Below are 57,671 nucleotides of genomic sequence, written 5' to 3' on the forward strand. Positions count from 1 at the left end.
GTGTCGGCGCACGGTCTGTCGGAGGCGTTCCAACTGCTGGGGGTGTGCGTGGTGCCGTGGTCGCAGGCGCTGGGCCGGGCGGTGGTGGACGCGCTGGACATCGCGCGGGACGCGGGGAGTTACCCGTGGAGCTTCAGCGGGGTGATGGGGCTGGCGGAGCGGTGCCTGGACCCCGGGGAGGCGGACCGCTTGGAGATCCTGACGACGACCCCGGCGGAGGCGGAGGGCGCGTCGCCGGGTGCCGGGGGCTACTGGTCGGAGGCGTTCCAGCGCCTGGTGGGAACCCTGCGGCTGCGCGCGGCGATGATGCGGGAACTCTCGGGCGAGGCGGGGGGTCCGTAGACCACGCGGACCGGCACGAGCGCGCCAGGGGCGCGGGGAACCGCGCGAGCGCCCCACCGCACAGCCGCGCGGCGAGCGCTCTCAGTGAAGGGGCGGGACCGGGGGCGGGACCGGGGCGCAAACCGGGGGCCGGGGGGCAGCGCCCCCGGCACGAGCAGCAACCCCGAGCCGCCCCGCACCCGTACCCTGCCGAAGCCCCACCCCGCACTCGCAGTCACGCCCCGCCGAAGCCGCGCCCTGCACCCACAGTCACGCCCCACCGAGGCCCCGCACCTCAAACCCGCTCGTATCCGAAGCCCCGCACCCCAAGCTGCTCCGCACCCGAAGTCACGCCCCGCCGAAGCCCCGCATCCCAAACCGGCTCGCATCCGAAGCCTCGCGCCACCCCGCACGCCGAAGCCCCGCACCCCGCGCCGCCCCGCACACCGAAACCCCGAGCCACCCCGCACGCCGAAGCCTCCCCCCGACGCCCCAACCTCACGCCCCCGCCGGCTGCCTCACGTTCGCCCGGACCCACTCCACGATCTCCGTCGTCGTCGCCCCCGGCGTGAAGAGCTCCGCGACCCCCTTCGCCTTCAGCGGCGCGATGTCCTCCTCCGGAATGATGCCGCCCCCGAAGACCTTGATGTCCGCCGCGTCCCGCTCCCGCAGCAGGTCGATGACCTTCACGAAGAGCGTGTTGTGCGCACCGGAGAGGATCGACATGCCGATCGCGTCCGCGTCCTCCTGGATCGCGGTGTCCACGATCTGCTCGGGCGTCTGGTGCAGGCCCGTGTAGATGACCTCCATGCCCGCGTCGCGCAGCGCCCGCGCGATGACCTTGGCCCCCCGGTCGTGCCCGTCGAGCCCCGGCTTCGCCACCACCACACGGATCGGACCCGTAACACCCATCGCTGCTGCCTCCCAGTACGCACCGCGCCGCCGTTGGCGCAACGTCCCCCCGCCCCAGGAGGAGCGGGGAAGTGAACGAACGTTATCCACAGCATCCCGCACGCCGCCGTTTCGCGGTGGAGACAGAGGGGGAAATCACACGGTGAGAAACACGTTCGCTGTGCGTCGCACCCACACCGTCCGGCACCGCGCCCCGGGTCGTCAGGAGCCCGGGAGCAACAGCCGTGGCGGGGCCGTCGCACGGGGGGCCGCAACGAGGTCGCCGCACCAGCGCGCCGTCAGCCGCACGGCACGGTGGTGCGGCCGCTCTTTTCCTCCCGACCCGCCCGGCCTCGGCGCAGCACCCCCACGAGGGCACCCGGGGACGGAGCCGTCTCCCGTGTGCTGTCCGGAAGGTCGGCCGCCATGAGCATTTCTCCTCCCCCGCCCGCCCCCCTCATCCCGTTGCTGCGGGCTGCCGTTCTCGAACTGGCGGTCCTCCTCGGGCATGTGATGCTCTACCCCGCCGGCATGCGCCCCGAGCAGTCCGCCGGTCCCGGGACCCGCCCGGGGCGCGGAAGCGACGGGGCCGGGGCCGAATTCGCGCTCCTCACCGCGGCCGTCGGCCGCCCCCCGGTGGTCCTGCTGCACGGCTTCGTCGACAACCGCTCCGTGTTCGTCCCGCTCCGCCGCTCCCTCGCCCGGCACGGCTGGCACCACCTGACCTCGCTCAACTACTCCCCCCTCACCTGCGACCTGCGCACCGCCGCCGAGCTCCTCGCCCGGCACGTCGAGGACCTCTGCGCGCGGACGGGACACCCCCGCGTCGACATCGTCGGGCACAGCCTGGGCGGCCTGATCGCGCGCTATTACACACAACGGCTCGGCGGCGACACGCGCGTGCGCACACTCATCACTCTCGGAACTCCGCACGAGGGCACGCGCGTCGCGCCGCCGATGAGCGCGCACCCCCTCGTACGGCAGATGCGCCCCGGCTCTTCCTTGATCGCGGAACTCGCCCTGCCCGCCCCGGGATGCCGCACTCGATTCGTGAGTTTCTGGAGTGACCTTGATCGAATAATGGTCCCCACGGAAACCGCCCGCCTCCACCATCCCGATCTCGTCGCGACGAATGTGCAGGTCAGCGGCGTCGGTCATCTCACTCTGCCGGTGCACCCCGCAGTCGCCGCCACAATCCGACAGGAACTCCGGGCACCGACCGGCGCGGACGGGACCGCCGTCGGAGTCCGGGTGGCGTAACGCCGCGAAGGCAAACACCCGGACGAGTGCGCGGCGTGTGAATGTGCGGTGATCAAGCCCTCGCATTCCTCGAACAATCGCCGAACGCAGCGCCAAGCCGGTGCCCGCCGTCCGCCAAAAGGCGGCTGATTGCCCGGTTCCTGATTGCTCAAAACCTGCGGGAGATTGTCGCCGCCGCATACCGCCGGGTACAGTCGCGCCACTGCTTTCACTCTGGGTGCTCATGGCTCCCGGAAGACAGGTCCTGCTGCCGAGGCGAGAGAGACGTTGGTGAACGACCAGCAACCCCACGCCGGGTACGACACGTACCCCACCGGCAACTTCGGCACCGATCCGCTCTTCGGCGGACTGCCCGGCACCGGTGATCACAGCGACCACAGCGGCCAGTACGACGCCACCGCGTGGGACACCGGTTCACACCAGAACCTTTCCGCCGGGTACGACGTGTACGGCTCGCATACCCCGCAACATGGCTACGACACCACCGGTACGTGGACGAACCTCGCGGACGCCCCGGCGCAGGGCGGTCCGTCGTACGACACCCGGGGTTACCAGGCCGACGGTCTGGGGACCGGCCCGGCGGCGGCCGACCCGGGAACCGGCCAGTGGGACGCCACCGCGTGGAACGAGGCGAACCGGGTCCACCAGGTGCACCAGGGCGCTTTCGACACCGGCCAGTTCGACGCCGGACAGTTCGGGCACACCGATGCCGGGCACCTCGACACCGGACACCTCGACGCCGGACACAACCAGACCGGTCAGTTCGACGCCACGCAGTTCGCCCACCCCGCCGACTCCTCCTCCGGTCACCCGTGGCAGTCCTACGATTCCAGCCCGGAGACCGGCGCGTTCGACGCGACCGCCTGGAACACCGGCCACGACGCTCCGGACACCCCGGACGCCTCCGGGCACCTCACCGGTGAACCGGACGCCCCCGGCCGGCTCACCGGTGAAATGGACGTCCACACCACCGAGTTCCCGATCGTCACCCCCCGCACCCCCCACGCCCACGACGAGGCCGGTTCTGGTCCGGGCCCCGAGCCGGAACCCGCGGCGGCCGGCTCCCGCGCCGACCGCCGTGTCCCCGCGAACCGCGGCCGCCGCCGCCCGCCCGCCAAGCGCTCCGCCCTCTTCACCGTCGCCGTCCCCTCCGCCTGTGTCATGGGCGTCGCAGGAATCGCCGCGGCCTCCATCGGCGGAGTCGCCGGTGCCGACGAGGCGAAGAAGCCGGTGGCCATGGCCGTCGCCGATCCGGCGACCGTGAAGCCCGTCGCCGTGAACAACAAGCTCGACACCATGGCCGCCGGAGTCAGCGCCAACGCCCGCGACTTCGGCGACCGCGCCAGCCGTACGCAGGAGCGCATCGACCTCCGCGAACGCCAGGCGGCCGAGAAGAAGCGCAAGGCCGAGGAGGCCGCCCGCAAGGAGGCCGCCCGCCCCAAGTACGTCCTGCCCGTCAAGCAGCACGGACTGAGCGCGTACTACGGCCAGGCGGGCGTCAACTGGGCCGCCGTCCACACGGGCATCGACTTCCCCGTCGACATGGGCACACCGGTGATGGCCGCGACCGACGGCACGGTCAGCTACCAGTACAACTCGGCGTACGGAAACATGATGAAGGTCGTCTCGCCCAAGGGCGTGGAGACCTGGTACTGCCACCTCTCCCGCACCAAGATGCGCTCCGGCACGGTCAAGGCCGGCGACGTCATCGGTTACGCGGGCGATTCCGGCAACTCCACCGGCGCGCACCTGCACTTCGAGGTCCGCCCGGGCGGCGGCTCCGCCGTCGACCCGCTGGCCTGGCTCCGCAGCCACGGCCTGGACCCGTCGTAAGACGCACCCGTACGACGCGGGGGCCGCACCGGACATCCGGTGCGGCCCCCGCGTCGTCGTACGGCGACGTGCTACAGCTTCTCGACCGGCGCGTACCGCAGCAGCAGCTTCTTCGGGCGTTCGTCGCCGAAGTCGATGGTGGCCTGCGCCTCCGAACCCGAGCCGGTCACCGTCATCACGGTGCCGAGGCCGAACTGGTCGTGCGTGACCCGGTCGCCGACGGCGAGGTTGATCACCGGCTTGTCCGCGCCCCGGCCGGTGGCGAAGCCCGAGGGCCCCTTGCGGGAGCGGGAGTTGGCGAGCGACGACGACAGCGAGGCCGCCGCCGCGCCCACGCCGCCGCCCCGGGAACCGGAGGAGACCGGGCCCGCCGGGATCTGCGCGCCGGTGCGCTTCCACTCCAGGTGGGTGTCCGGGATCTCCTCCAGGAAGCGGGAGGCCGGGTTGTACGAGGGCTGGCCCCAGGCGCTGCGCAGCGTGGAGCGGGTGAGGTAGAGGCGTTCGCGGGCGCGGGTGATGCCGACGTACGCGAGGCGGCGCTCCTCCTCCAGCTCCTTGGTGTTGCCCAGCGAGCGCATGTGCGGGAAGACGCCGTCCTCCATGCCGGTGAGGAAGACCACCGGGAATTCGAGGCCCTTGGCCGTGTGCAGCGTCATCAGGGTGATGACGCCCGAACCGTCCGTGTCCTCATCGGGGATCTGGTCGGAGTCGGCGACCAGCGCGACCTTCTCCAGGAAGTCGGCGAGGGTGCCCGGGTTGTCCTCGTCGCCGTTCTCCTGCTCGAACTCCAGGGCGACGGCGGCGAGTTCCTGGAGGTTCTCGACGCGGGTCTCGTCCTGGGGGTCGGTGGAGGACTGGAGCTCGGCGAGGTAGCCCGTGCGTTCCAGGACCGCTTCGAGGACGGTGGCCGGTCCGGCTCCCGATTCGACGATCGTACGGAGCTCCTCCATCAGCGTGTTGAACCGCTTGACGGCGTTGGTGGAGCGGGCGGCCATGCCGTACGCCTCGTCCACCCGGCGCAGGGCCTGCGGGAAGCTGATCCGCTCGCGCAGCGAGAGCGCGTCGATCATGGCCTCGGCGCGCTCGCCGATGCCGCGCTTGGGCACGTTGAGGATGCGGCGCAGCGGGACGGTGTCCTCGGGGTTGGACAGGACGCGCAGGTAGGCCAGGATGTCCCGGACCTCCTTGCGCTCGTAGAAGCGGACGCCGCCGACGACCTTGTACGGCAGGCCGACCCGGATGAAGATCTCTTCGAAGACGCGGGACTGGGCGTTGGTGCGGTAGAAGACGGCGACGTCGCCGGCCTTGGCCTCGCCCGCGTCGGTGAGGCGGTCGATCTCCTCGGCGATGAACTGGGCCTCGTCGTGTTCGGTGTCGGCGACGTACCCGGTGATCAGGGAGCCCGCGCCGGCGTCGGTCCAGAGGTTCTTCGCGCGGCGGTTCTCGTTGCGCTCGATGACGGCGTTCGCGGCGGTGAGGATCGTCTGGGTGGAGCGGTAGTTCTGCTCCAGCAGGATTGTCGTGGCGTCCGGGTAGTCCTCCTCGAACTGGAGGATGTTGCGGATCGTCGCGCCGCGGAAGGCGTAGATCGACTGGTCGGCGTCGCCGACGACGCACAGCTCGCCGGGCGCGGTGCCGGGGCCGGAGGGGCCGACCAGCTCGCGGACCAGCGTGTACTGGGCGTGGTTGGTGTCCTGGTACTCGTCCACCATGACGTGGCGGAAGCGCATCCGGTAGTGCTCGGCGACGTCCGGGAACGCCTGGAGCAGATGCACCGTCGTCATGATGATGTCGTCGAAGTCCAGCGCGTTCGCCTCGCGGAGGCGGGACTGGTACATCGCGTACGCCTGGGCGAGGGTCTTCTCGAAGCCGTCGGCGGCCTGGCCGGCGAAGGTCTCCTCGTCGATCAGCTCGTTCTTGAGGTTGGAGACCTTGGCGCTGAAGGACTTCGGCGGGAACTTCTTCGGGTCGAGGTCCAGGTCGCGGCAGACCAGGGCCATCAGGCGCTTGGAGTCGGCGGCGTCGTAGATCGAGAAGGACGAGGTGAAGCCCAGCTTCTTGGACTCGCGGCGCAGGATGCGCACGCACGCGCTGTGGAAGGTGGACACCCACATCGCGCCCGCGCGCGGGCCGACCAGGGCCTCCACGCGCTCCTTCATCTCGGCGGCGGCCTTGTTGGTGAAGGTGATCGCGAGGATCTGCCCGGGGTGCACACCGCGCGCGGAGAGCAGGTGCGCGATGCGGTGCGTGAGCACCCGGGTCTTGCCGGAACCGGCTCCGGCGACGATGAGCAGCGGCGAGCCGGCGTGCACGACGGCGGCGCGCTGGTTGTCGTTCAGCCCGTCGAGCAGGGCCGCCGGGTCGAGGACCGGGCGGGGGGCGCCGTCCCGGTAGTAGCCGTCCCGGGGCGGCGGCGGGCCGTCGAACTTCCCCTCGAACAGGTCGTGCGGGACCTCCTCCGGAGGGGCACCTCCGTGGGTGTCCTCCGGGGGCGGCGGGGCCGAGTCGTCCTTGTTCTGGAGGTCGGCCAGGAAGCTGTCGTCAAAGAGGCTGCTCATCGCCTACCGAGTCTAGGCGGCCCCACCGACAACCCGGCCCGGATTCCGGCAGAAGCACGGTCGTACGGGGCCGGTTCCGGCCGGGCGCCACCGTACGTGACCGGGCCCTCACGGCAAGCGGTTCCGTCCGTTTCAGTTCCACAGGACGGCGATGAAGACATTGCCGACCGTCAGCCCGCCGACCGCGCCGAACAGGGCCTTCTCCACCTTCTCCTCGTCGCGCTTGACGTAGACGAGGCCCAGGATCACCACGAGGACCGCCAGCTTGACGCCGATCTTGAGGTTGTTGACGCCGTGGCCCTGGGCCTGGTGGAGGCCGACCAGGGCGACCCCGGTGACCAGCATGGTCAGCGCGCCGTGCAGCATCGCGGGGCTGAAGCGGGCGGTGCCCGCGCCCATCGCCTTCATCTGGGTCAGGAATCCGCCGAGGAGGGAGGCGATACCGATGATGTGCAGGCCGACGAAGACATTGAGGAGTACGTCCATGGGGCGGAGCCTAATCAGCCGTTAGCACGCCTCACGCGGCAGGGCGGGCCGTTCCGCCCCATCGGTCACGGGGGGCACGGAAGCGGTGATTCCGCCTCCGTCGTCGTGATCGTCCACGACCAGTGGCTGAGCACTTCCGGGCATTAGCGGTCGTTCGAAGGCTGCCCCGTGACGGCCGGGTTTAGCGTCCCTCCCCAGATGGCCGGCTCCCCCACCCGCACCGGCCGTACCCGTGGAAGGACGTGAACGCCCTCGTGGCAGCGCACCGGAAGCCCAAGCAGCGCTCACTCGGCGGCAGCACCGCCCGCACCACCGCGGTCGCCCTCGCACTGGCGGGCGCCGCGGGCACCACCGCACTGGAGGGCGCCGCGCAGGCGGCGCCGCGCCCCACCCCGGCCGAGATCAAGGCGAAGGTCGACCGGCTCTACCACGACGCCGAGGCCGCCACCGAGACGTACAACGGCGTGCGGGAGAAGACCGCACGGACCAGGAGGTCCCTGGCCCTGCTCCGCGACGAGGCCGCCCGCCGCACCGAGCAGCTCAACGCCGAGCGCGCCTCGCTCGGTTCGATGGCCGCCGCCCAGTACCGGTCCGGCGGGGTCGAGCCGGCCGTGCAGGTCGCCCTCACCTCCGACCCCGACCAGTACCTGGAGCGGGCCGCCGTCGCGGGGCGGGCCGGAGACCGGCAGGCCGCCGCGGTGCGGGGCGTGCAGCGGCAGCTCGCGCAGATCGCCCGGCTGCGGGGCACGGCCGACCGGCACTTCGCCCGGCTCGCCCAGGAGGAGGGCGTGCTGAAGAAGCAGAAGGAGACGATCCGGCGGAACATCGCCCGGGCCGAGGAACTGCTCTCCCGGCTGACCGCGGACGAGCGCGCGCGGTACGCCGCCCAGGACGGGCACGGCGGCGACGGGGAGCGCGCCGGGCGGGCGGCGGCGGACCGGGAGCTGCCGGGCGGGGCCGTCCGGGCGCCCGACGCCCGGGCCTCGCAGGCCGTCTCCTTCGCCTACTCCGCCCTCGGCAAGCCCTATGTCTGGGGCGCCACGGGCCCCTCCTCCTTCGACTGCTCGGGCCTGACCCAGGCCGCCTGGCGCTCGGCCGGGGTGTCGCTGCCCCGGACCACGTACACCCAGATCAACGCGGGAGAGCGGATTCCGCGGTCCCGGCTCGCGCCGGGGGACCTGCTGTTCTTCTACTCCGGGATCACCCACGTCGGGCTCTACATCGGCGACGGCCGGATGATCCACGCCCCGCGTCCCGGAGCGCCGGTGCGGATCGCGCCGATCGACCAGATGCCGTTGGTGGGGGCGACCCGGCCGGCGTGATCGGCCGCATCAGTGCGGCGGGCAGGGGTACACGCGGTGCAGGGCCGTGACCTCCACGGCGCAGTGGACCACCGGAGGAACCCCATGCCCGGCATCATCAGCAAGCTCAAGAACTACGCCCGCAGCCCGCAGGGCCGCCGCACCATCGCCCGCGGCCGCCGCGAGGCCGCCGACCCGCGCAGGCGCGCACAGGCCAAGTCGCTGCTCGGCCGGCTGCGCGGCGGCGGGCGCGGCCACGGCGGCGCCCGCTACTGAGGCCCCGGGGCGCGTCCGGGCCCCGGGCGCCAGGGGTCTGCGGGGCTGCGGGCCCGCTGAGCCCCGAGGGCCTGCCGAGCTCCAAAGCCCCCGGATCACTTCCCGAGCTGCTCCGACAGCCACCGGAAGACCTCCGGCACCTGTGTCTTCCACACACTGGTGCCGTGAGGTCCGACGGTCTTCACCACCCGTACCGTCGTCGGCTTCCTCGCCGCGCCCTTGAGCGCGCCCGCCGCCTCGAAGCCGTCGCCCGCCGCGCCCGACAGGAACAGCGCGGTGTGCGGCGGCTTCCCGGCGTCGTTGGCGTTCTTCAGCATGAAGTACGGGTTGTTGGCGCGCCGCAGTTCGGGGGTGGCGGCGGTGAGGGCGGCCGGTTCGCCGTTCGGGTCGTTGAAGCCGGAGAGGCTGACGCCCGCGCGGTAGCGGTCGGGATGCGCGATCGCCAGCTTGGCGGCGCAGTGCGCGCCCGCCGAGTAGCCGCCGACCGCCCAGTCGGCCGCCCTGTCCGAGGCCCGGAAGGTGTCGGTGACCATCCTGCGGACGTCGACGCTCAGCCAGGTGTCCGCGTTGACCTTCCCCGGGGTGTTCGCGCAGCCGGTGTCGGTCTGGTCGCCCAGCAGCGTGGTGCGCGGCGACACCAGGATGAACGGCTTCACCTTGCCCTGCTGCATGAGCGGCTTGAGCTGCTTGTTCACCTGGAGCGCGCCGAACCAGGCCTTCGCCGAGCCCGGGTAGCCCGGCAGCAGCTGCACGACGGGGAACTTCTTGTCGCGGTGCGCTGGATCGTCGTACTGCGGCGGCAGCCAGACGTACACCTCGCCCTCGACGCCCGAGATGCGCCCCTTGAGGTCGGTGACCCGTACGCCCTCGCCCACCTTGGGGTCGTCGACGGGCCGGAAGACCGCGGCCTCCTTGGGCTGCTCGGAGAGCTTGCGGCCGCCCGTGCCGTCGGGGCCGAGGTCCGCGGCGACGCCCGCGTGGTCGCCCGTGCCCAGGAGGTCCTCCCACGTGTCGTACAGCCCGTTGGCGTTGTTGACCGCGACGAACACGACCGTGATGGCGGTGAGCTGCGCGAACAGCAGCATCAGCAGCCGGACGAGGCCACGCACCGCGGCAGGGCCCCGCAGCCGGCTCCAGAACGCCAGCGGCAGAACAAAAGCGATCACGAGCAGGCATATCGCGATCACGAAGAAGGGGGTCCCGGTCAGACTCATCACATGGTGAGTAGAGGGCCCTTTCCGGGCGGCGGTTGCGCGCGGACGCCGCCTGTCGCGCGGCTCACACCAGCCGGCGGGCCGTCGCCCAGCGGGTCAGCTCGTGCCGGTTGGAGAGCTGGAGCTTGCGCAGCACCGCCGAGACGTGCGACTCGACCGTCTTGACCGAGATGAAGAGCTGCTTGGCGATCTCCTTGTACGCGTATCCGCGCGCGATCAGCCGCAGCACCTCGCGCTCGCGCTGGGTGAGCCGGTCCATGTCCTCGTCGACCGGCGGCGCGTCCGTCGACGCGAACGCGTCGAGCACGAAGCCCGCCAGCCGGGGCGAGAACACCGCGTCGCCGTCCTGCACCCGGAACACCGAGTCGATCAGGTCCGCGCCGGTGATCGTCTTGGTGACGTACCCGCGCGCGCCGCCCCGGATAACCCCGATGACGTCCTCGGCGGCGTCGGAGACCGACAGCGCCAGGAACCGCACGGGCCGCTCCGGGTCCGCCATCAGCGGGGCGCAGCGGCGCAGCACCTCCACCCCGCCGCCGCCCGGCAGGTGCACGTCGAGCAGGACGACCTCGGGGCGGGTGGCGGTGATGACGGTGACGGCCTGGTCGACGTCGGCGGCCTCGCCGACGACCTCCACGCCGGTCGTCGCGGTCTGCCCGATCTCGGCCTGCACGCCGGTGCGGAACATCCGGTGGTCGTCCACCAGCACCACCCTGACGTGCCGTTCCCCGGCGCTCTCCGTGGTGCTGTGCTGCTCGGTCATGCGTCCGCCGCCCTCTCCATCTCAAGCTCCACTGCCGTGCCCCCGTCGGGCGCGGAACGCAGGGTCGCCGTTCCGCCGTGACGTTCCATCCGGCCGATGATCGATTCTCGTACGCCCATCCTGTCGGCCGGAATGGAGTCGAGGTCGAAGCCGGGGCCCCGGTCCCGCACGGACACGAAGACCGTGCGGCCCTCGACCTCCGCGAAGACCTGCACCGCCCCGCCCCCGCCACCGTACTTGGCGGCGTTCACCATGGCCTCGCGCGCGGCCTGCATCTGCGCGGTCAGCTTGTCGTCGAGCGGGCAGTCGCCGACGACGACCACCTCGAGGGGCACCCCGTGCTTGTCCTCCACCTCCGCCGCCGACCGTTTCACGGCCTCCGCGAGGGTGCTCGGCTCCTCCCCCGCGTCCTTGCCGGTGCCCTCCGGCCTGTAGAGCCAGTTGCGCAGCTCGCGCTCCTGGGCGCGGGCCAGGCGGCGCACCTCGGAGCCGTCGTCGGCGCTGCGCTGGATCAGGGTGAGGGTGTGCAGCACCGAGTCGTGGACGTGGGCGGCGACCTCGGCGCGCTCCTGGGCGCGGATGCGCATCAGCCGCTCCTCGGAGAGGTCCTGGGTCATGCGGACGAGATAGGGCCCGGCCAGCAGTCCGACGCCGGCGATCACGGCGAGGGCGGCGGTGAGCACATTGCCGAGCTGGGCGGCCGAGCCCCGCACGACGATGAACACGGTGAGGCCGACGGCGACCAGGGCGACACCCGCGATGCCGCGCAGCACCTGGAGGGTGCGGCGCCGGCGGCTGTCGCCCTCGGTCCAGTGCGCGCGCCGCGCGTTGTCCGCCTGCCGCCAGACCAGGACGACGCCGGCGCCGGTGAGCAGCAGCGGCCACACATAGCGCTCGTTGCCGGCGGTGTCGACGTTCCCGATGAAGATGGCCGCGCCCACGCACAGCGCGATCAGGGCGACGATCTGCCCCTTGTCGGGCATCCGCAGCCTGCGCCGCCCGTCAGGGAGCGTCTCGAAGACGCTGCGCGGTTCGGCGTTCACCCCGCCGACGCCCAGCGGCACGAAGAACCAGAACACCGCGTACAGCAGCGCGCCGAGCCCCTGCATCAGGAACAGCGCGAAGAACGCGATGCGCACCCAGACGACCGGCAGCCCGAGGTGGCCGGCGAGCCCGCGGGCCACCCCGCCGAGCATCCGGCCGTCCGCGCTGCGGTAGAGCTTGCGCGGCGGTGTGGCCTGCGGGCCCGCCGGGTCCTGCTCGGCGGCGGGGGTGCGGGCCGCTCGGCGGCTCGGGGCGGTGGACGACATGCCTCGATGGTCACACGCGTCCGGGGCCCGGCACATGGGGGTAAACCCCCGATTCCCCGAGGTGGCGGCGGCGTGGAAATCAGGGATCAGCCAGGGTCGCCCCAGGTGCCGCGCCCCGCCGGAGGCCGTCACCATGGGCGTATGACAGAAGTCCACGACGCAGCACCGGCGGCGCCCGCCGCGGGCCCGGACCCCGGCGCGCCGTCCGACGCCGCGCCCCGGCGGCCGCTGCACCGCAGCCGCCGCCACCGCGCGGTCGGCGGGGTGTGCGGCGGGCTCGGCGAGTACTTCGACGTCGACCCGGTGATCTTCCGGGTGGTGCTCGCGGTGACCTCGGTGACCGGCGGCATCGGACTGATCGCGTACGGCTTCGCCTGGCTGGTGGTGCCCCTGGAGGGCGACGACGAGAACGAGGGGAAGCGGCTGCTGACCGGCCGGGTCGACGGCCCGGCGCTGATCGCGGTGCTGCTGGCCCTGGTGGGCTGCGGGATGTTCCTGTCGCTGCGGCACAACGGCGGCGTCTTCGGGTTCTCCGTGATGCTGCTGCTGGTCGTCGGGGCGAGCACGGTGTGGTCCCGGCAGCGCAGGTCCGCCGCCCTGGAGGAGCCGGGGGCGACGCAGGTGCAGGACGTGGTGGCGCCGCCGGAGACGAAGGCGCCGCCGGTGGTGGGCGCGCCCTCCTGGTGGCGGGACCCGATCGTCAAGGACGGCACGACCGGCCCGGTGCCGCACGGGTACCTGTGGGGGCCGGCCGACGAGGCGGCCGGGGACGCGCCCGCGCGGCGCCCGTGGCGGGCGGTCGACCACCGGCCGCGCTCCCTGGGCGGGCTGATCTTCCTGGCGGCCCTGCTGGCGGGTGCGGCGGGCACGGCGGCGACCTGGCACAGCGACCCGCTGGGGGTGAGCCTGGCGACGGGCCTGGCGTGCGCGCTGGGGGTGTTCGGGGCCGGTCTGGTGCTCGGCTCCTTCTTCGGCCGGGTCGGCGTCGGGACGATCTTCCTGGGGCTGCTCACGGCGGGACTGCTGACAGCCGCGACGACCATCCCCAAGAACATCCCCACCGACTGGGCCACCACGAACTGGCGGCCGGCCACCGCGCAGCAGGTGCGGCCGCTGTACGAGCTGGGCGCGGGCGAGGGGCAGCTCGACCTCAGCCGGCTGGTGGTGCCCCGGGGCAGCACGCTGGCCACCCGGGTCGAGGTCGGGGCGGGGGCGCTGCGCGTCGTCGTGCCGAGGGACGTGACGGTGCGGGTCGACATGGAGCTCGGCGTGGGCGACATCCGGCTGCCGGGAGAGGGCGCGGACGACATCGACATCCACACCGACCAGCAGGAGGTGCGCACCCTGGTGCCGCCGCCGGGAGCACGGCCCGCGGGCACGGTCGACCTGCGTCTCGAAGTCGGCGTCGGACAGGTGGCGGTGGAACGTGCTGCGTCATGACTTCCAGCCCGGGCGCGCGGTCCTGGGCCTCACCCTGCTGGGGGCGGTCGCGGTGCACGCCGCCGACGTGGCGGGCGAGTGGGACACCCCGTGGTGGGCGCTGGTCCCGCTGGTGGGGTGCGGCCTGGTCGTGGCGGCGGTCGTCGGCGCGGTCGGCTACGGGGTGCGCCGCCGGCGCAGGGCGCGCATCGCGTCCACCGAGAACACGGACGCCCCCGCGAGCACCAGCGGCAGCCACCCCATCAGGTAGGGCAGGTCGTTGCCGTAGTAGTACGGGGTCGCCGCCCAGCTGACGGTCAGCCACAGGCTGAGCGAGATCAGCGCCCCGCCGGCGGCGGCCACCCGGGTGAACAGGCCGAGCAGGGTGCCGACGCCGACGAGGAGTTCGCCGATCGCGACGGCGTACCCGAAACCGGTGGGCGCCTTCAGCGCGAGGTCCACCAGCCAGGGCACGGCGGAGGTGTCGCGGACGGCGGTCATCATCGCGCCGACGGAGCCGTCGCCGCTGTCCGACAGGAAGGCGCTGTCGGTGAGCTTGTCGAGGCCCGCGTAGCCGAAGGTGACGCCGAGGAAGAGGCGCAGCGGCAGCAGCGCGTGGCGGCTCGCGGTGTGCTTGAGGCCCTGGGGCGCGTTGGTCCCGTACGCGCGCGTGCCGTTCGTCCCGTATCCGTACGCCATGGCTCAGGCCCTGCCTTCCTCGCGCTCACCGTCCGTTCCCCGACCCTACGTTCGACGGCGGGGCGGGGCGCAGCGGGCGGGGCCGCGGTGCTCAGTCGGTGACGTCGATGCGGTGGCTGCCGGTCGCGGCGCCGGCCGCGGTGACCACCTGGACCTCGACCTCGCCGGGCTCCACCTCGACCGGTACGGGCACGGTCAGCACGCCGTCGGTGGGGTTGGCGAATCCGCCGGGCACGGGCACCAGCGGGACGTGCACGTGGACCTGGCCGATGCGCACGACCACGCGGGCCAGCAGGTCGGGGGTGTGCGCCCCGGGCGGCACGAAGCCCGCGCCGCGGATCTCGATGTCGTCGCCGGTACGGATCGGGCCGTCCAGGTCGCCCGCCTCCCGGGCGCGCACGACCGACAGCACCACCGGCCGCCCGCCCTCGGCGAACTTCCCGGCGAGGTAGGCGGCCGCGGACACCGCCACGAGCAGGGCGAGCCCCCACGGCAGGTCCGGAAGCTGCTCGGGCCGCCTGGCGAGGCGTACCGCGGCGAAGACGACGGCCACGCCCGACGCGAGGACGTAGGCGATGTCGCCGAAGTCGCCGCGCCCGGAGTCGTCGGTGAGCAGGTCGGCGGCGCGCGGGCGGTCGGCCCGCACCTTCTGGAGGGTCTGCCTGCGCACCCGTGTGCCCACCACGTGCCGCAGCAGCACGGCGACGGCGCAGGTCAGCGCGAGGACGGTCAGCACACCCGCGCAGCGCTCGAGTTCCAGCCCGGCGACGAGCGCGTCCCGGTCGGCCGGGTCCGACGCCCCGGCCAGCTCCACCGCGAGCACGAGCACCGCGAAGACGGCCAGCAGCACCCAGCAGGCGGCGACGGCGCGCGAGGTGGAGAGCCGGTTGTCCTCGCCGATCAGCGGAGCGAGCAGCCCGCCGCGGGAGCGGTGCACCCGTGCCGCGGCGGTGAGCGCGGTCGCCGCGGTCACCCCTGCGACGAGCCCCGCGGTACGGGCGGGGGTCCAGCCCGTACCGATCGCGGTGAACGCCTGCACCAGGGCGAGGACCACGACCCCGCCCCACAGCGCGAGCAGCGTTCCGCGCCACAGGTTCCGCAGCCATGTCTCGCCGGCCTGGCGGGAGCGGTCGGCGACCTCGCGGGCGGACCGGGTCAGCTCGTCGGAGACCCACTGCCGGGACGCGCCCGTGGAGTGCGCGACGGCGGTGGGCAGGCCCTCCCCGTCGGCGAGTTCGTCGCGCTTGGCCAGAAAGGCGGCCACGGCCCGCCGGTGTCCCTCCCGGGCCCCGCCCGGACAGCCCCCGCAGACGCAGCCCCCGCCGTGCCCTCCGCCGTGCGTGCTCTGCCTCGCCTCGTGCACCGCCACGACAGACGCCGCCCTTTCCCGTAACGACCGACTCACTATCAACATGTGAACGTTCATGTGCTGAAAGGGAATTGTGCCGTACGGAACGGCCGGGGCGCCCGGGGGTTCAGGTGGGGAGGGGTGACGGCCCGGACGCGGTGTTGACGCGCGGGGGGCTGGAGCGGCGCAGCGCGTGGCCGCCGGAGGCGAGCAGGACGCCGCCGAGGGTGAGGACCGTGAGGGCGCGGGCGAGGCGGGCGTCGGCGATGCCGGCGGGGTCGTCGAGGGATCGCTGGGCGGCACCGTCGCGCCGGATCTCCAGGATGCCGATGAAGCCCAGGCTGGAGGCGTTCAGGAGGTCGCCGACGCGCACGTTCCGCACCACGGGCCCGCTCGCCGCGAAGCGGGCCCGTGCGGTGTTGTCGCACTCCGCGCAGTCGTCGAAATCGCTGACCGGCTTCAGGTGGAGCCAGGTGCCCGAGCCGTGCGGCCCCTCGCTCGGCTGCTTGCCGGTGACCACGTACGGATCGGTGGTCAGGCAGCCCCCGTTCATGTGCAGGGAACCCGTGTCGGGACCGCAGAGCGGCGCACGCACGGCCGCCCGCGCGAAGTCCGGGTCGCTCCACCAGTGCAGGAGCGCGCCGAGCCCCGCGAGCACTGTCACGGCGCCGCACGCCACTGCCGCGACGGCCACCCGGAGTACCGCTCTCTTCCCGATCACCCGCCCAACGTACGCCGGGCCCTCACCCGCGGGGCCCTCAGTCCAGCAGCTCCGGTTCCGCCCGGCTGATCCGGCGCCACATCGCCTGGTGGTTGATCCACGCGACCAGGTCCCCGCCGATCTGGTCGCGCGTCCCGACCGCCTCCTCGTGCCCGATCAGCACCGGCTTGCCCGCCGCCATGGCCGCCAACTGCACCTGGCAGGACCGCTCCAGGGTGTGGAACCACCAGGCCGCCGCGTCCACCGAGTCGCCCACCGTCAGCAGCCCGTGGTTGCGCAGGATCACCGCCTTGTGGCCGCCGAGCGCCCCGGCGATCCAGCGCCCCTCGGTGGGGTCCACGGCGACGCCCGTGTACGCGTCGTACAGCGCGTGGGACTCGTAGAAGGCGCAGGACTCCTGGGTGATCGGGTCGAGCAGCTCGCCCAGCGCGGAGAAGGCCCGGCCGTGCACCGAGTGGGTGTGCACGACGGCGACCACGTCCGGGCGCGCCTTGTGCACCTGGGCGTGCACGGTGAACGCGGCCTGGTTGACGTGCCGGCGGCCCTGGACGACCTGCCCGTCCCCGTTGACCAGCAGCAGGTCGCTCACCGTGACGTCGGCGAAGGCGAGGCCGAAGGGGTTCACCCAGTAGCAGTCGGCGTACTCGGGGTCGCGGGCGGTGATGTGCCCCGAGACGCCTTCCTCGTACCCGTACGAGGCGAAGATCCGCAGCGCGCCCGCCAGCCGCTCCTTGCGGTAGCGGCGTTCGTCGGCCGGGTCGTCGTGCACGGGCGGCATCGAGAAGTCGAGCCGGTCCAGGGGGACGGGCGGGGGCGCGGGCAGCTCGGCGGTCATGGGGCGGAAGCTACCGGGTGGTACGGCGGGGGGAAAGGGGTCAGCGGGGACCGCGGCGCCGGTCGATCGCGGTGAGGTCGATCCCGATCGGGTACGGGACGTCCAGCTTGAGGGTGCGGTGGTGGATGCCGGTCGGGACGTACGCCTTGATCGCGGGGTCGAGTTCGTAGACGTACACGACCGGCAGCCCCTCGTTCTCCTCCACCCGCCAGAAGTGCGGTACGCCGGCGGCGGCGTACTTCCGGGGCTTGACCTCGCGGTCGCGGTCGCGGGACTCGTCGGAGACGACTTCGACGGCGAGGACGACGTCCTCGGCCCGGAAGCAGGTCTGCCGAGGCCCGGAGTCCGCGTCCACCGGCACCACCAGCACATCCGGCTCCGGACGGTTCCGGTCGTCCAACTTGACCGTCATCTCCCGGATGGCCTCAAGGTGCTCAGGGGCCTGGTCCCACAGCGCCGTCTCCAGAAGGAGCAGGGTACGGCTGTGGAAGCGGGTCTGCGGACTCATGAAGACGAGGCTCCCGTCGATCAGCTCCGTGTGCGGAGGCAGATTGGGAAGCGTGTCGAGGTCGTCCGCGAGCCAGCCGCCCGCGGGAGGGCGGGGCCACTCGTAGTCCTCGGGCAGCTCGTAGTCACGTGCGGCGCTCATGGTTGCTCCCATGGGACGGAGTCTCGCCTGTCGATTGAGCGTACCCAGCGGATACGACAACGCCGCCGCCCAGACGAATGAGCGACGGCGTCGGCGTTGACCTCAAGCGGGTCCGAGCTGGGGAGTCACTCCCACTCGATCGTCCCCGGCGGCTTGCTCGTGACGTCGAGGACGACGCGGTTGACGTCCTTGACCTCGTTGGTGATGCGCGTCGAGATCTTCGCGAGGACCTCGTACGGCATGCGCGTCCAGTCCGCCGTCATGGCGTCCTCGGACGAGACCGGGCGCAGCACGATCGGGTGGCCGTAGGTGCGGCCGTCGCCCTGCACGCCCACCGAGCGCACGTCGGCGAGCAGCACCACCGGGCACTGCCAGATCTCACGGTCCAGACCGGCCGCGGACAGCTCCTCGCGGGCGATGGCGTCGGCGTCGCGCAGCAGGTCCAGGCGCTCCTTGGTGACCTCGCCGACGATGCGGATGCCGAGGCCGGGGCCGGGGAACGGCTGGCGCTGGACGATCTCCTCCGGGAGGCCCAGCTCCTGGCCGACCATCCGGACCTCGTCCTTGAACAACTGGCGCAGCGGCTCGACCAGCTCGAACTCGATGTCGTCGGGGAGTCCGCCCACGTTGTGGTGCGACTTGATGTTCGCGGTGCCGGTGCCGCCGCCGGACTCGACGACGTCCGGGTACAGGGTGCCCTGGACCAGGAACGCGACCTCCGGGCCGTCCTCCTGGAGGATCTCCAGCTGGGCCTGCTCGAAGACGCGGATGAACTCGCGGCCGATGATCTTCCGCTTGGTCTCCGGGTCGGAGACGCCGGCCAGCGCGTCCAGGAAGCGCTTCTCGGCGTCCACCACGACCAGCCGGGCGCCGGTCGCGGCGACGAAGTCCTTCTGGACCTGCTCGGTCTCGCCCTTGCGCATCAGGCCGTGGTCGACGTAGACGCAGGTGAGCTGGTCGCCGATGGCGCGCTGGACGAGGGCCGCGGCGACCGCGGAGTCCACGCCGCCGGACAGGCCGCAGATGGCGCGCTTGTCGCCGACCTGCTCGCGGATGAGGGCGACCTGCTCCTCGATGACGTTGCCGGTCGTCCAGGTGGGCTCGATGCCCGCGCCCCGGTAGAGGAAGTGCTCCAGGACCTGCTGGCCGTGCGTGGAGTGCAGCACCTCGGGGTGGTACTGGACGCCGTAGAGCTTCTTCTCGTCGTTCTCGAAGGCGGCGACCGGGACCACGTCGGTGGACGCGGTGACGGTGAAGCCCTCGGGGGCCGCCGAGCAGGCGTCGCCGTGCGACATCCACACCGACTGCTCGTCCGGAGTGCCCTCGAACAGCGTGGAGCCGGAACGGGTGACCTTCAGCGGGGTGCGGCCGTACTCGCGGGCGCCGTTGTCGTCGACGGTGCCGCCGAGCGTGGTGGCCATGATCTGGAAGCCGTAGCACATGCCGAAGACGGGGACGCCGGCCTCGAAGAGCGCGCGGTCGATGGCCGGGGCTCCCTCGGCGTACACCGAGGAGGGACCGCCGGAGAGGATGATCGCCTTCGGGTTCTTCGCGAGCATCTCCGACACCGGCATGGTGCTCGGGACGATCTCGCTGTAGATCCGGGCCTCGCGGACACGGCGGGCGATGAGCTGGGCGTACTGCGCGCCGAAGTCGACGACGAGGACGACGTCGGGGGCGGCAAGGGGCGCTGCGGGCACGGGCGGCCTTCCGGCGGTAAAAAGGGGTCGGGTACGTCGATTCTACCGGGGTCGGCCGATGACCCCCGTTGGACGGCCGTGACGGCGGCCGCTCCTGGGACGCCCGTCTCATCATCCGGGCCCGCGTTGGCCGGTGCGGGGCGCGGGGGCCATAATGCCCTCCATGCGCTCGTACACGACCTTCGTCTTTACCTATGGCACCCGGCCCATCCGGCTGCCACGGTCGTGCTGCTTGTAGCAACTGACAAGCGACTTCCCAGGCGCCCCGGGCCGACAGGCCCGGGGCGTTCTGTCGTTTCCGGACCTGGTGGCCCGCCGCGGGCGCTCCTCTCACCCCAGGAGTACGGACATGAGCAACGCCACCACCAGCGCCGCCACAGAGGTCACCGGAGCGCGCACCGAGGACGCGGCCGCCCTCATCACCGGTGCGCGCGGGCGCGTCGACGCGCTGGACGACCGGATCATCGGGCTCGTGCAGGAGCGGATGGCCGTCTCGGCGGTCATCCAGGAGGCCCGGATCACCTCGGGCGGGCGCCGGGTGAACCTGTCGCGCGAGACGGAGATCCTGACCCGCTACCGGGACGCCCTCGGCAAGCCGGGCACGACGCTGGCCCTGACGCTGCTGGAGCTGTGCCGGGGCCGCGTCTGAGGGGTCCCGGGCGCCCGGGTTGCGGGCGCGCAGGGGGGCGCGTGCGTTCCTGCGGTCACTCGTACGGCGCGTGACCGGGACGTCGGCGGCTTCGTTGGTCCCGGTGCCACGCGTGGCCCCGGCTGGGGCGTGAGACGTACGGGCTCGGCCGGTACGTCGTGGGACCTCGCTCCAGCGTGTGCGACCGGACGGCAGGGGACAGCCGCACGGTCGCCCCAGGCGGTCGGCTCCGGGGACGCCCGGAGCCGGTCGGCAGGGTTGCCCCCCTCTCGGCCGCCGCAGGGCGCGTGGTGGCGCAGATCACGTGAGGATTGCGCATCCGCGCGTACAACCCTCTGCGTCGATCATGAGTCTCCCCTGCGTATCTGTGGACATTGGTGCGACTCCAGCACCTTGGCCCCTCACATCTCGTGCCACGTCCCCCGTAGTGGGCACGCCAGACTTTCTGAGGTCCCATGAAATTGCGCCGTTCCCTGGCCCTCGCGGCCGCCACGGCCGTCATAGCCCCGTCTCGCTGCTGTCGGCGACGGCCGCCTTCGCGGACACCCCGGTCCCGGGCTCCACCCCGACGGCCACCCCCGTCCCGGGCGCGTCCCAGGACGACAAGAAGCCGGGCGACGTCACGGGCGAGAAGCCCGCCGACAAGCCGGGCGACAAGCCCGCGGACAAGCCGGCCGACAAGCCCGGCGACAAGCCCGCCGACAAGCCGGGCGGTGTCACGGGGGAGAAGCCCGCGGACAAGCCGGGCGACAAGCCCGCCGACAAGCCCGATGACAAGCCCGCCCCCGGCGAGGGCGACGAAGAGGGCGTTCCGGAGATGCCCCCGTACTGCGAGGAGATCGACGAGGGCTTCGTCGAGGAGGCCCTCGACGCGAAGATCTCCGGCCTGCCGGGCAAGATCGTCGCGGGCAGCGGCTGGAAGAACTTCTCGCTCCAGCTCTCCAACGTCTCCAAGACCGACCTCAAGGAGGTCGCGTTCTGGGCCGAGGTGGAGAACTACGAGCTCGACGAGGACAAGTTCCTCAGCAAGTTCGTCACGCTCCAGTTCAAGGAGCCGGAGTCCGGCAAGTGGATCGGCATCGGGGACAAGGACCTCGCGGGCGACTACTTCTGGGGTGTCGAGAACATCCGGCCCAACCAGTTCGTGAAGATCGACCTGCGGGTCAGCATCGACAAGAACGCCCCGGCCGGTGACAGCTACACCTTCGGCACCGGCGCCTACCTCGCCAACGTCAAGGGCAAGGAGTGCATCGCCGAGAACTACGGCGCCGAGGTCGCCTTCGCCGTCCTGAAGCCGGGCACCGACCCGGGCAAGGAGGAGGAGGCCAAGCCGGTCGAGCCCGGCGAGAAGCCCGGCAAGCCCGGCAGCCCCGATGACAAGCCCGGCAAGCCCGGCAAGCCCGGCCAGAAGCCCGGAAAGCCGGGTCCGGACCACAAGCCGCAGGGCGACGTCCAGAAGTTCCCGGTCACCGGCAACCTCGCCGAGACCGGCGCCTCCTCGCAGTTGCCGATGTTCGCCCTGGCGGGCGGCGCGGCCGTGGCGCTGGGCGTCGGCGCGATGTTCGTCGTACGCCGCAAGAAGGCGCAGGCGTGATGACGCGGGCGTGACCGCGTGACGTGAGGGGCTGCATTCGGAGGGGGATGCAGCCCCTTTCGCGTACCCGCCCGCCGCTACGGCGTCTTCCTCGGCTCCCGTTTCGGCGGCACCGCCGGAACCGCCAGCAGCGGCAGCCGCAGCGCGCCGAAGGCGTCGGCGGGGACGGCCGGGGACCTGGGCTCGACGGGCGCGAGCCGCACGTATGCCTCGCCCTGGGCCGGGCGGGGGTCCGGCTCGCCCTTGTTGGGCCACAGCGACATGGCGCGCTCCGCCTGCGCGGTGATGGTGAGGGAGGGGTTGACCCCGAGGTTGGCGGAGACCGCCGAGCCGTCGACGACGGAGATGCCGGGGTGCCCGTGGAGGCGGTGGTACGGGTCGATGACGCCCTCGGCCGCGCTCGCGCCGATCGGGCAGCCGCCCAGGAAGTGCGCGGTGAGCGGGGTGCCCATCAGCTCGCCGACGTTGCTGCCCGCGAAGCCGTTGATCTCCTCGGCCAGCAGGGAGGCGGCCCGGGTGGCCTCGGGGATCTGCTGGGGGTTGGGCGCGCCGTGGCCCTGGCGGGCGGTGAGCAGGCCCTTTCCGATGCCGCCCGGCTTGCGGTACGTGGTCAGGGAGTTGTCCAGGGACTGCATGACGAGGCCGATGATGGTCTTCTCCGACCAGCGGTGGTTGGAGAGGGAGCGCGCGGCGAGGGTGGGGTGGCGCAGCATGTTGACCGCCCAGCCGAGGACGCGCGGGAACTTCTCCGCGTACGGCACCTGGAGGATGGACAGCGCGCCCATGGCGTTGGAGCCCTTGCCGTAGCGGACCGGCTCGATGTGGGTGCTGGCGTCGGGGTGGATCGAGGACGTGATGGCGACGCCGCGGGTGAAGTCGACCTTCCCGGAGCCGTCGGAGGTGCCGAGCTGGGCGCCGTGCGCCTTGCGGTAGCGGCGGTCGGTGGTCTGGGAGCCCACCAGGGCCTCGGAGTTGGTACGGGTCAGCTCGCCCAGCTTCGCGGAGACGCGGGGCAGGTGGCCGCCGTCCTTCATGGCGTGCAGGAGGGTCTGGGTGCCGTACGTTCCGGCCGCGACGACGACCCGGCGGGCCCGGAAGATCTTCCGGGTGCCCTTGCGGCGGGCGTCGGTGGGGGCGGTGGCGACGCGGTACCCGCCGTCGGGGTGCTCGGCCAGGCCGAGGACGGAGGTCATGGGGTGGATGACGGCGCCGGCCCGCTCGGCGAGGTGGAGGTAGTTCTCGTTGAGGGTGTTCTTCGCGCCGTGCCGGCAGCCGGTCATGCACTCGCCGCACTCGATGCACCCCTTGCGGGCCGGTCCCCTGCCGCCGAAGTAGGGGTCGGGAACCTCCTCGCCCGGCGTGGACGCCGAGGTGGCGTCGGCGTCCCGCCCGTCGCCGTAGAAGACGCCCACCGGGGCCAGCCGGAAGGTGTCGCCCACCCCCATCGCCTCGGCGGTCGCCAGCAGGTGGACGTCGGAGGGGGTCATGGTCGGGTTGACGCGTACGCCCAGCATCCGCTTGGCCTGGTCGTAGTACGGAGCGAGTTCGGCCTGCCAGTCGGTGATGCCCGCCCACTGCGGGTCCTCGAAGAAGGGGGCGGGGGGCACGTACAGGGTGTTGGCGTAGTTCAGCGAGCCGCCGCCGACGCCCGCGCCTGCCAGGACCATGACCTTTCCCAGCAGGTGCACGCGCTGGATGCCGAAGAGGCCCAGCGCGGGAGCCCACAGGTAGTTCCTCAGGTCCCAGGAGTTCTTGGGCAGGGTGTCGCGGGTGAAGCGGCGGCCGGCCTCCAGGACGCCGACGCGGTACCCCTTCTCGGTGAGCCGGAGCGCGGAGACGGCTCCGCCGAAGCCGGAGCCGACGACGACCACGTCGTAGTCGAACTCGCCGTCGTCCCCGGTGTTCTGGGCAGAGCTCTCCTGTGACACGTGCACTCCTCGTTCTGGTGAAAGGTGGAGGGAGCGGCCGGGCAGGGCGGGCGGGGCGCCGCTCCCGGCGTCCCGCCCCGGTCCGTCAGCGCAGGCGCAGGGCCTTCATCGCCCTGAGGCCTGCGGTCATGAAGGCCGCGTACTTCTCGTCGTCCATTCCGAAGGCCGGGGCGAGCGGGATCAGCCGCTGCTGGGCGACGGTCTGCGCCTCGGTGTACTTCAGGATGCCCTCGGAGCCGTGCCGGCGGCTCAGCCCGGACTCCTTCATGCCGCCCATCGGGGCCCGGACGCTGGCGTACGCGGGGCCGTAGCCCTCGTTGATGTTCACCGTGCCGGTGCGCAGGCGGGAGGCGACCGCGTGGCCGCGCTTGGCGCTCTTGGTCCAGACGCTCGCATTCAGGCCGTACGGGGTCCCGTTGGCCTCCGCGACCGCCTGGTCCTCGTCGCGGAACCGGTAGATCGAGACGACCGGGCCGAAGGTCTCCTCGCCGCAGACCGCCATCGGGCTCTCGACGCCCTCCAGGACGGTCGGCTCGTAGAAGTACGGGCCGACGTCGGGGCGGGCGGTGCCGCCGGTGAGGACGGTGGCGCCCTTGCTGACGGCCTCCTCGACGTGCCGGGTGACGGTCTCCAACTGGCGCGGGCCGACCAGCGAGCCCAGGTCGGCGCCGTACGCGAGGGCGTTGCCCAGGCGCATGGCCCTGGTGCGGGCGACGAAGCGCTGCACGAAGTCGTCGGCGACCGACTCGTGGACGTACAGCCGCTCGATGGAGATGCACAGTTGTCCGGCGGAGGCGAAGCAGGCGCGGACGGCGCCGGCGGCGGCCTTCTCCACGTCGGCGTCCGCGAGCACCAGCATGGCGTTCTTGCCGCCGAGTTCGAGGGAGACGCCGACCAGGCGGGCGCCCGCGTTCTGCGCGATCTCGCGGCCGGTGCGGGTGGAGCCGGTGAAGGACACGTAGTCGGCGTGCTGGACGACGGCGGGGCCGACGACCGGGCCCTCGCCGAGGACGACCTGGAAGACCTCCGGCGGCAGACCCGCCTCGACCAGCAGGTCACGGCCCCACAGGGCGGACAGCGCGGTCTCCGTGTCGGGCTTCATGACGAGCGCGTTGCCCGCGACCAGGGCGGGCAGGCAGTCGCCGACGGACAGCTCGAAGGGGTAGTTCCACGGCGAGATCTGGCCGACGACGCCGCGCGGCTGGCGCTGCTCGGTGACCTTGGTGAGGACGGGCACCGCGCCCGTGTGCCGCTTGGGCTTCAGGTAGGCGGGGGCCTGGCGGCCGTAGTGGCGGGCGGCCATCGCGACGGCCTGGATCTCCTCGTGCGCGTGCAGGCGGGCCTTGCCGGTCTCCAGTTGGATCAGGTCGAGGATCTCGGCCTGCCGCTCCAGGACCAGGTCGTGGAAGCGCAGCAGGACGGCGGCGCGCTGCTTGACCGGCAGGCCGCCCCAGGCGATCTGCGCGGTGCGGGCCCGCTCGAAGGCGAGGGCGACGTCCTCGGGGGTGGACTCGGGAAGGTCGGCCAGCTTCTCGCCGGTGAAGGGGGTGTGGCTCGCGGTCCGCCCCGAACCGACCACGCCCCGGGTCAGTTGCGCCACCACTTCGGGGGTGACCACGTCGGCGGCGGTGCGCGCGCCGGCGGGCGCGGGGGCGAGGGGGTTGGTGCCGAGGGGTGCCGTGAGGGCCTGCGAGTCCGTCATGAACGCGAGCGTATGGCCCGGCGGGCACTTTTGGTACCCGTCGGTAACGGCTTTTCACCGGCCCCGCACGACCGTGCCAGCAGTCGCTGGCACATAGGCCCTGATCAGGGGCGCTTCCCGGGTCAGGAGTCGGCGGATCCCTGGAGATCCAGGATCTTGAGGTACTTGGCGATGTCGTCGAACAACCGCTCGCCCTCGGCCGCGAACCTGCCCTCCGAGGGCATGGACACCTTCAGCCGCCAGTACGCCTGCTTCTCCTTGCTCACCAGCATCCGCTCGTGGTGCCGGTAGCGGATCGGGTCCTTGTCGCTGTCGCTGGTGCTGTAGGGCGTGTAGTCGACGACGGTGTCGAAGGACTCCCTCCCCTGCCAGGTGGTGTCGAAGCTCCTCACCTCCGCCTTCTTCATGTCCATGCCGTTCTTGCCGCCCTTGCGGTAGTACTCCGCCCAGTCCGACTTCTCCGGCTGCACGTCGGTGCCCTTGACCTCGGCCAGCGGGCGCCGCTCGAAATGGACCTGGAAGACGTATCCGGGCTCGTAGTACCGCTCGATCCCCGGGTCGTCGTCCTCCTGCTTCTTGTAGTCGCCCGGCAGGTACACCTCGGCGGTGACGCTCTGGAGTTCGCGGTGCAGCTTCCAGCCGTCCGGCGGACCGTCACCGGCGAAGGGGTTCAGCAGGACGAGCAGCAGCGCCAGGGCGACCGCCACGACACCGCCGAGCAGCCCGAACCGCGCCGTCCTGCTGCGCCGGAGCACCGGCGGCACCCAGTCCCCGGCCGTGGACCGGTTCAGCACCCGGGTGACCGGCGGCGGCGGAGCCTGTCCGGCGGCCTTCTCCAGGGCCCGGCGCACCTCGGCGGCGCCCGGCCGGGCCGCCGGGTCCTTGTGGAGCAGGCGCATCACCAGCGACCCCAGCGCGCCGGAGCCCCGGGCGGGGGCCTGCGGCTCGGCGGACAGCACGGCCTGGAGGGTGGCGGGGGTGTTGGAGCGCCGGTACGGGGACATGCCCTCGACGGCCGCGTACAGCACCACGCCCAGCGACCACAGGTCGGAGGCGGGGCCCGGCCGCTGCCCCAGCACCCGTTCGGGGGCGACGAACTCGGGCGAGCCGACGAAGCCGCCGGTCTCGGTGAGGCCCTGCTCGCCCTCGACCTGGGCGATGCCGAAGTCGCTGAGGACGACGCGGTCGTTCTGCCCGAGGAGCACGTTGTCGGGCTTGACGTCGCGGTGCAGCACCCCCGCCTGGTGGGCGGCGGTCAGCGCGCCGAGGACGGCGAGGCCGATGCGGGCGGCGTCCCGTGCGTCGAGGGTGCCCTCCTGGAGGCGGTCGGCCAGCGAGTGGCCCTGGACCAGCTCCATCACGATCCACGGCTTGCCGTCCTCGACCACCACGTCGTACACCGTGACCACGTTGGGGTGGTCGATCCGGGCGGCGGCCCGCGCCTCGCGCTGCATGCGCAGGTAGACGTTCTGCCGGTCGCGCTCGGGGAGGTGGTCGGGGACGCGCGGCTCCTTCACCGCCACGTCGCGGTCCACGATCTCGTCGTGGGCCCGCCAGACCGTGCCCATGCCGCCGTGCCCGAGGCGGGACACCAGCCGGTAGCGGCCGCCGATGGTGCGGCCCGACCACGGGTCGGCCGAACGGGCCGGTGCGGCGGGCGCCTGATCACGCGCGGGGCCCTGCGGCGGGCGGGGCGGCGGGAGCGGCACCCGGGCCTGCGTGGGCCGGGTGCCGTCGTGGGCGCGTGCGGGCTGCTGCTGTGGTGCGTCCGGCGGCCGGAGCCCGTAACTGGTGGGCTCGAACGCCTGTCCCCCGTCGTTCGTCATGCGCCCATCCTGACGCGTACACGCTCCCCGTCGCCACGGAGGCGGCTGAGCGATGCAGAGCCGTGACCGCGTCAGCACACCGGCGCCACGGGCCGGTGGGGAGCGCTACCGCTTGATGCGCCAGCCCCTGGTCAGGACGTCGAAGCGCTCCTTGGTGGTCTCGCGTTCGGCGGCGGGCCCGGTGACGTACAGCGCGTACTCGGGGCCGGTCTCGTCGACGTAGAGCATGTCCACCGCGTACCGGGGGCCGGGCGTCCTGCCCTTCTCTCGGAAGGTGAACTCCAGGACGCCGCTCCTCCGGTCGCGGTAGGTGTCCTGTTCCAGGCGCTCCCGCCGGAAGTCGGGGAGCTGCTTGCCGAGGCCCTTCTCCAACTGGACGAGGTGGTCGTAGGGGTTGTCGTAGTCGGGCGTGGGATCGACGTTGATGCGGATCATGTGGCGGCCGTCGTCCGGCGTGTAGTCGTACTGGTTCGGCCCGGTCTGCTTCCGCTGCCAGCCCTTCGGCACGGGCAGGCTGAACCGGCTCTCGCCGATCTCGCGCCAGCCGGCCGGAAGCGTGTCCTTCGTCGGCTCGCCCTTGCCGGTCTCCTTGGCGGTGTCCTTGCCGGACTCCTTGCCGGCTTCCTGGTCCTGCCCCTTGGTGGACTCGCCGCCGCCCTGCCGGCCTCCGGAGACGGAGGTCTGGTCGCCGCCGGTGGAGGTGTCGCCGCCCTTCCACTGGAGCACGCCGAAGACGGCCCCGCCGCCGATGGCCGCCGCCGCCAGCACCACGAGCAGCACCTTGCCCGGCGACTTGCCCTGCGCGGACGACGGGGAGGACGGTGGCGTCGGCGACGGCGGGTACGGCTGCGGATACGCGGGGGCCTGCGGCGACGTGTGCGGGAACGGCGGCGCCTGCCCGCCGGACGACGCGTGCGGATGTCCGGTCGGGTGCGTGTGCCCGGCCGACGGGTGCTGGTGGGCGGGCGGGTAGGGGTACTGCTGCGGTACGTTCACCGCCTCCGGCTGCGGCGTCGTCGGCGGCATCGGCGTCACGGGGTTCAGCTCCTCCTGGGACACCGCCCGCGTCGGTACGTACTCCTGCGCCGCCCGGGGCCGCCGCCCCTCCCGCACCTCCCACAGCATCCGCTCCGTCTCGGCCGCCGAGGGGCGTTCACCGGCCTCCTTGTGCAGCAGGGCGGTGATCACCGGGGCGAGCGCCCCCGCGTGGTACGACGGCGAGGGCTCCTCCGCCACCACCGCCTGCATGGTGCTGATCGGCGAGGTCCTGCGGAACGGCGAGCGCTCCTCGACCGCCGTGTAGAGCGTCGCGCCGAGCGCCCACAGGTCGGAGGCGGGTCCCGGGTCCTCGCCCCGGATGCGCTCGGGGGCCAAGTAGTCCAGCGAGCCGACCAGTTCACCGGTCCTGGTGATCGTGGAGTCGCCCTCGATGGCGGCGATGCCGAAGTCGGTGAGCAGCACCCGCCCGTCCTTGGCCAGCATCACGTTGCCCGGCTTCACGTCCCGGTGCAGCACGCCGACCCCGTGCGCGGCCCGCAGCGCGCCCAGGACCTGCAGGCCGATCCGGGCCGCCTCCTGCGGGGAGACGCTGCCGGTCTCCTTGAGGGCGTCCGCGAGGGAGGGCCCGTCCACGTACTCCATGACGATCCACGGACGGTCGTCGTGCTCCAGCACGTCGTGCACGGTGACGACGCCCGGGTGGTTGATGCGGGCGGCGGCCCGCGCCTCCTTCTGGGTGCGGGCGTGCAGCACGATCCGGTCGGCCTCGGCGGCGTACAGTCCGGCCCGCAACTCCTTGACGGCGACGGTGCGGTGCAGCACTTCGTCCCTGGCCCGCCAGACCCGGCCCATGCCGCCGCTGCCCAGGACGTCGCCCAGCCGGTAGCGGCCGGCGAGCAGTTCGCCCGTCCGTATGCCGCTTCCCGCGCCGTCCGCCGCGTTCCTGCCGCCTGCGTTCTCCGCGTGCCCCGCGTGTTCCACGATCCCGCCCACCGCCCCGTGTCTCGGCGACCCAGATTACGGATCGCGGGCGCGGACGGGGAACACAGGGGCGATCAGCGAGACCGCACCGTGATGCCGCGCGGCCGGAACCGGGGGCGCGGAACTCAGGACGTGGGCCGGTAGTGCGGGGCCGCCGCCTCGTAGACCCGGGTGACCTCGTCGCGCTGCGAGTCCGGCCCGATGACCTGGACGATGTGGTACTTCTCGTTGAAGATCATCACCCGGTTGCGGACGAAGACCCACCGCGTGCTGCGGTCCCGCCACTTGAACTGCGCCTCGGCGCCCGCCTGCCGGCCGACGCCGATGCTGCGCAGGCCCTCGCTGGTGGCCCAGGTGGAGTCGCGCAGCGGCTGCGTCTCGGGCTCCGTCTTGAGCTGGTACTCCATGGGGTCGGGCCCCATCTCCCTGACGGTGTCCCGGCCCGGCACGACGACGAGTTCGATGTCGCCGTTGTAGTAGCGCACCTGGCCGTTGCTGCCCGCCTCGCGCCGCCAGTTCTTGCCGACGGCGATCTCGAAGCCCTTCGCGTCCTTGACCAGTTCGTACCCGGGCGTCAGCCCGGAGTCCGCGGTGCGCTCGGGCGGCGGCGCGGGTTCGGACGCCTTGCCGGACTCCTCGGGCGGCTCGCCGTCGGACGTCTGCGCGGGCTGCGGGGGCTGCTGCGGCTCCTGCGACCGCGCGGGCTGCCCGCTGCCGGTGTTCTGGCCGTTGGCCGCCCCCTGGTCCTGCGGCATGAACTTCACCGCGTACACCACGGCCGCCGCCAGCACCGCGAACACCAGCACGAGCAGCCACCGCCCCAGCGAGCGCGGCTGCCGGGCCCCGATGCGCGGCTCGCGGGGGCCGCGCTGCGGCCTGGGCGGCCGGGCGGGTTCGGCCTTCGCCGCACCCTTGGGCTGCTTGTGCCGGTGCCGGCCCTGGTTCGCGGCGTTCTTCCCCTTGCCCTTGCGCCTGCGGACGAGTTCGCCCCTGCGCCGTACGATCGGCAGCCGCGCCGCGTCGGGCGGCGAGGGCACCGGCACGACCTTGGCGCCCGCCTCCGGCTCCGGCGCCGAGCGCACCAGGGACCGCAGCCAGCCGCGCAGTTCCTCGAAGTCGGGCCGCTCGGTGGGGTCCTGACGCAGCAGCGACTCCACGACGGGCCGCAGCGGACCGCAGTCCTCCGCGAAGGCGGGCGGCTCGGCGCACACCATCTGCACCAGCTCGGCCGCGTTGTCCTCCGGATAGGGGGCGTGGCCCTGCACGACGCGGAACAGCAGCGCGCCGAGCGCCCACAGGTCGGTGGCGGGTCCGATCGGGGGCGCGAGCTGCCAGTTGACGTGCACCGGGCCCGCCTGCTCGGGCGCCCAGCGTTCGGTGACCGCGCCGACGACGTTGATGCGGGTCTGCCGGGCGCGCTCGGCGGCCAGCGGCGTGCTCGGGCCCCGGTAGGGCAGCCCGGCGATGACGTCGTCCCAGCGCCCGCCGCCCTTCGACGACCGCTGCTCGGGCTTGTGGCCCGGCGCGGGAAGCTGCGCGCGGGCCGCGTGGGGTGCGCCCGGCGCCGGGGCGGGGCGGCCGTGGCGCATGTCGTCGGCGCGCAGGGCCTCGCCGCCGGCGCCGCTCCCGCCCCGGGGCACCGCGCCGTGCCAGCCCGCGCCGGGCGCGGACTCACCGGCCCGCTCGACACCGGCGCCGGGGGCGCTCGCCGTCGTACGGGAGCCCTCGGACGCACGGGAAGCGTCGGACGTACGGGAGCCCTCGGACGTGCGGAGGGCCTCCGGCGTGCGGGGGGCGTCGGGCGTGCGCGGCGGTGCGCCCGGGGCGGAGGCCGGGCGGCCGGTGGTCCCGGGGTACGGCGGGGCCGCGCCCGGACGTTGGCCCAGCGGGGCGACGGCGGGGGCGCGGGGGCGGTCCGGCGGGTCGCCGTAGGGGGATATCGGGCCCGTGCCCGCGCCGTAGTCCGCGGCGGGCGGCCGGCCACCGCTGTCCTGGTCCTGGAGGTACGGTCCGCGGGCCGGGTCGGCCTGGCGGCGCTGCTCCTCGGTCGCCTGGACGGCCGCCCGCGCGCCCGCCCGGTAGGCGGCTATGGCCCCGGCCCTGGCGGCTCTGGGGTCCTGCGCGGGGGGCCGCTCCTCGCTCTGGAAGGCGGAGGGGAGCGCCGGAAGGGCGGGGCGCTCGGCGGTCTCCTCCTCACCCGGGGCGACGTGCCCGCGCGGCACCGGGACCGTACCGTCCGACCAGCCGCCGTCCTGCGTGCCGGGGTCGGCGGGGGCGCGGCCGGGAATCGGGGCGTACCCGCACAACGCCTCCTCGGCGGCGCCCGCCGCGAGACCGGTGAGCACGATGCGGCCGTCGTCGCAGACCAGCACGGTGCGCACGGTGATGTTGCGGTGGGTCCAGCCGTGCGCGTGCAGCACGCGCAGCGCGGTCAGCACGTCGGAGGCGACCTCGGCGGCCCGGTAGGGGCTGAGCGGGGCCTCGGCGAGCAGGGCGGCGAGCGGACGCGCGGAGACCAGCTCGCTGACGATCCACAGCGAGCCGTCCTCCTGGAAGACGTCGTAGACCTGGTCTATCCGGGGGTGGTCGGGGATCTGCGCGACCGCCTCCACGGCCTCGACGGCGCGCAGCACGGTCGGATCGGTGGCGCGGGGCGGCGTCCCGCGCCCGGGGACGTTGCGCCGGTGGACGGGCGCGCCGTCGGCGTCGAGGAACTCGGCGTCCACCACTTCCGGCAGCGGCACCTGGCGGACCAGGACCTCCTGGCCGCTGTGGGTGTCGAAGGCGCGCGTCTCCACGAGGTCGTACTCGTCGGAGGGGGGCAGCGGAAGGCGGTAGCGATCGGCAAGCACCCGTCCCGCGTACTCGTCCACGACGCCTCCCCCATGTGCGCGTTCGCCCGCCGCTCCTGACCGGCGGAACCGTCCACCGAGACCGTGCGGGCCGTCCGAAGCCGTCAATTCCGGTCCTTTACCGGCCCATTGCGGCTGCGTACGGTCCACGGGGTCTCACGATACGTGGCAATACCCCGTTGCGCGGCGGTGTCACCTCATCCCGGCAAAGTCGCCGCTCAGCCGGTCGGCTTGAACGTGGCGAAGGCGGTGTCGCGGAGCTGCTTGCACTCGGGGCCGTCCCACTCGTCGGCGGGGCAGCTCACCATGATCGCGTAGCCGCGCTTGTCGTCGACCTTGAAGCCGCGGTTGAGGACGTGCGTCCGGCGGCCCTGCTCGGTGCGCTCGAAGTGCCAGTCGGCGGTCGAGGGGTAGCCGTTGTAGTCCACCGGCTCGATGCCGATCTGCTTGAAGTCGCTGCTGGAGCGGGCGACGGAGGTGACCGCCCCGAACCAGGCGGCGGCCGCGTTGGGGCCGGGGGTGGGGGTGAAGTCGACCTGGACGCGCGGGAAGCCGCCCTTCTCCTTGTTGTATATGCCGCCCGAGTTCTTGCCCGCTATGTCCGTGCGGCGGAACCCCTCGGGCATCGCCATCGTGAAGTGGAAGCGGTCGTCGGTGACGGTCGTGTAGCCCGCGGGAGCCGCGCCGTCGGCGGGCTTGCCCTGGTCCGGCGTGCCGGGGGGCGTGCTGCCGCCGGTGCCCTTGTCCGGGGCGGCGGTGTTCTTGTCCTTGTCCTTGTCCTTGGCGGGGTCCTTCGCCGGGTCCTTGTCCGCGTTCTTGGAGTCGCCGCCGGCGGTGGCGCCGCTGGTCTGCGCGCCGTCCTTGCCGGTGGCGCCCGGGTCCTGGTCCTGGCCGCTGAGGGCGATGACGAGCACGGTGGCGAGGACGGCGAGGACCGCGACCAGCGCGACGGCCAGGAGGACCTTCTTGCGCGTGTCGGGCGACATCCCGCCGGTCGTGCCGGGCGGCGTGCCACCGGAACCGGAACCCGTTCCGCTGGACTGCATCGCGGCGGTCGCCGCACCCGCCGCGGCGGGGCCCGCCACCGCGGGAGCGACGGGGGCCGCCGCGGCGGCCGAGGCGGCGGCGGGTTTCGTGACCTTGGGGGCCTTCTGCGCCTTGGCCGCCTTCGGCGGGCGCGGGGCGGACCTCTCCTCCGGGACCGGCGGAAGCGGAACCAGCTTCGTGGCGTCGGAGCGGGCCAGCTCGTCCCCGGCGGCGTCCGCCTCGTCCAGGCGGACCAGCACGTCGTTCAGCAGGGCGCGGGCGCCCGCGTCGTCGAGGCGGTGCTCGGGGTCCTTGGCGAGGAGGCCGTAGATGACGTCCTCCAGCGGGCCCGCGTGCTTGGGCGGGTCCACCGGCTCGGTCATCACGGCGGTCAGGGTGGCGATCGCCGAACCCTTGTCGTACGGCGGAACGCCTTCCACCGAGGCGTAGATGAGCCCGCCGAGCGACCACATGTCGGCGGCGGGGCCGGGCTTGTGGCCGCGCGCCCGCTCCGGGGAGATGTACGAGGGCGCGCCGACGAGCATGCCGGTGGAGGTGATCGAGGGGTCGCCCTCGACCTGGGCGATGCCGAAGTCGGTCAGGACGACCCGGCCGTCCTCGGCGATCAGCACGTTGGAGGGCTTGACGTCGCGGTGCAGGATGCCCTGGCGGTGGGCGGCGCGCAGCACGTCGAGGATGGCGAGGCCGACCTCGGCGGCGCGGCGGGGCGTCAGCAGGCCGTCCTCGCGGATGGCTTCGGCGAGGGACTTGCCCTCGATCAGCTCCATCACGATCCACGGACGGTCGTCCTCGTCGACGACGTCGAAGACGGTGACCGCGCCGTGGTTGCGGATCCGGGCGATCGCCTTGGCCTCGCGCAGGGTGCGGGTGATCAGGCGGCGCTTCTCGTCCTCGTCGATGGCGGTGGGGAAGCGCAGTTCCTTGACGGCGACGGTGCGGCCCAGCGTCTCGTCGACGGCACGCCAGACGGTGCCCATGCCGCCCCGCCCCAGCACGTCGCCGAGCCGGTAGCGCCCGGCGAGCAACCGCCCCTCGACCTCCTTGGAGGTGTCGGACGCGGCGTCCCTGGCGGCCTCGGAGGCGGCCTCGTCGGACACGGCGCTGTTCCGGCGACCGCTGCCGGCCCTGGCCTCACGGACCTTGGCATCACCGGCCTTGGGGGCGGAGGCCGGCTTGGCGTCGGCGGCCTTGGGGGCGGACGCCGGCTTGGCGTCGCTGCCCTTGGAACCGGTCACCGGCTTGGCATCGGCGGCCTTGGGGGCGGACGCCGGCTTGGCGTCACCAGCCCTGGAGCCGGTCACCGGCTTGGCCTCCGCGGCCTTGGAACCGGACACCGGCTTGGCGTCGCTCGTCGCCCTGGGGTCACGGGCCTTGGCGTCTCCGGCGGCGCGCTCGGGGCCACCCGCGGTCCCGGGGCCGCCCACCGGCCCGGAATCGCTCGCCGGCCTGGCGCCCGGCACCTTGGGACCGGCCACGGCCTCGTCGCCGGGCCGGGGCCCGTCGCCCCGGGGTCCGTCCGCCCGCGAGCCGTCGCCCCGGGGAGCGACGCCCCGAGGCGCACCCGTCCCGGCGTCCCGCCCGCCGCCGGACGCAGCATCCCGCTTCTCGTCGGACACGGCATCCTGCGTGCTCTTCCGCGACTGCTCCGGCTCGTCCGACATGCGTCCCCTCTGCGATCCCTGATCTTCGCCCCGCGCCCCGGCCGTACACACATGTACGCACTCGTTACGCACGCGTACGCACATGCCGCAGACCTTCTCGGCAGCTTCTCCGACGATGCGGCAACCCGCCCTGGCAGAGCCCCCATTGTCCCCCACCCACGGACCGCCAACACCCCCGGGGCGCGACGGACAACCGCCGCACCCCGCACCCGCTCTCCCGTGCGGACCTCCCGTACGGATATCCCGTCAGATACCCGTACGGAATCCACCCGGACCGGTGCCGGACACCGGCCCCCGTCCCCGTCCTCCCTACAGTGGCACGATGTCCGGCGCGCCCAGCCGGGCCGCGTCCGCCGTCAGGTCGTCGGGCTGGCGCTGCGACTCGCGTTCGGCCTCCACCCGCTTCTGGTAGTGCTCCACCTCCCGCTCCACCTGTCCCTTGTCCCACCCGAGTACCGGCGCCATCAGCTCCGCGCACTCCAGCGCGCTGAGCGTGCCCCGGTCGAAGGTCTCGATCGAGATGCGGGTGCGCCGGGTCAGCACGTCGTCCAGGTGCCGGGCCCCCTCGTGCGAGGCGGCGTAGACGACCTCCGCCCGCAGGTAGTCGTCCGCCCCGGTCACCGGCTCGCCCAGACCGGGGTCCCCGGCGATCAGCTCCAGCACCTCCTCGGCCAGCGATCCGTACCTGTTCAGCAGGTGCTCCACCCGCACCACGTGCAGCCCCGTACGGGCGGCGATCCTCGCCCGGGCGTTCCACATCGCCCGGTAGCCCTCGGCCCCGGCCAGCGGGACGTCCTCGGTGACGCACTCCGCGACCCGCACGTCCAGCGCGTGCACGGCCTCGTCCACGGCGTCCTTCGCCATCACCCGGTACGTCGTGTACTTGCCGCCCGCGACCACCACCAGGCCCGGCACCGGGTGGGCGACCGTGTGCTCCCGGGAGAGCTTGCTGGTGGCGTCCGACTCACCGGCCAGCAGCGGCCGCAGGCCGGCGTACACGCCCTGCACGTCGTCGCGGGTCAGCGGAACGGCCAGCACGGAATTCACGTGCTCCAGCAGATAGTCGATATCGGCACTGGAAGCCGCGGGATGCGCCTTGTCCAGATCCCAATCGGTGTCCGTCGTCCCGACAATCCAGTGCCTGCCCCACGGAATGACGAAAAGGACCGATTTCTCGGTGCGCAAAATCAATCCGGTCGACGAATGAATTCGATCTTTCGGTACGACGAGATGAATTCCCTTGGAGGCGCGGACGTGGAACTGCCCGCGTTCCCCGATGAGCGCCTGGGTGTCGTCCGTCCACACCCCGGTCGCGTTGACCACCTGCTTGGCGCGGATCTCGTACTCGCCCTGCGCCTCCACGTCCTGGACCCGCACCCCGACGACCCGCTCGCCCTCGCGCAGGAAGCCGATCACCCGGGCCCGGTTGGCGACGTGCGCGCCGTAGGCGGCGGCGGTCCGCACCAGGGTCGCCACGTAGCGGGCGTCGTCCATCTGCGCGTCGTAGTACTGCAGGGCCCCGGTCAGCGCGTCCTTCTTCAACGCCGGTGCCACCCGCAGCGCGTGCCGCCGCGTCAGGTGACGGTGCATCGGCAGGCCGCGCCCGTGCCCCGAGGACACCGACATCGCGTCGTACAGCGCCACGCCCGAGCCCGCGTACCAGCGCTCCCACCCCTTGTGCTGGAGCGGGTAGAGGAACGGCACCGGCTTCACCAGGTGCGGCGCGAGCCGCTCCAGCAGCAGCCCCCGCTCCTTCAGCGCCTCCCGCACGAGGGCGAAGTCGAGCATCTCCAGATAGCGCAGGCCGCCGTGGATCAGCTTGCTGGAGCGGCTGGAGGTGCCCGAGGCCCAGTCGCGGGCCTCGACCAGGCCGGTGGACAGGCCCCGGGTCACGGCGTCCAGCGCCGTGCCCGCACCGACCACGCCCGCGCCCACCACCAGCACGTCCAGTTCCCGTTCGGCCATCGCGGCGAGCGCCTCGTCGCGCTCGGCCGGTCCCAGTGTCGCTGTCCTCACTGCTGCCTCCCGTTGGTGCGGTTGGTGCGGCTGGTGCGCTTGGTGCGGTGGTCCCGTACAGGTACGAGCCGGGTCACTCCCCCCGATTCTCGCCGCAGGCGGCCGCTTCAGCCACCGCCTGTGGACAACGGGGGGACGAAGCGGAGGCGCGAAGGGGGTGATGAGGGACGGCCCGAGCCGCAAATCCCCCATCACGGTCATATTTACGCCTAGTCTGACATTTCCTCGGCTCGAACTGTCCACAGCGGTTGCGCACCGACCCGCCCTCGGTTAAGGGCGATCCCGGCGCCCCTGCGGACTCAAGGGAAGGACGGCTCACGCCATGCCCGCAGATCTCGCCGTCATCGGACTCGGTCACCTCGGTCTCCCTCTCGCCCAGGCCGCCGTCGCCGCCGGCATCGCCACCATCGGTTACGACACCGATCCGCGTTCCGTCGCCGAGCTCGCGGCCGGCCGCCCGCCCGTCGAGGGCTCGCTCACCGCCGCCGAGATCCGCCGGATGCTCGCCCGGGGCTTCCGCCCCACCACCGACCCCGCCGAGCTGGGCCGGGTCCGTACCGCCGTGATCTGCGCCCCCACCCGGATCGGCCCGGACCGCACCCTCGACCTGTCCGCCGTCGAGGCCGCCGCCCGCACGCTCGCCGCCCGGCTGCGCCCGCACACCACCGTTCTGCTGGAGTCGGCCGCCTACCCCGGCGCCACCGAAGAATTCCTGCGCCCCCTCCTGGAGCAGGGCTCGGGCCTGCGGGCCGGCCGCGACTTCCACCTCGCCCACTCCCCCAGCCGCCTGGACCCCGGCAACCGCACCCACGGCTACGCCCACACCCCCAAGGTGATCGGCGGCCTCACCCCCGCCTGCACCGAGTCCGCCGCCGCCTTCTACGGCCGCCTCACCGACAAGGTCGTCCGCGCCCGGGGCCCCCGCGAGGCCGAGACCGTCGCCGTACTCGAAACCAACTACCGGCACGTCAACATCGCCTTCGCCAACGAGATGGCCGTCCTCTGCCACGACCTCGGCGTCGACCTCTGGGACGTCATCCGCTGCGCCGAGACCAAGCCCTACGGCTTCCAGGCCTTCCGCCCCGGGCCCGGAGTCGGCGGCCACAGCCTGCCCCTCGACCCCAACTACCTCTCGTACAACAGCCGCACCCCCGGCCACCCGCTGCGCATGGTGGGCCTCGCCCAGGAGATCAACGGACGGATGCCCGCGTACGTCATCCAGCGCTGCGCCACCCTCCTCAACGAGCACGGCAAGTCCGCCCGGGGCGCCCGCGTCCTGCTCCTCGGCGTCTCCTACAAGCCCGACCTCGCCGACCAGGAGAACTCCCCCGCCCCCGAGATCGCCTCCCGGCTGCGCGACATGGGCGCCCACCTCACCTACCACGACCCGTACGTGCCGCACTGGCGCGTGCGCGACGTGCCCGTCCCGCGCGCCGACTCCCTCTACGAGGCGGCGGCGGCGGCCGACCTCACGATCCTGCTCCAGAACCACCGCACGTACGACCTCCAGGGCCTGGCCGTGAAGGCCCAACTCCTCCTGGACACCCGGGGTGCGAGCCCGGCGGGCGCGGCGCACCGGCTCTGACCGGCCCCTCCGTCCCCTCCCCGCCCGCGGCGTCCGGCGCGGGCCCGCCGATACGGGCTTGCCCGCACACTCCCCCCACCACCTATGATCCGGCGGTGCCCCCTGCTCCGCCGTCCACACGGCCCCAGTTCGACCCGCTGGTCGTCTCGCCCCCGCTCGCCCGCGCCCGCCACCTGACGGGCGCCCGGGACTGGCCGGGTCTGGTCCGGTACTTCGCCGCCCTCGACCACCCCGACGAGGAGGCCGCCGCCTGCCGGACCGTGGGCGGCACCCACGGCAGCGAAACGTTTCTGCGGCAGGTGGCGGACCTGTATCCGGCCGACCCGCTGCCCCGCGTGCTGCTGGCGGACCGGCTGATCTCGCTGGGCTGGGAGATCCGCAGCGGCGCCCGCGCCCAGCACGTGACGGCGGCTCAGTTCGAGCAGTTCCACGCCCACTTGCGGCAGGCCGAACAGCTCCTCATCGCGGTGTGCGCGCAGTACCCCGCGTACGCGCTCGCCTGGTACCTGCGCGGCATCACCGCCCGCGGCCTGGAACTCGGCCAGAGCGAGGCCCGCCGCCGCTACGACCGCCTCGCCGCCCACCACCCGCACCACTACCCGGCGCAGCGCCAGCTCCTGCAGCAGTCGTGCCCCAAGTGGGGCGGCTCCTGGGAGGCCGCACACGGCTTCGCCGAGGCGTGCGCGCGGGCCGCGCCGCCCGGCAGCCAGAGCCCCGCGGTCGTCGCCGAGGCCCACTTCGAGCACTGGAGCGACCTGGACGGCGCCGAGGCCACCGGCTACCTGCGCCGCCCCGACGTCCGCGACTCCCTCCTGAACGCCGCCGCCGCGTCCGTGCTGCACCCGTCCTTCCGGCCCGGCTTCCACGGCGTCACCGCGCACACCTACTTCGCGTTCGCGCACTCCGTCGCGGGCCGCCACGCCGAGGCCGCCCCGCACTTCCGCGCGCTCGGCAACTGCGCGGACGAGCACCCGTGGCTCTTCCTCCCCGGCCGCGACGCCGCCGCCGCGTTCTCCAAGCACCGCGCGTCCGCGCTCGGGAGAGGCTGACCATGACGCACTACGACGTCCCCCTGTACGAGGGCCCCGCGCACCACCCGACGCCGGTGGCCGAACACCCCGACGGCATCCGCCTCCTGGAGGTCCAGGGGGTACGGGTCCTGCTCGCCCCGCGCCCGGGCCCGGTCTCCGCCGGGCTCCTCTTCCGCGTGGGCCGCGCCGACGAGACCCTCGCCACCGCCGGCCTCACCCACCTCGTGGAGCACCTCGCCCTGCACCGGCACGGCCTCTCCGACCTGCACTACAACGGCGCCACCGCCGCCACGTACACCCATTTCCACGTCGACGGCGACCTCGCCGACGTCGCCGCCCACCTCAACGGCGTCTGCGCCGCCCTGCGCGACCTCCCCCTGGAACGTCTGGAGACCGAGCGCGAGATCCTGCGCACCGAGGCCGCCCACCGCGGGCACGGCGCGAACCACCAGATGGCGCTGTGGCGCTACGGCGCGCGCGGCCACGGCCTGCTCAGTTATCCCGAACACGGCCTGTGGCACCTAGGCCCCGAGCACGTACGGCACTGGGCGCGGACCCGCTTCACACGGGAGAACGCCGTCCTGTGGATCACCAGCGACACCCTCCCCGCCAGGCTCGACCTCACCCTGCCCACCGGCCCGCCGCACCCCGTGCCGCAGGTCCACTCCGCGCTGCCGCAGACCCCCGCGTACTTCCGCGGCGCATCCGGCGTCGTCGTCATGGACGCGGTCGTCCGGCGCTCCACCGCGGCCGGCCTGTTCGCCGACGTGCTGGGCCGGGTGCTCTTCCGCGAACTGCGCCAGGAGGGCGGCTTCTCCTACACGGCGACCGCCGACTACTCCCCGCGCGACGCCGGCTTCGCCACGATCACCGCCCTCGCGGACGCCCTGCCGCAGAAGCAGGACGCCGTCGTCGGCGGCTTCGTCGACGTCCTGGCCGCGCTGCGCGCGGGCCGTGTCGCCCAGGCCGACCTGGACGCCGTACGGACGGCCAAGCTGCGGCGGTTCGAGACGCCGGACCTGGCGGCGGCCCTGCTGCCCGCCCACGCCCTCTCCCTCCTCACCGGCCACCGCCGCGCCTCCGTCGCGGAACTCACCGCCGAGCTGCACGCCGCCACCGTCGCCGACCTGCACGCGGTCGCCGAGCAGGTGTCCGCCGACGCCCTCCTCCAGGTCCCCACCCGGGGCGCCGACTGGGCGGGCTTCGCCGAGGCCCCGCAGCAGTCCGCCGAGATCGTCACCGGCCGCCGCTTCCCCGCGCTCGACGACAGCGGGGAGACGCTGATCATCCACCCGCAGGCCGTCACCCTGACCGCCCCGGGCAACGCGGTGACCGTCAAGTATGCGGAGTGCGCGGCCCTCCTCGTCCGCCCCGACGGCGCCCGGCACCTGACCGGCTTCGACGGCTTCACCCTGACCGTCGAGCCGACCCTCTTCCCCGTCACCCCCGCCGACCTCGCCGTCATCGACGCGGGAGTCCCCGCCCACGCGGTGGTCCCGATGCCGCCCCGCCCCCCGGAGGCCGTCCCGCAGCCGAACACCGGACGCGCCCGGCCCACCCTGTGGAAACGGGCCCGCCGCAGGCTCCGCCAGGGCTGACCCCGTCATCCGCACACCACCTGTCGGCACCGGCTGCTACCGTCAGCCCGCACAATCGAACTTACGCGCGCTTTACACACGTGCGTGCTCAGGGGGGAACCGTCCATGTCCTACTCCGCTCCGCCGCCCCAGCAGCCCGGCGGCAATCCGTACGGCCAACCGCCCGGCCCGTACGGCCGGCCGCAGCAGCCGGACCAGTTCCCGCAGGGCCAGTTCCCCGGCCGGCCGCAGGGCGGGCAGTCCGGCGGCTTCGGCGGCGGCCACCCGCGGCCCCCGGCACGCCGGGGCAACGTGGGGCTGGGCCTCCTGGCCGGACTGGCGGCGGCGCTGGTCGGCGGAGGGATCTACGCCGTGATCCTGAGCAACGTGACCTTCCAGGTCGGCTACTTCACCTTCGGCATTGGTCTCCTCGCCGGCCTGGTCGCGGCCAGGATCGCCGGCCCGAACCCGGTGGTGCCCGTGGTCACGGCGGTGTTCGCGCTGATCGCGGCCTACCTGGGCCAGATCCTGGGCATCGCGCTCCTCATCGGCAAGACCTTCGGCGGCGCTTCCTTCGTCGACGTGCTGGTCGAGGACTTCTCCGCCGTCCACGACCTGTGGCAGGAAGGCCTGGAGCCGATCAGCTTCCTCTTCTTCGCCCTGGCCGCCTTCGGCGCGGTGACCGGAGCCAAGAAGGCCGCCCGCTAGGGCCCCGCACACGCGAAGTGGCCCGGCCGCCCCCACCAGGGGGCGCCGGGCCACTTCGCGTGCGTACGGAAGGAACTCAGCGGCGGTGCTGCGAGTCCGCGACCGTCACCTCGACGCGCTGGAACTCCTTGAGCTCGCTGTAGCCGGTGGTGGCCATCGAGCGGCGCAGCGCGCCGAACATGTTCATCGAGCCGTCCGGCACGCGCGAGGGACCGGTGAGGATCTCCTCCGTGGTGCCGACGACGCCCAGGTTCATGCGCTTGCCGCGCGGCACGTCCTCGTGGACGGCCTCCATGCCCCAGTGGTGGCCCTGGCCGGGCGCGTCCGTGGCACGGGCCAGCGGGGAGCCCATCATGACGGCGTCCGCGCCGCAGGCGACGGCCTTCGGGATGTCGCCGGACCAGCCCACGCCGCCGTCCGCGATGACGTGCACGTACCGGCCGCCGGACTCGTCCATGTAGTCGCGGCGGGCGGCGGCCACGTCGGCGACGGCGGTCGCCATCGGGACCTGGATGCCCAGCACGTTGCGGGTGGTGTGCGCGGCGCCGCCGCCGAAGCCCACCAGCACGCCGGCCGCGCCGGTGCGCATCAGGTGCAGGGCCGCGGTGTACGTGGCGCAGCCGCCGACGATCACCGGCACGTCCAGCTCGTAGATGAACTGCTTGAGGTTCAGCGGCTCGGCCGCGCCCGAGACGTGCTCGGCGGAGACGGTCGTGCCCCGGATGACGAAGATGTCGACACCGGCGTCCACGACGGCCTTGGAGAACTCGGCCGTGCGCTGCGGGGACAGCGCGGCGGCGGTGACCACGCCCGACTCGCGCACCTCCTTGATGCGCCGGCCGATCAGCTCCGCCTTGATGGGCTCGGCGTAGATCTCCTGGAGGCGGCGGGTGGCGGCGTTCTCGTCGTTCAGCTCGCGGATCTCGGCGAGCAGCGGCTCCGGGTCCTCGTACCGCGTCCACAGGCCTTCGAGGTTCAGGACGCCGAGGCCGCCCATCTCGCCGATGCGGATGGCGGTCTCGGGGGAGACGACCGAGTCCATCGGAGCGGCCAGGAACGGCAGCTCGAAGCGGTAGGCGTCGATCTGCCAGGCGATCGAGACCTCCTTCGGGTCCCGCGTACGCCGGCTCGGCACGATGGCGATGTCGTCGAACGCGTACGCCCTGCGGCCGCGCTTGCCGCGCCCGATCTCGATCTCAGTCACGTTGTGTGGCCTTTCCCTCTTGGTGTGCCGTTCCAGTATCCCCGACACGCAGCGAAGGGGCGGTCCCGGTGACCCCGGGACCGCCCCACGCGCGCGCCGTGCCTACTTGCGGCTGTAGTTCGGCGCCTCGACCGTCATCTGGATGTCGTGCGGGTGGCTCTCCTTGAGGCCCGCTGAGGTGATGCGGACGAAGCGGCCGTTGTCCTGGAGCTCGGGGACCGTGCGGCCGCCGACGTAGAACATCGACTGGCGCAGCCCGCCGACGAGCTGGTGCACGACCGCCGAGACCGGGCCCCGGTAGGGCACCTGGCCCTCGATGCCCTCGGGCACGAGCTTGTCGTCGGTGCGCACGCCCTCCTGGAAGTAGCGGTCCTTGGAGTACGACTTGTTGTCGCCGCGCGTCTGCATGGCGCCCAGCGAACCCATGCCCCGGTACGACTTGAACTGCTTGCCGTTGATGAACAGCAGCTCGCCCGGGGACTCCTCGCAGCCCGCGAGCAGCGAGCCCAGCATGACCGTGTCCGCGCCGGCGACGAGCGCCTTGGCGATGTCGCCGGAGTACTGGAGGCCGCCGTCGCCGATGACCGGGACGCCCGCGGCCTTCGCGGCGAGCGCGGCCTCGTAGATCGCGGTGACCTGCGGGACGCCGATACCGGCGACCACCCGGGTGGTGCAGATGGAGCCGGGGCCGACGCCCACCTTGATGCCGTCGACACCGGCGTCGATGAGGGCCTGGGCGCCGTCGCGGGTGGCGATGTTGCCGCCGATGACGTCGATGCCCGAGGTGTTCGACTTGATCTTGGCGACCATGTCGCCGACCAGCTTGGAGTGGCCGTGCGCGGTGTCCACGACGATGAAGTCGACACCGGCCTCGGCCAGCGCCTGGGCGCGCTCGAACGCGTCCCCGGCGACGCCGACGGCCGCGCCGACGAGCAGCCGGCCGTCGGCGTCCTTCGCGGCGTTCGGGTACTTCTCGGCCTTGACGAAGTCCTTGACCGTGATGAGGCCCTTGAGGATGCCCGCGTCGTCGACCAGCGGCAGCTTCTCGATCTTGTGGCGGCGCAGGAGCTGCACCGCGTCGACGCTGGAGATGCCGACCTTGCCGGTGACCAGCGGCATCGGCGTCATGACCTCGCGCACCTGACGGCTGCGGTCGGTCTCGAAGGCCATGTCGCGGTTGGTGACGATGCCGAGCAGCTTGCCCGCCGGGTCGGTGACCGGGACGCCGCTGATGCGGAATTTCGCGCACAGCTCGTTCGCCTCGGCGAGCGTGGCGTCCGGGTGCACGGTGATCGGGTCGGTGACCATGCCGGACTCGGAGCGCTTCACCAGGTCGACCTGGTTGGCCTGGTCGGCGATGGAGAGATTGCGGTGCAGGACGCCGACGCCGCCCTGGCGGGCCATCGCGATGGCCATCCGGGACTCGGTGACCTTGTCCATGGCGGCGGACAGCAGGGGGATGTTCACCCGTACGTTCCGCGAGATCAGCGAGGAGGTGTCGATCTGGTCGGGGGCCATGTCCGACGCGCCCGGCAGCAGCAGCACATCGTCGTAGGTCAGCCCGAGCGTCGCGAATTTCTCCGGCACTCCATCGACGTTCGCAGTCATGACACCTTCCAAATGGTCTTGCCCGGCGCGGATGTCCATGCTAACGGGAACCTGAGGTGTCTGATTCCACGATCATGACAAGCGGCCGAGTTCGTACGTTCCTCCCGCGCGCGGGTACGCCGATGTGCTACGCGGCGAGGGCGGGCCGCGCCCGCGCGGCGGGGGCTACTGCTCGGCGAGGGCGCGCAGGCGGCTCAGCGCCCTGTGCTGTGCGACACGCACGGCGCCCGGGGACATGCCGAGCTTCTGGCCCGTCTCCTCGGCGGTCAGACCGACCGCGACCCGCAGCACCAGCAGCTCGCGCTGGTGCTCGGGCAGGTTGGCCAGGAGTTTCTTGGCCCAGGCGGCGTCGCTGCTGAGCAGCGCCCGCTCCTCGGGGCCCAGCGAGTCGTCGGGCCGCTCCGGCATCTCGTCGGAGGGCACCGCGGTCGACCCGGGGTGGCGCATCGCGGCGCGCTGGAGGTCGGCGACCTTGTGCGCGGCGATGGCGAAGACGAAGGCCTCGAAGGGGCGCCCGGTGTCGCGGTAGCGAGGCAGTGCCATCAGCACCGCGACGCACACCTCCTGCGCCAGGTCCTCCACGAAGTGACGGGCGTCACCGGGCAGCCGGGACAGCCGTGCCCTGCAATAACGCAGGGCGAGGGGGTGGACGTGCGCGAGGAGGTCGTGGGTCGCCTGCTCGTCACCCTCGACGGCCCGGTGCACCAGGGCACCGATGGCCCCCTGGGCCGCCACCGCCTCGTCGTCGCGCATCGGACCATGGTGCCTTGACGTTCCGGCATCCGCGCCGCCGCGCCCGTAGTTGTGCACTGAAGCGTTATGAGCAGGTACGCCAGGACTCATCTCCCGCGCCCTCCCCTTCCGCTCGACCGACCCGTTCCCGAGGAACCCCATCCCTCAAGGATGCGGCATCGGCCGCCGAACCGGGATCGGGCGTCCTGCGCCCCGCCCGCGCGAAGGCGGGCGGGGGACCATCTCATGCGTACGACCGCATGCGTGGGGTCGGGTCCTCAGCGGACCAGGCCCCACCGGAAGCCGAGCGCCACCGCGTGCGCGCGGTCCGAGGCGCCGAGCTTCTTGAAGAGCCGGCGGGCGTGCGTCTTGACCGTGTCCTCGGAGAGGAAGAGCTCACGGCCGATCTCGGCGTTGGACCGGCCGTGACTCATGCCCTCCAGGACCTGGATCTCGCGGGCGGTGAGGGTCGGGGCGGCGCCCATCTCGGCGGACCGCAGCCTGCGCGGGGCGAGCCGCCAGGTCGGGTCGGCCAGGGCCTGCGTGACCGTCGCGCGCAGCTCGGCGCGGGACGCGTCCTTGTGCAGGTACCCGCGGGCCCCCGCGGCGACCGCGAGGGCGACCCCGTCGAGGTCCTCCGCGACGGTCAGCATGATGATGCGGGCGCCGGGGTCGGCGGACAGCAGTCGGCGGACGGTCTCCACGCCACCCAGACCGGGCATGCGCACGTCCATCAGAATCAGGTCCGAACGGTCGGCGCCCCAGCGGCGGAGGACTTCCTCGCCGTTGGCCGCCGTCGTCACGCGCTCGACGCCGGGCACGGTCGCGACCGCGCGGCGGAGCGCCTCTCGGGCAAGCGGGGAGTCGTCACAGACGAGGACGGATGTCATGACAGTCGCCCTCCGCTCCTGCCGCTCCGGCAGCTGATGCGCGTCACCTTGGGCCTCCAGGCTGAATACAAGTCGTCACCTGTGCGGTTGACGCTCTCGGACACCTGCCCGATCGCTCTTTCCTTCAACCGCCTCAGCCCACTCAACGACGGTCACTCGAAAGAGTTACGGCCTCGGAATACGACCCCTGAAGCCCTGGTGCCCCATTTAGTCGCTTTTCTTCCCTTTTGCTGGTGTCTGTGGATAGATTCGCAATGAGTCATATTTACATCTACTCAGACCGGAGATGTTGGAAGATGTGATGATCTCGGTGATCGTTCCGCTTCAGCACAGATGCTCAGCACAGACGCAAGGGGACAACCAATGGCAGATTTCTCCCGCCTTCCCGGACCCAACGCCGACCTGTGGGACTGGCAGCTCCTCGCCGCGTGCCGCGGGGTCGACAGCTCGTTGTTCTTCCACCCGGAGGGCGAGCGCGGGGCCGCGCGGAGCGCACGTGAGAACTCGGCGAAGGAGGTCTGCATGAGGTGCCCGGTCCGCGCGCAGTGCGCGGCGCACGCACTCCAGGTCCGCGAGCCGTACGGAGTGTGGGGCGGCCTCACCGAGGACGAGCGCGAGGAGCTGATGGGCCGGGCCAGACACCGCCTGGTGCCCGCGGGCACGGCGACGGGGCAGAAGCAGGCCCCGGCGGGGGCGGGGGCGGGCGCCCCCGTGAAGGGCGGCGGCGCGGAGCGCGCGCGGCGCGTCACCCTGGCGAAGTAACGGCCGCTCCCCTCTGCGCAGAAACGTTTCGGCACACCGTCCACCCGCTTGGCCCCGCCCATCCGGCGGGCGGCCGGCCGGATGCGGCCGGGGGCGGGGGTTTCGAGGTGCGCGCCGGGGGCCGGGCCCGCCTCCGGCGCCCGGTCAGCGGGACGCGGCCCGCGCGAGCTGGTCGAGCGTGGCGGCGACCGCCGGGACCTGCGCCAGGTCGGGCAGGGTGAGCGCGACGATCTCGCGCCGCACGGCGGGCTCCACGGCGACGGTGCGCACCCCCGTGGGGCGGACCGTCTCGACGGCCAGCTCGGGCAGGACGGCCACGCCGAGACCCGCGCCGACCAGGCCGATCACGGCCGGGGAGTCGTCGGTGGCGAAGTCGATGCGGGGGGTGAAGCCGGCGCTCTCGCAGACCTCGACGAGCTGGCGGCGGCAGCGCGGGCAGCCCGCGATCCAGGACTCCTCGGCGAACTCCCCGATGCTCACCGGCCCGGCGCCCCCGGCGCTCCCGGCGTCCGCGAGCCGGTGCCCCTCGGGGACCAGGCCGATCAGACGGTCCGTGAGCAGGGGGCGTACGACCAGGTCGGTCCAGTCCTCGGCGGCGGCGCCCGGACCGTAGCGGAAGGCGAGCGCCACGTCGCAGTCGCCCTCGCGGAGCATCTCCACCGAGCGCGGCGGCTCCGCGTCGACCAGCGAGACGCGGGTGCCGGGGTGGGCGGCGCGCAGGGCGGCGAGCGCGGTGGGGACCAGGGTGGAGCTGCCGGAGGGGAAGGAGACCAGGCGGACGCGCCCGGCGCGCAGGCCCGCGATGGCGGCGACCTCCTCCTCGGCGGCGGTGAGCCCGGCGAGGATGCCCACCGCGTGCCGGACCAGGGCCGTGCCCGCCTGGGTCAGGCGCATCTCGCGGCCGGTGCGGATGAGCAGCGGGGTGCCCGCCGACTGCTCCAGGGCCTTCATCTGCTGGCTGACGGCGGGCTGGGTGCAGCCGAGTTCACGGGCGGCGGCGGAGAAGGACCCGGTGGAGGCGACTGCGCGCAGCACACGGAGGTGGCGGGCTTCGATCATATGTCGAGAATAAGTCAGGCTTGGGGTGCGAAGCGCATTATTGCGGGTGGCTTTGAGGCGGGCTCGGTTAGCGTGCTGGCCATGGAGCTTCTGAGCGTGAATCTGGGGCGGGCGACCGCCAGTGAGCACACCGACCACGCGGACGGCCTGACCGGCATCGGCAAACGCCCGGTGGACGGGCCGGTCGAGGTCCGCGACCCGGGCCCCCAGGGCACCGGCGGCAGCGGGCTCGCCGGTGACGAGATCTGCGAGCTGCGCCATCACGGCGGCACCCACCAGGCGGTCTACGCGTACGCCCGGGAGGACCTCGACCGGTGGGAGGCGGAACTCGGCCGGCCGCTGTGCAACGGGGAGTTCGGCGAGAACTTCACGACCGCCGGGCTGGACGTGAACGGGGCGCGGATAGGCGAGCGCTGGCGGGTGGGCGACTCGCTGCTGCTGGAGGTGACCTCCTCGCGCATCCCGTGCCGTACGTTCGCGGGCGTACTGGACGAGAGGCGCTGGGTGAAGCGGTTCACGGCGGCCGCCGTGCCGGGTGCGTACCTCCGGGTGGTGGAGCCCGGGACCGTACGGGCCGGTGACGCGATCGAGGTGGTGCACCGGCCGGCGCACGAGGTGACGGTGAGCGTGCAGTTCCGGGCCATCACGCTGGAGCGGGACCTGCTGCCCGGGCTGCTGGCGGCCGGGGCGGCACTGCACCCGGACACCCGACGCACGGTGCAGACGTACCTGGCGAAAACGGGGCGGGACGGTGTGAACGCCCGGTGAAGTCCCCCGGCGGGCAAGGGGTGGTGGGCGGCACGACCGGCGGGCGGGGTGCGTGCGGGGCACTACCGTGGGGCGCATGACGACTGCACTGATCACGGGCGCGACCGCAGGCATCGGCTCCGCCTTCGCGCGGCGACTGGCCTCCGACGGGCACAACCTGGTGGTGGTGGCACGCGACACCGAGCGCCTCCAGAAGCAGGCGACGGAACTGCACGACAAGCACGCCGTGGAGGTCGAGGTGCTCACCGCCGACCTCGCCACGGAGGAGGGGATCGCAGCCGTCGAGAAGCGGCTCGCGGACCGCACGCACCCGGTGGACCTGCTGGTCAACAACGCCGGCTTCGGCAACAAGGGCGAGTTCCTCGACGTCCCGATGGCCGATGAGCTGACCATGCTGAAGGTGCACTGCGAGGCGGTGCTGCGGCTGACGTCGGCGGCGGTGAAGGGCATGAGGGAGCGCGGGCGCGGCGGCGTGGTGAACGTCGCCTCGGTCGCCGCCTTCGTGCCGCGCGGCACGTACGGGGCGAGCAAGGCGTGGGTCGTGCAGTTCACCCAGGGCGTGGCGAAGGACCTGGCCGGCAGCGGGGTGCGGCTGATGGCGCTGTGCCCGGGCTTCGTGCGCACGGAGTTCCACGAGCGGGCGGGCATGGGGACCGACAACATCCCGTCGTGGATGTGGCTGGACGCGGACAAGCTGGTCGCGGAGGCGCTGAAGGACATGGCGCGCGGCAAGTCGCTGTCGATCCCGGACCCGCGCTACAAGGCGCTGATGGGCGTGGTGAAGGTGGCCCCGCGGCGGCTGCTCGGCGGGATCACCTCGAAGACGGGGCGGAAGTACGGTCCTCAGTAGGGCAGTTGGAGTTCGGTGACGGCGCCGTCGTCCTGCCAGGTGATCTGGAGGACGGCGGCGTCTTCCGTACGGCTGCGGCGTACGTCGGCGAGGTGGGCGACCGGGGCCGGGGCGGGCTCCGCCGTGAGGGAGGCGAGGGCGACGAAGAGGGAACTCGTGCCACCGCCCGTTCGTCCTCGCAGTACGGCGGTGTGGGCGGCCGGGCCGAACGGGGTCGGTCCGGCCGGGAGCCGGTCTGCTTCCGGCACGTCCGTGTCGTAGCCGTGGACGGGGTGGAGCTGGGCGGTGGGCCCGTCCGGGGTGACGGCCCAGCCGGTCTGGCGGACCGGGGTGCCGGGCGGTGCGCCGGTGACCAGGTGCGCGCGGACCTCGGTGCGGCCGTGGGCGGCGGTGGCGGAGACGACGCGGACGCCGGGGGCGGGGGTGTGCGTGGAGGACGCCCAGTCGGGGCCGTGGCCGGCGGGGGTGGCGGGGCCGCGTGCGGTGGGGACGCCTTCGAGGACCAGGGCGAAGTGGTTGTCGGGGGCCCCGTGGGAGGGGCCGGTGCGGGTGGAGTAGGCGAAGCGGGCGTAGAGGGGGTCGTCCTCAGGGCCGACGTGGTTGCTGCCGTGGTTGTGCAGGCGGACCAGGCCGTCGGCGGCGGTGGACTGGATGAGCAGGTGGGGCGGGGCGGCGAGGGTGACCGTGTCGGCGGTCTCGGCGGGGAGGGGCTCCTCGGGGTCCGTCCAGGCGGGGTGGTCGGCGGGCAGGAGCAGGCCGAGGAAGCCCTTGGCGGCCCAGTAGGGCGAGGCGGGGCCCGAGTACGGCTGGACCAGGGGCGGGTACGGGCCGTACCAGCCCAGCGTCAGCAGGCCCTCGCTGTCGGGTGCGCCCCGGTCGGTGAAGTGGCGCAGGGTCCCGGAGGCGAGGCGGCGGGTGGCGCCGGGGGTGAGCGGGGTGTGGCCGGTGAGCGCGCCGAGCCAGGGGGCGGCGGCCGCCGCGAAGCGGTAGGTGAGGGAGCGGCCGAAGGGCATGGGGGCGCCGGTCGCGTCGAACAGCCGGGTGTAGTGGCCGAGTTGGTCGTGCAGGCGGGGGCCGTAGCGGGCGAGGAGGGCCCGGTCGCCGGAGAGGTGGGCGTGCAGGACGGGGTAGAAGTGCAGGGCCCAGGCGTTGTAGTGGTCGAAGGACCGGTTGGGGCCGTCGCTGTACCAGCCGTCGCCGAGGTACCAGTCCTCGACGCGGGCGAGGGCGGTGTCGATGGCGTTCTGCGCGCGGTCGGTCTCGATGCCCGCGTCCTTCAGGAATCCGGCGACGGTGAGGCCGAAGAGCCACCAGTTGTTGTCGACGGGGGACGGGCCGAGGGCGGGCAGCAGCCAGTCGACGACGCGCTGCCGCGTGGCGTCGCCGAGGGCGTCCCAGAGCCAGGGACGGGTCAGGCGCAGGCCGAGGGCGACGGACGCGGACTCCACGACGGCCTGGCGGATGTCGCCGGGGCGGGGCCAGGACTCGGGATCGCCGGTGCTCAACTCCGCTTCGCCCGTGGGGTGTCGGGTGCCCGCCGTGAGCCCTTCGGCGTACCGGGGGAGGTGGCCGTGCGGGTCGGCGCCGTGCGCGCCCGCGACGCGCAGGGCCGCGAGCAGGAACGTGCGGGCATGGCCTTCGAGACCGTCGGAGCGGGGACCGGAGACGCTGGGGCGGGGGCCCGGGAGGTGAATCAGGGCGTGGCGCGGGGTGCTGTACGGGCGTACCGCGAGGAGGAGTTCGTCGGCGGTGTGCTCCCAGTGGGCGCGGGTCCAGCCGGTGTACGGACTGCGGGCACGGTCCTCGGGGGGCGGTCCGGGCGCACGGTTGTCGGGCGGCGTGGGCATGGGGCTCCCCTGGGGCGGGCGGCTGCGAGGGCGTTGCCGGGAATCATCAACTCCTGCTGATCGAAGGTCAATGCGTTGCGGTCGAATGATCGGGATTCCTGTCGTTCGATCATCGGGGGCGGTGTCTGGACTAGGGTTGGACCGAGCCACCACACCGTCAGCGCAGTCCAACGCCGTCCAGGGGGAACGCACCGTGCGCGAGAGTGCCGCAGAACGTCATGACCGACTGCTGGAGCTGGTCCGCCGGCACGGCACCGCGCGGGTCTCCGACCTGGCCGGACTGCTGGGGGTCTCTCCCGTCACCACCCGCCGGGACGCCGAGGCGCTGGCCGCGAAGGGGCTGCTGGACCGGGTGCACGGGTCGGTGTCGTGGCCCGCCGCCGCGTCCGTGCCCGGCGGGCGCTCGGACGCCCCGGTGCTCGGACTGCTCGCGCCGTCGGCGACGTACTACTTCGCGGAGGTGATCCGGGGCGCGCACGAGGCGGCGGCGAAGGCCGGGGCCCGGTTGATCCTGCGGATCTCCGACTACCGGCCCGAGGAGGACCGCGCGCGGGTGGACGGACTGCTCGCGGCCGGTGCGCGGGGGCTGCTGGTGGCGCCGGGCTGGCGGCGGCCGCAGGACCCGGCGGAGTACGGGGAGTGGCCGGCCCGGCTGCCGGTCCCGGCCGTGCTCCTGGAGCGGCAGCCGGCGCCCGGTACGGCGCTGGACGGGCTGGACCGGGTCTGCTCGGACCACGCGTACGGGACGCTGCTGGCCGTACGCCACCTGGTGGGGCTGGGACACGGGGCGCCGGTGCTGGTGGCGCGGGCGGACAGCCCGACGGCGCTGTCGGTGCGGGCCGGGTACGCGGCGGCGCTGGGGTCGCTGGGGCTGGACGCGCCGCGGGCCGCGATCGACTCCGTACCGGCGGAGCTGGACCCGGAGGGTTTCGAGGCGGCGGTACGGGACCTGTGCGCGGCGGTGGCGCAGGGCGCGACGGCGGCGCTGGTGCACAACGACGTGGACGCGATCCAGATCGTGCAACGGCTCGCGGAGCTGGGGGTGCGGGTGCCCGACGACCTGGCGGTGGTGGCGTACGACGACGAGGTGGCGGCGCTCGCGGACACCCCGCTGACGGCGGTGGCGCCGCCGAAGCGGGAGGTGGGGCGACACGCGGCGGAGTTGCTGGTGGAGCGGCTGCGGGGGGACGCCGCCGACGAGTCGCCGCGCCGGCATCTGACGCTGCTGCCGAGGCTGCGGGTGCGGGCGTCGTGCGGGGCGGGCACGGAGTCCGCCGGGACGGCTTCTGCGGGAGCCAGTTTCGATCATTCGATCAATCGCTCTTGACTTCGTTCAGGGCTGGTTCAAGGATCGCGGCCAACGCCCATCCCGCCGCCTTCCTTACAGGAGCCATGCCGTGAGCCGCAGTTGGAAGCGAACACCTCTTTCCGCCGTCGGTGCCGTCGGCGCCGTCACCGCACTCACCGTCCTCACGGCCTGCGGCGGCGGTGACGGGAACACCGCGGCGCCGGGCGCCGACGGCAAGCCCGTCGCCATCACCTTCTGGGGCTGGGCGAAGGGCACCAAGGAGGTCGTCGACGCGTTCAACGCCTCGCACACGGACATCAAGGTGAAGTTCGAGGAGATACCGTCCGGCAACGCGGGCGGCTACGCGAAGATCTCCAACGCGGTGAAGGCGGGCAACGCCCCCGACCTGGTGTCCATCGAGTACCCGATGCTGCCGGAGTTCGTCAGCCAGGGCTCGGTGCAGGACATCGGCCCGCTGTTCGGCGACGACCTGAAGAAGAAGTTCCTGCCGCAGGCGGTGGAGCTGACGACGCTCGGCGGCAAGAACTGGGCGGTCCCCTTCGACGCGGCCCCGCAGGCCTTCTACTACCGCAAGGACCTGTTCGAGAAGTACGGCGTGCAGGTGCCGGCGACCTGGGCGGAGTTCCGGGCGGCGGCGGAGAAGGTGAAGAAGGCCGACGCGAAGGCGCGGATCGGCACCTTCTTCCCCGACGACCCGACGACGTTCCAGGCGATGGCCTGGCAGGCGGGCGCCCAGTGGTTCAAGGCCGAGGGCGACACCTGGAAGGTGAACACCGCCGACGCCGCGACCACCAAGGTCTCCGCGTACTGGCAGCAGCTCCTCGACGACGACCTGGTCCGCAACAACGCCTCCTTCAGCCCCGAGTGGACCAACTCCCTCAAGAACGGCGGCACGGTCGGCTACCTCGGCGCGGCCTGGGGCGCGGGCGTCCTGAAGGGCACGCTGCCCGAGCAGAACGGCAAGTGGGCGGTGGCCCCGATGCCGACCTGGGACGGCAGGGCGGCCAGCGGGATGCTCGGCGGGTCGACGTTCGCGGTGCCGAAGAACAGCCGGAAGGCCGCCGCGGCGGTCGAGTTCGCCACGTGGATGACGACGACAGAGGCGGGCATCAAGGCCCGTATCGCGTCCGGGACGTCGAGCGCGTTCCCGGCGGCCGCCGAACTGCGTCCGGCGGCGAAGAAGGCCTTCGACGCCGGGTACTTCGGCGGCCAGGACATCTACCGGGTCTTCGAGGACGCGGGGAAGTCGATCACCCCGAACTGGGCGTGGGGGCCGAGCACCGGCACCACCAACAGCGTCATCAAGGACCGGTTCGGCAAGGTCACGGGCGGCGGCGCCACCATCGCCGACGCGGTGCGGGCCGGACACGACGCGACGGTCGCCGAGCTGAAGAGGCGCGGCCTGAAGGTCGAGGGCTGAGCACCGCCATGACCACCACGAAAGCCGGTCCCCGGCCGGGAGCACCCGCCCGCGGGCCCGGCGGCCGCACCGGCCCGCCGTCCCCCGGCACCCGGCTCCGGTTCCGTCCCCGGTCCCGGGTCACCGGGGCGGCCGTCCTCCTCCTCGCCCCCTTCTTCGTGCTGTTCGTCCTGGTCATGGTCGTGCCGATCGGTTACGCGGTGTGGCTCAGCCTCTTCAGCGAGCAGCAGTCGGGCCTGGGCTTCGGCGGGACCGAGACCGTGTTCAGCGGGCTCGGCAACTACACGGCGGCGCTGGGCGACCCGGCCTTCCGCGAGGGCTTCGTCGTGCTCCTCGGGTACTGCGCGCTCTACATCCCGCTGATGATCGGCGGAGCCCTCGCGCTGGCACTGCTGCTGGACTCGGCGCTGGCCCGCGCCCGGCGCTTCTTCCAGCTCGCCCTGTTCCTGCCGCACGCCGTGCCCGGCATCATCGCCGCGCTGATCTGGGTGTACCTGTACACGCCGCAGCTCAGCCCGGTGGTGGAGGCGATGGAGGCGGGCGGGATCGGCTTCGACTTCTTCTCCCCGTCGGGCGCGCTGCCCTCGGTGGTCAACATCGCGCTGTGGGAGTGGCTCGGCTACAACATGGTGATCTTCTACGCGGCCCTCCAGGCCGTCGACCGGTCCGTCCTGGAGGCGGCCACCGTCGACGGGGCGGGGGCCTGGCGCACCGCGTTCAGCATCAAGGTGCCGCTGATCAGGGAGTCCGTGGTGATGGTCGCCCTGTTCACCGTCATCGGCTCGCTCCAGCTCTTCACCGAGCCGCTCATCCTCAACAAGGGCACCGGCTCCGCCGTGACCTCCACCTGGACGCCGAACATGTACGCCTACACCGCCGCCTTCGAACGCAACGACTACGGGCTGGCCGCGGCCGCCTCCGTGCTGCTGGCCCTGACGGCGGCGCTGCTGTCGTTCGTGGTGACGAAGCTGTCGGGCGGGCGCGGCCGCAAGAAGACCGAGCGGAACGAGGCCACCGCATGAGCACCGCCGTGACCCCCGATCCCGCCGGCCCCGCCAGCGCCACCAACACCGCCAACGCCACCGCCGTCACCCCCGTCTCCCCCACCGCGCCGCCCGGCGCCGCGGGCCGCTGGCTGTCCCGTACCGCGGTCAACGGAGCGCTCGTCCTGGCCACGCTCTACATGCTCTTCCCCCTGGTCTGGCTGCTCACCGCGGCGACCAAGGACGCCGGCGGCCTGCTCGCGGGCAACGCGTTCTCCTTCGAGGGCTTCGACCTCGGCCGCAACCTCTCCGACCTGGCCTCCCACGGTGACGGCGTCTACTTCCGCTGGTACGCCAACTCCCTCCTCTACGCGGGTGTGGGGGCCGTGCTCAGCTCCCTGGTGAGCGTCGCGGCGGGGTACGCCTTCGACAAGTACGCCTTCCGGGGCAAGGAGAAACTCTTCTCCACGGTGCTGCTCGGAGTGCTCGTCCCGACGACCGCGCTCGCCCTGCCCATGTACCTCCTGGCCAGCGAGGTCGGCCTGGTCAACACCTACTGGGCGGTGCTGCTGCCGGTCCTGGTGCACCCCTTCGGCGTCTACCTCTCCCGGGTCTTCAGCGCGGGCTACATCCCGAACGAGGCCCTGGAGGCGGCCCGTATCGACGGGGCGGGCGAGCTGCGCGTCTTCGTGTCGATCGGCCTGCCGATGGTGATGCCGGGGTTCGTGACCGTCTTCCTCTTCCAGTTCACCGCGATCTGGAACAACTTCTTCCTCCCCCTGGTGATGCTGTCGGACCAGAAGCTCTTCCCGCTGAGCCTCGGTCTGTACGCGTGGAACTCCAACGCCCACGCCGAGCCGACGTACCTCCCGATGGTGGTCACCGGCTCCCTCCTCGCCGTCGTCCCCCTGATCGTCGCCTTCGTCTCCCTCCAGCGGCACTGGAAGGCCGGACTCACGGCCGGCAGCGTCAAGTGACGGACGGTTTCCCTTGGCGCCGAACGACCTGATGAGGAGCCCGAGTTCCACCATGCACCACGCCACTGACAACCGGCCCGGCACCGCCGCCGACCGGGGCCCGGCCGCACGCCGACCCCGCACCCTGCTCGCCATGGCCCCCGGCCTGGCCGACCGGCTCCTCACCGAGGAGCAGCGGACCCGGCTGGCCCGGATCGCCGACACCGACCCGTACCTCGTCGCCCACGACCTGCACTCCCCCGCGTACGCCGGGGCCCTCGCGGAGGCGGAGGTGCTGCTCACCTGCTGGGGGGCGACGCCGCTCACCGCGCCGGTGCTGGAGCGGGCGCCCCGGCTGCGGGCGGTCGTGCACGCCGCCGGGTCGGTCAAGCACCACGTCACCCAGGCCTGCTGGGAGCGGAACATCGTGGTCAGCGCGGCCGCCGGAGCCAACGCGCTGCCGGTCGCCGAGTACACCCTCGCGGTGATCCTCCTCGCGGGGAAGGGGGTGGGGCGGGCCGCCCGGAAGTACCGGGAGCTGGACGGCGCCCCCCACGACTGGCGCACCGAACTGGCCGCCTGCGGCAACTACCGGCGCACGGTCGGGATCGTCGGGGCCTCCCGGATCGGGCGGCGGGTCATCGAACTGCTGCGCCCCTTCGACGTGCACGTGCTGCTGTACGACCCGTACGTGAGCGACGCCGAGGCGGCGCGGCTGGGGGTGGAGCCGGCCGGGCTGGGCGAGCTGTGCGCCCGCAGTTCGGTGGTGTCCGTGCACGCGCCGCAGCTTCCGGAGACCCGGCACCTGATCGGGGCCGCCGAACTGGCCGCGATGCCGGACGGGGCGACGCTGGTCAACACCGCGCGGGGGGCGCTGGTGGACGAGGAGGCGCTGCTGGAGCAGTTGCGGACCGGACGGCTGGAGGCCGTACTCGACGTGACCGATCCGGAGCTGCCGCCGCCGGGCTCGCCGTTCTACACCCTGCCGAACGTGCTGCTCACCCCGCACCTGGCGGGGTCGTTCGGGAACGAGCTGCACCGGCTGGCGGAGCACGCGCTGGACGAGCTGGCGCGGTACGGGGCGGGGCTGCCGTTCGTGGAGCCGGTGCGGGCGGACGGGCTGGGGCGGTCGGCCTAGCACCCGCTTCGGGCTGTGCGCCCGGACGCGCCGAAGCCCGGCCCCCGTTCCGATGAACAGGGGCCGGGCTTCGGCGCGTGCGGCTGCCTACCGGGGCTCAGCCTCAGTGGGAGTGGCCGTGACCGTGGCCGTGGCCGGCGTCGGCCTCTTCCTCGGCCGGCTTCTCGACGACCAGGGTCTCGGTCGTGAGCAGCAGGGAGGCGATGGAGGCGGCGTTCTCCAGGGCGGAGCGCGTCACCTTGACCGGGTCGATGACGCCGGCCTTGACCAGGTCGCCGTACTCGCCGGTGGCGGCGTTGAAGCCCTGGCCCTTGTCGAGCTCGGCGACCTTGGAGGTGATGACGTAACCCTCGAGGCCGGCGTTCTCGGCGATCCAGCGCAGCGGCTCAACGGCGGCGCGGCGGA

47 protein-coding genes (2 of these 47 running past the window's edge) are annotated in these 57,671 nt (G+C 73.0%); 21 read left to right on the top strand and 26 right to left on the bottom strand.

Annotated elements, in window-relative coordinates:
- Positions 1-342: the 3' end of a DUF5691 domain-containing protein gene (locus ACIP93_RS07660; protein ID WP_401756664.1), read on the top strand. The gene continues 1,263 nt to the left of window position 1, outside the view; only the last 342 of its 1,605 coding nucleotides appear in the window; the start codon falls outside the window, past its left edge; it ends in the stop codon at positions 340-342.
- 477 nt (positions 343-819) lie between these two features.
- Here the strand turns inward: ACIP93_RS07660 and ACIP93_RS07665 are convergent, their stop codons facing one another.
- The gene (locus ACIP93_RS07665) at positions 820-1,233 is read right to left on the bottom strand and encodes a cobalamin B12-binding domain-containing protein (protein WP_345228869.1); all 414 of its coding nucleotides are present in this window, start codon (positions 1,231-1,233) and stop codon (positions 820-822) included.
- A 405-nt stretch (positions 1,234-1,638) separates the two neighbouring features.
- On the opposite strand from ACIP93_RS07665, the gene ACIP93_RS07670 reads away from it, so the two are divergent.
- Together ACIP93_RS07670 and ACIP93_RS07675 are read left to right on the top strand one after the other, a co-directional pair.
- Positions 1,639-2,472, top strand: coding sequence for an esterase/lipase family protein (locus ACIP93_RS07670; RefSeq protein WP_401756666.1), 834 nt, complete (start codon positions 1,639-1,641; stop codon positions 2,470-2,472).
- 270 nt (positions 2,473-2,742) lie between these two features.
- Positions 2,743-4,305, top strand: coding sequence for a M23 family metallopeptidase (locus tag ACIP93_RS07675; RefSeq protein WP_401756668.1), 1,563 nt, complete (start codon positions 2,743-2,745; stop codon positions 4,303-4,305).
- A 71-nt stretch (positions 4,306-4,376) separates the two neighbouring features.
- Here the strand turns inward: ACIP93_RS07675 and pcrA are convergent, their stop codons facing one another.
- Both pcrA and ACIP93_RS07685 read right to left on the bottom strand, forming a co-directional pair.
- Positions 4,377-6,863, bottom strand: coding sequence for a DNA helicase PcrA (pcrA, locus tag ACIP93_RS07680; RefSeq protein WP_401756670.1), 2,487 nt, complete (start codon positions 6,861-6,863; stop codon positions 4,377-4,379).
- Positions 6,864-6,995: 132 nt separating this feature from the next.
- A complete protein-coding gene (locus ACIP93_RS07685) occupies positions 6,996-7,349 on the bottom strand; it encodes a hypothetical protein (protein ID WP_345228873.1) in 354 nt (117 codons plus the stop codon).
- 254 nt (positions 7,350-7,603) lie between these two features.
- Between ACIP93_RS07685 and ACIP93_RS07690 the strand changes: the two genes are divergently transcribed.
- Positions 7,604-8,671 carry an NlpC/P60 family protein gene (locus ACIP93_RS07690; protein WP_401756671.1) on the top strand — a complete coding sequence of 356 codons (1,068 nt, stop codon included), beginning with the start codon at positions 7,604-7,606 and terminating at the stop codon, positions 8,669-8,671.
- Positions 8,672-8,755: 84 nt separating this feature from the next.
- Positions 8,756-8,926: a hypothetical protein gene (locus tag ACIP93_RS07695; RefSeq protein ID WP_345228875.1), complete on the top strand. Its 171-nt coding sequence runs from the start codon at positions 8,756-8,758 to the stop codon at positions 8,924-8,926.
- Between the two features lie 95 nt (positions 8,927-9,021).
- On the opposite strand, the gene ACIP93_RS07700 is transcribed toward ACIP93_RS07695, so the two are convergent.
- From ACIP93_RS07700 to ACIP93_RS07710, 3 genes are all read right to left on the bottom strand, one after another.
- A complete protein-coding gene (locus ACIP93_RS07700; protein WP_401756673.1) occupies positions 9,022-10,140 on the bottom strand; it encodes an alpha/beta hydrolase in 1,119 nt (372 codons plus the stop codon).
- A gap of 64 nt (positions 10,141-10,204) precedes the next feature.
- Positions 10,205-10,903, bottom strand: coding sequence for a response regulator transcription factor (locus tag ACIP93_RS07705; RefSeq protein ID WP_345228877.1), 699 nt, complete (start codon positions 10,901-10,903; stop codon positions 10,205-10,207).
- Entirely contained in the window at positions 10,900-12,213 is a 1,314-nt protein-coding gene (locus ACIP93_RS07710; protein ID WP_401756675.1) for a PspC domain-containing protein, read from the bottom strand. Before ACIP93_RS07710 ends, ACIP93_RS07705 begins: the two co-directional genes overlap by 4 nt.
- 141 nt (positions 12,214-12,354) lie before the next feature.
- Here ACIP93_RS07710 and ACIP93_RS07715 point away from each other — a divergent pair, with 141 nt between their 5' ends.
- Both ACIP93_RS07715 and ACIP93_RS07720 read left to right on the top strand, forming a co-directional pair.
- Complete coding sequence (locus ACIP93_RS07715) at positions 12,355-13,653, top strand: PspC domain-containing protein (protein WP_401756677.1); 1,299 nt, start codon at positions 12,355-12,357, stop codon at positions 13,651-13,653.
- Positions 13,640-13,903, top strand: coding sequence for a hypothetical protein (locus ACIP93_RS07720; RefSeq protein WP_345228880.1), 264 nt, complete (start codon positions 13,640-13,642; stop codon positions 13,901-13,903). The genes ACIP93_RS07715 and ACIP93_RS07720 overlap by 14 nt, the downstream gene beginning before the upstream one ends.
- Here ACIP93_RS07720 and ACIP93_RS07725 read toward each other — a convergent pair.
- From ACIP93_RS07725 to guaA, 6 genes are all read right to left on the bottom strand, one after another.
- Complete coding sequence (locus tag ACIP93_RS07725; protein WP_401756679.1) at positions 13,810-14,331, bottom strand: DoxX family protein; 522 nt, start codon at positions 14,329-14,331, stop codon at positions 13,810-13,812. The two genes, ACIP93_RS07720 and ACIP93_RS07725, sit on opposite strands and share 94 nt — an antisense overlap.
- A 91-nt stretch (positions 14,332-14,422) precedes the next feature.
- Positions 14,423-15,700, bottom strand: a complete 1,278-nt coding sequence (locus ACIP93_RS07730) for a hypothetical protein (RefSeq protein WP_401756681.1) — start codon at positions 15,698-15,700, stop codon at positions 14,423-14,425.
- Between the two features lie 106 nt (positions 15,701-15,806).
- Positions 15,807-16,400: a hypothetical protein gene (locus ACIP93_RS07735; protein ID WP_345228883.1), complete on the bottom strand. Its 594-nt coding sequence runs from the start codon at positions 16,398-16,400 to the stop codon at positions 15,807-15,809.
- A 37-nt stretch (positions 16,401-16,437) separates the two neighbouring features.
- Positions 16,438-17,235 carry a class II aldolase/adducin family protein gene (locus tag ACIP93_RS07740; protein ID WP_345228884.1) on the bottom strand — a complete coding sequence of 266 codons (798 nt, stop codon included), beginning with the start codon at positions 17,233-17,235 and terminating at the stop codon, positions 16,438-16,440.
- A 40-nt stretch (positions 17,236-17,275) separates the two neighbouring features.
- A complete protein-coding gene (locus ACIP93_RS07745) occupies positions 17,276-17,884 on the bottom strand; it encodes a Uma2 family endonuclease (protein WP_401756683.1) in 609 nt (202 codons plus the stop codon).
- Between the two features lie 125 nt (positions 17,885-18,009).
- A complete protein-coding gene (gene guaA, locus ACIP93_RS07750; protein ID WP_345228886.1) occupies positions 18,010-19,584 on the bottom strand; it encodes a glutamine-hydrolyzing GMP synthase in 1,575 nt (524 codons plus the stop codon).
- A 349-nt stretch (positions 19,585-19,933) separates the two neighbouring features.
- Between guaA and ACIP93_RS07755 the strand changes: the two genes are divergently transcribed.
- Positions 19,934-20,233 (top strand): chorismate mutase, encoded by a 300-nt coding sequence (locus ACIP93_RS07755; protein ID WP_401756685.1) that lies wholly within the window; start codon positions 19,934-19,936, stop codon positions 20,231-20,233.
- Between the two features lie 427 nt (positions 20,234-20,660).
- Positions 20,661-21,827, top strand: coding sequence for an LAETG motif-containing sortase-dependent surface protein (locus ACIP93_RS07760; RefSeq protein WP_401756687.1), 1,167 nt, complete (start codon positions 20,661-20,663; stop codon positions 21,825-21,827).
- A 77-nt stretch (positions 21,828-21,904) separates the two neighbouring features.
- Here ACIP93_RS07760 and ACIP93_RS07765 read toward each other — a convergent pair whose 3' ends face one another.
- The 7 genes from ACIP93_RS07765 to ACIP93_RS07795 all read right to left on the bottom strand — a co-directional run bounded on the left by ACIP93_RS07765 (position 21,905) and on the right by ACIP93_RS07795 (position 36,839).
- The gene (locus ACIP93_RS07765) at positions 21,905-23,755 is read right to left on the bottom strand and encodes a GMC oxidoreductase (RefSeq protein WP_401756689.1); all 1,851 of its coding nucleotides are present in this window, start codon (positions 23,753-23,755) and stop codon (positions 21,905-21,907) included.
- Between the two features lie 85 nt (positions 23,756-23,840).
- Positions 23,841-25,457, bottom strand: a complete 1,617-nt coding sequence (locus tag ACIP93_RS07770; RefSeq protein ID WP_345228890.1) for a succinic semialdehyde dehydrogenase — start codon at positions 25,455-25,457, stop codon at positions 23,841-23,843.
- Between the two features lie 122 nt (positions 25,458-25,579).
- Entirely contained in the window at positions 25,580-27,283 is a 1,704-nt protein-coding gene (locus tag ACIP93_RS07775; RefSeq protein ID WP_401756691.1) for a serine/threonine-protein kinase, read from the bottom strand.
- Between the two features lie 105 nt (positions 27,284-27,388).
- Positions 27,389-29,134, bottom strand: a complete 1,746-nt coding sequence (locus ACIP93_RS07780; RefSeq protein ID WP_401757024.1) for a serine/threonine-protein kinase — start codon at positions 29,132-29,134, stop codon at positions 27,389-27,391.
- A 254-nt stretch (positions 29,135-29,388) separates the two neighbouring features.
- The gene (locus ACIP93_RS07785; protein ID WP_401756693.1) at positions 29,389-32,136 is read right to left on the bottom strand and encodes a protein kinase; all 2,748 of its coding nucleotides are present in this window, start codon (positions 32,134-32,136) and stop codon (positions 29,389-29,391) included.
- Between the two features lie 197 nt (positions 32,137-32,333).
- Positions 32,334-34,823 carry a protein kinase gene (locus ACIP93_RS07790; protein WP_401756695.1) on the bottom strand — a complete coding sequence of 830 codons (2,490 nt, stop codon included), beginning with the start codon at positions 34,821-34,823 and terminating at the stop codon, positions 32,334-32,336.
- Between the two features lie 309 nt (positions 34,824-35,132).
- Positions 35,133-36,839 (bottom strand): glycerol-3-phosphate dehydrogenase/oxidase, encoded by a 1,707-nt coding sequence (locus ACIP93_RS07795; protein WP_345228894.1) that lies wholly within the window; start codon positions 36,837-36,839, stop codon positions 35,133-35,135.
- A gap of 322 nt (positions 36,840-37,161) precedes the next feature.
- Here ACIP93_RS07795 and ACIP93_RS07800 point away from each other — a divergent pair, with 322 nt between their 5' ends.
- The 4 genes from ACIP93_RS07800 to ACIP93_RS07815 all read left to right on the top strand — a co-directional run bounded on the left by ACIP93_RS07800 (position 37,162) and on the right by ACIP93_RS07815 (position 41,740).
- Positions 37,162-38,424 (top strand): nucleotide sugar dehydrogenase, encoded by a 1,263-nt coding sequence (locus tag ACIP93_RS07800; protein WP_401756697.1) that lies wholly within the window; start codon positions 37,162-37,164, stop codon positions 38,422-38,424.
- 95 nt (positions 38,425-38,519) lie between these two features.
- The gene (locus ACIP93_RS07805; protein ID WP_401756699.1) at positions 38,520-39,473 is read left to right on the top strand and encodes a hypothetical protein; all 954 of its coding nucleotides are present in this window, start codon (positions 38,520-38,522) and stop codon (positions 39,471-39,473) included.
- 2 nt (positions 39,474-39,475) lie between these two features.
- Positions 39,476-41,053 (top strand): M16 family metallopeptidase, encoded by a 1,578-nt coding sequence (locus tag ACIP93_RS07810; RefSeq protein ID WP_401756701.1) that lies wholly within the window; start codon positions 39,476-39,478, stop codon positions 41,051-41,053.
- 105 nt (positions 41,054-41,158) lie between these two features.
- Positions 41,159-41,740, top strand: a complete 582-nt coding sequence (locus ACIP93_RS07815; protein ID WP_401756703.1) for a hypothetical protein — start codon at positions 41,159-41,161, stop codon at positions 41,738-41,740.
- Positions 41,741-41,816: 76 nt separating this feature from the next.
- On the opposite strand, the gene ACIP93_RS07820 is transcribed toward ACIP93_RS07815, so the two are convergent.
- The 4 genes from ACIP93_RS07820 to ACIP93_RS07835 form a co-directional block, all read right to left on the bottom strand.
- Positions 41,817-42,944: a GuaB3 family IMP dehydrogenase-related protein gene (locus ACIP93_RS07820; protein WP_345228899.1), complete on the bottom strand. Its 1,128-nt coding sequence runs from the start codon at positions 42,942-42,944 to the stop codon at positions 41,817-41,819.
- A gap of 102 nt (positions 42,945-43,046) precedes the next feature.
- Positions 43,047-44,552 carry an IMP dehydrogenase gene (gene guaB, locus ACIP93_RS07825; RefSeq protein WP_345228900.1) on the bottom strand — a complete coding sequence of 502 codons (1,506 nt, stop codon included), beginning with the start codon at positions 44,550-44,552 and terminating at the stop codon, positions 43,047-43,049.
- Positions 44,553-44,717: 165 nt separating this feature from the next.
- Positions 44,718-45,305, bottom strand: a complete 588-nt coding sequence (locus ACIP93_RS07830; RefSeq protein WP_345228901.1) for a sigma-70 family RNA polymerase sigma factor — start codon at positions 45,303-45,305, stop codon at positions 44,718-44,720.
- Positions 45,306-45,562: 257 nt separating this feature from the next.
- Entirely contained in the window at positions 45,563-46,174 is a 612-nt protein-coding gene (locus tag ACIP93_RS07835) for a response regulator transcription factor (protein WP_003948568.1), read from the bottom strand.
- Positions 46,175-46,537: 363 nt separating this feature from the next.
- Between ACIP93_RS07835 and ACIP93_RS07840 the strand changes: the two genes are divergently transcribed.
- A complete protein-coding gene (locus tag ACIP93_RS07840; RefSeq protein WP_401756706.1) occupies positions 46,538-46,936 on the top strand; it encodes a WhiB family transcriptional regulator in 399 nt (132 codons plus the stop codon).
- Between the two features lie 144 nt (positions 46,937-47,080).
- On the opposite strand, the gene ACIP93_RS07845 is transcribed toward ACIP93_RS07840, so the two are convergent.
- Positions 47,081-47,995, bottom strand: coding sequence for a LysR substrate-binding domain-containing protein (locus tag ACIP93_RS07845; protein WP_345228903.1), 915 nt, complete (start codon positions 47,993-47,995; stop codon positions 47,081-47,083).
- A gap of 81 nt (positions 47,996-48,076) precedes the next feature.
- Here ACIP93_RS07845 and ACIP93_RS07850 point away from each other — a divergent pair, with 81 nt between their 5' ends.
- Both ACIP93_RS07850 and ACIP93_RS07855 read left to right on the top strand, forming a co-directional pair.
- On the top strand, positions 48,077-48,763 hold the full coding sequence (locus tag ACIP93_RS07850; RefSeq protein ID WP_401756708.1) for an MOSC domain-containing protein: 687 nt from the start codon (positions 48,077-48,079) through the stop codon (positions 48,761-48,763).
- Positions 48,764-48,839: 76 nt separating this feature from the next.
- Positions 48,840-49,613 (top strand): SDR family oxidoreductase, encoded by a 774-nt coding sequence (locus tag ACIP93_RS07855; RefSeq protein ID WP_345228905.1) that lies wholly within the window; start codon positions 48,840-48,842, stop codon positions 49,611-49,613.
- Here ACIP93_RS07855 and ACIP93_RS07860 read toward each other — a convergent pair.
- Complete coding sequence (locus ACIP93_RS07860) at positions 49,607-51,460, bottom strand: DUF2264 domain-containing protein (protein ID WP_401756710.1); 1,854 nt, start codon at positions 51,458-51,460, stop codon at positions 49,607-49,609. The genes ACIP93_RS07855 and ACIP93_RS07860 overlap by 7 nt on opposite strands.
- Positions 51,461-51,653: 193 nt before the next feature.
- Between ACIP93_RS07860 and ACIP93_RS07865 the strand changes: the two genes are divergently transcribed.
- The 5 genes from ACIP93_RS07865 to ACIP93_RS07885 all read left to right on the top strand — a co-directional run bounded on the left by ACIP93_RS07865 (position 51,654) and on the right by ACIP93_RS07885 (position 57,266).
- Positions 51,654-52,787, top strand: coding sequence for a substrate-binding domain-containing protein (locus ACIP93_RS07865; RefSeq protein WP_401756712.1), 1,134 nt, complete (start codon positions 51,654-51,656; stop codon positions 52,785-52,787).
- Positions 52,788-52,857: 70 nt separating this feature from the next.
- Entirely contained in the window at positions 52,858-54,189 is a 1,332-nt protein-coding gene (locus ACIP93_RS07870; RefSeq protein WP_401756714.1) for an ABC transporter substrate-binding protein, read from the top strand.
- An 8-nt stretch (positions 54,190-54,197) separates the two neighbouring features.
- Positions 54,198-55,211 carry a carbohydrate ABC transporter permease gene (locus tag ACIP93_RS07875; RefSeq protein ID WP_401756716.1) on the top strand — a complete coding sequence of 338 codons (1,014 nt, stop codon included), beginning with the start codon at positions 54,198-54,200 and terminating at the stop codon, positions 55,209-55,211.
- Positions 55,208-56,149: a carbohydrate ABC transporter permease gene (locus tag ACIP93_RS07880; RefSeq protein WP_401756718.1), complete on the top strand. Its 942-nt coding sequence runs from the start codon at positions 55,208-55,210 to the stop codon at positions 56,147-56,149. Before ACIP93_RS07875 ends, ACIP93_RS07880 begins: the two co-directional genes overlap by 4 nt.
- Positions 56,150-56,201: 52 nt before the next feature.
- Entirely contained in the window at positions 56,202-57,266 is a 1,065-nt protein-coding gene (locus tag ACIP93_RS07885; protein WP_401756720.1) for a hydroxyacid dehydrogenase, read from the top strand.
- 103 nt (positions 57,267-57,369) lie between these two features.
- On the opposite strand, the gene groL is transcribed toward ACIP93_RS07885, so the two are convergent.
- Positions 57,370-57,671 carry the final stretch of a chaperonin GroEL gene (groL, locus tag ACIP93_RS07890; RefSeq protein WP_345228911.1) on the bottom strand. It continues 1,327 nt past the right edge of the window, so the window shows 302 of its 1,629 coding nt (coding positions 1,328-1,629); its start codon lies beyond the right edge, outside the window — the gene reads right to left on this strand; its stop codon occupies positions 57,370-57,372.

Source organism: Streptomyces sp. NPDC088745 (assembly GCF_044751045.1).
Classification (GTDB): domain Bacteria; phylum Actinomycetota; class Actinomycetes; order Streptomycetales; family Streptomycetaceae; genus Streptomyces; species Streptomyces cremeus.

Coding starts and splice junctions, on each gene's coding strand:
- ACIP93_RS07665 (WP_345228869.1), bottom strand. CDS start 1,233: ATGGGTGTTACGGGTCCGATCCGTGTGGTGGTGGCGAAGCCGGGGCTC.
- ACIP93_RS07670 (WP_401756666.1), top strand. CDS start 1,639: ATGAGCATTTCTCCTCCCCCGCCCGCCCCCCTCATCCCGTTGCTGCGG.
- pcrA (WP_401756670.1), bottom strand. CDS start 6,863: ATGAGCAGCCTCTTTGACGACAGCTTCCTGGCCGACCTCCAGAACAAG.
- ACIP93_RS07685 (WP_345228873.1), bottom strand. CDS start 7,349: ATGGACGTACTCCTCAATGTCTTCGTCGGCCTGCACATCATCGGTATC.
- ACIP93_RS07695 (WP_345228875.1), top strand. CDS start 8,756: ATGCCCGGCATCATCAGCAAGCTCAAGAACTACGCCCGCAGCCCGCAG.
- ACIP93_RS07700 (WP_401756673.1), bottom strand. CDS start 10,140: ATGAGTCTGACCGGGACCCCCTTCTTCGTGATCGCGATATGCCTGCTC.
- ACIP93_RS07705 (WP_345228877.1), bottom strand. CDS start 10,903: ATGACCGAGCAGCACAGCACCACGGAGAGCGCCGGGGAACGGCACGTC.
- ACIP93_RS07710 (WP_401756675.1), bottom strand. CDS start 12,213: ATGTCGTCCACCGCCCCGAGCCGCCGAGCGGCCCGCACCCCCGCCGCC.
- ACIP93_RS07715 (WP_401756677.1), top strand. CDS start 12,355: ATGACAGAAGTCCACGACGCAGCACCGGCGGCGCCCGCCGCGGGCCCG.
- ACIP93_RS07725 (WP_401756679.1), bottom strand. CDS start 14,331: ATGGCGTACGGATACGGGACGAACGGCACGCGCGCGTACGGGACCAAC.
- ACIP93_RS07740 (WP_345228884.1), bottom strand. CDS start 17,235: ATGACCGCCGAGCTGCCCGCGCCCCCGCCCGTCCCCCTGGACCGGCTC.
- ACIP93_RS07745 (WP_401756683.1), bottom strand. CDS start 17,884: ATGAGCGCCGCACGTGACTACGAGCTGCCCGAGGACTACGAGTGGCCC.
- ACIP93_RS07755 (WP_401756685.1), top strand. CDS start 19,934: ATGAGCAACGCCACCACCAGCGCCGCCACAGAGGTCACCGGAGCGCGC.
- ACIP93_RS07770 (WP_345228890.1), bottom strand. CDS start 25,457: ATGACGGACTCGCAGGCCCTCACGGCACCCCTCGGCACCAACCCCCTC.
- ACIP93_RS07775 (WP_401756691.1), bottom strand. CDS start 27,283: ATGACGAACGACGGGGGACAGGCGTTCGAGCCCACCAGTTACGGGCTC.
- ACIP93_RS07780 (WP_401757024.1), bottom strand. CDS start 29,134: ATGGGCCGGGTCTGGCGGGCCAGGGACGAAGTGCTGCACCGCACCGTC.
- ACIP93_RS07790 (WP_401756695.1), bottom strand. CDS start 34,823: ATGTCGGACGAGCCGGAGCAGTCGCGGAAGAGCACGCAGGATGCCGTG.
- ACIP93_RS07800 (WP_401756697.1), top strand. CDS start 37,162: ATGCCCGCAGATCTCGCCGTCATCGGACTCGGTCACCTCGGTCTCCCT.
- ACIP93_RS07810 (WP_401756701.1), top strand. CDS start 39,476: ATGACGCACTACGACGTCCCCCTGTACGAGGGCCCCGCGCACCACCCG.
- ACIP93_RS07815 (WP_401756703.1), top strand. CDS start 41,159: ATGTCCTACTCCGCTCCGCCGCCCCAGCAGCCCGGCGGCAATCCGTAC.
- guaB (WP_345228900.1), bottom strand. CDS start 44,552: ATGACTGCGAACGTCGATGGAGTGCCGGAGAAATTCGCGACGCTCGGG.
- ACIP93_RS07830 (WP_345228901.1), bottom strand. CDS start 45,305: ATGCGCGACGACGAGGCGGTGGCGGCCCAGGGGGCCATCGGTGCCCTG.
- ACIP93_RS07835 (WP_003948568.1), bottom strand. CDS start 46,174: ATGACATCCGTCCTCGTCTGTGACGACTCCCCGCTTGCCCGAGAGGCG.
- ACIP93_RS07840 (WP_401756706.1), top strand. CDS start 46,538: ATGGCAGATTTCTCCCGCCTTCCCGGACCCAACGCCGACCTGTGGGAC.
- ACIP93_RS07845 (WP_345228903.1), bottom strand. CDS start 47,995: ATGATCGAAGCCCGCCACCTCCGTGTGCTGCGCGCAGTCGCCTCCACC.
- ACIP93_RS07850 (WP_401756708.1), top strand. CDS start 48,077: ATGGAGCTTCTGAGCGTGAATCTGGGGCGGGCGACCGCCAGTGAGCAC.
- ACIP93_RS07855 (WP_345228905.1), top strand. CDS start 48,840: ATGACGACTGCACTGATCACGGGCGCGACCGCAGGCATCGGCTCCGCC.
- ACIP93_RS07860 (WP_401756710.1), bottom strand. CDS start 51,460: ATGCCCACGCCGCCCGACAACCGTGCGCCCGGACCGCCCCCCGAGGAC.
- ACIP93_RS07875 (WP_401756716.1), top strand. CDS start 54,198: ATGACCACCACGAAAGCCGGTCCCCGGCCGGGAGCACCCGCCCGCGGG.
- ACIP93_RS07880 (WP_401756718.1), top strand. CDS start 55,208: ATGAGCACCGCCGTGACCCCCGATCCCGCCGGCCCCGCCAGCGCCACC.
- ACIP93_RS07885 (WP_401756720.1), top strand. CDS start 56,202: ATGCACCACGCCACTGACAACCGGCCCGGCACCGCCGCCGACCGGGGC.